Annotated in this window: 55 protein-coding genes and 1 pseudogene (1 of these 56 only partly in view); 29 read left to right on the forward strand and 27 right to left on the reverse strand. The window is 64.2% G+C overall.

From position 1 onward, the window contains the following. Positions 1 to 201: 201 nt before the first annotated feature. Entirely contained in the window at positions 202 to 642 is a 441-nt protein-coding gene (locus UNPF46_RS29870) for a DUF1489 family protein (RefSeq protein WP_100174643.1), read from the forward strand. Here the strand turns inward: UNPF46_RS29870 and panC are convergent. Then, the gene (gene panC, locus UNPF46_RS29875) at positions 639 to 1,490 is read right to left on the reverse strand and encodes a pantoate--beta-alanine ligase (RefSeq protein WP_100174644.1); all 852 of its coding nucleotides are present in this window, start codon (positions 1,488 to 1,490) and stop codon (positions 639 to 641) included. The two genes, UNPF46_RS29870 and panC, sit on opposite strands and share 4 nt — an antisense overlap. A gap of 284 nt (positions 1,491 to 1,774) precedes the next feature. Here panC and UNPF46_RS29880 point away from each other — a divergent pair, with 284 nt between their 5' ends. From UNPF46_RS29880 to UNPF46_RS29895, 4 genes are all read left to right on the forward strand, one after another. Next, entirely contained in the window at positions 1,775 to 2,698 is a 924-nt protein-coding gene (locus UNPF46_RS29880) for a division plane positioning ATPase MipZ (RefSeq protein ID WP_100174645.1), read from the forward strand. A gap of 341 nt (positions 2,699 to 3,039) precedes the next feature. After that, complete coding sequence (locus UNPF46_RS29885) at positions 3,040 to 3,900, forward strand: alpha/beta fold hydrolase (RefSeq protein ID WP_100174646.1); 861 nt, start codon at positions 3,040 to 3,042, stop codon at positions 3,898 to 3,900. A 145-nt stretch (positions 3,901 to 4,045) separates the two neighbouring features. Next, complete coding sequence (locus UNPF46_RS29890) at positions 4,046 to 4,795, forward strand: vWA domain-containing protein (RefSeq protein WP_142252393.1); 750 nt, start codon at positions 4,046 to 4,048, stop codon at positions 4,793 to 4,795. Positions 4,796 to 4,867: 72 nt separating this feature from the next. After that, the gene (locus UNPF46_RS29895; RefSeq protein WP_100174648.1) at positions 4,868 to 5,593 is read left to right on the forward strand and encodes a DnaJ domain-containing protein; all 726 of its coding nucleotides are present in this window, start codon (positions 4,868 to 4,870) and stop codon (positions 5,591 to 5,593) included. Positions 5,594 to 5,821: 228 nt separating this feature from the next. On the opposite strand, the gene UNPF46_RS29900 is transcribed toward UNPF46_RS29895, so the two are convergent. Next, entirely contained in the window at positions 5,822 to 7,672 is a 1,851-nt protein-coding gene (locus UNPF46_RS29900) for a D-alanyl-D-alanine carboxypeptidase (RefSeq protein WP_142252394.1), read from the reverse strand. Positions 7,673 to 8,069: 397 nt separating this feature from the next. On the opposite strand from UNPF46_RS29900, the gene UNPF46_RS29905 reads away from it, so the two are divergent. Next, on the forward strand, positions 8,070 to 8,408 hold the full coding sequence (locus UNPF46_RS29905; protein ID WP_097658894.1) for a phasin family protein: 339 nt from the start codon (positions 8,070 to 8,072) through the stop codon (positions 8,406 to 8,408). A 76-nt stretch (positions 8,409 to 8,484) separates the two neighbouring features. Here the strand turns inward: UNPF46_RS29905 and UNPF46_RS29910 are convergent, their stop codons facing one another. Further along, positions 8,485 to 9,831 (reverse strand): pilus assembly protein, encoded by a 1,347-nt coding sequence (locus UNPF46_RS29910; RefSeq protein ID WP_142252395.1) that lies wholly within the window; start codon positions 9,829 to 9,831, stop codon positions 8,485 to 8,487. A 484-nt stretch (positions 9,832 to 10,315) separates the two neighbouring features. Here UNPF46_RS29910 and clpS point away from each other — a divergent pair, with 484 nt between their 5' ends. Both clpS and clpA read left to right on the forward strand, forming a co-directional pair. Continuing rightward, complete coding sequence (gene clpS / locus UNPF46_RS29915; protein ID WP_026202494.1) at positions 10,316 to 10,648, forward strand: ATP-dependent Clp protease adapter ClpS; 333 nt, start codon at positions 10,316 to 10,318, stop codon at positions 10,646 to 10,648. 284 nt (positions 10,649 to 10,932) lie between these two features. Then, positions 10,933 to 13,332, forward strand: coding sequence for an ATP-dependent Clp protease ATP-binding subunit ClpA (gene clpA, locus UNPF46_RS29920; RefSeq protein ID WP_142252396.1), 2,400 nt, complete (start codon positions 10,933 to 10,935; stop codon positions 13,330 to 13,332). Between the two features lie 73 nt (positions 13,333 to 13,405). Here clpA and UNPF46_RS29925 read toward each other — a convergent pair whose 3' ends face one another. Further along, positions 13,406 to 13,858 carry a PEGA domain-containing protein gene (locus tag UNPF46_RS29925; RefSeq protein WP_097658898.1) on the reverse strand — a complete coding sequence of 151 codons (453 nt, stop codon included), beginning with the start codon at positions 13,856 to 13,858 and terminating at the stop codon, positions 13,406 to 13,408. Positions 13,859 to 14,112: 254 nt separating this feature from the next. Further along, a complete protein-coding gene (locus UNPF46_RS29930; protein ID WP_142252397.1) occupies positions 14,113 to 14,691 on the reverse strand; it encodes a hypothetical protein in 579 nt (192 codons plus the stop codon). A gap of 306 nt (positions 14,692 to 14,997) precedes the next feature. Between UNPF46_RS29930 and UNPF46_RS29935 the strand changes: the two genes are divergently transcribed. Next, positions 14,998 to 15,429 carry a hypothetical protein gene (locus UNPF46_RS29935; protein ID WP_142252398.1) on the forward strand — a complete coding sequence of 144 codons (432 nt, stop codon included), beginning with the start codon at positions 14,998 to 15,000 and terminating at the stop codon, positions 15,427 to 15,429. 512 nt (positions 15,430 to 15,941) lie between these two features. On the opposite strand, the gene UNPF46_RS29940 is transcribed toward UNPF46_RS29935, so the two are convergent. From UNPF46_RS29940 to UNPF46_RS29960, 6 genes are all read right to left on the reverse strand, one after another. Beyond that, positions 15,942 to 17,363, reverse strand: a complete 1,422-nt coding sequence (locus tag UNPF46_RS29940) for an MFS transporter (protein ID WP_142252399.1) — start codon at positions 17,361 to 17,363, stop codon at positions 15,942 to 15,944. 70 nt (positions 17,364 to 17,433) lie between these two features. Further along, the gene (locus UNPF46_RS29945) at positions 17,434 to 17,772 is read right to left on the reverse strand and encodes a c-type cytochrome (RefSeq protein ID WP_142252400.1); all 339 of its coding nucleotides are present in this window, start codon (positions 17,770 to 17,772) and stop codon (positions 17,434 to 17,436) included. 12 nt (positions 17,773 to 17,784) lie between these two features. Next, positions 17,785 to 17,949 (reverse strand): hypothetical protein, encoded by a 165-nt coding sequence (locus UNPF46_RS37960; protein ID WP_181770176.1) that lies wholly within the window; start codon positions 17,947 to 17,949, stop codon positions 17,785 to 17,787. A 65-nt stretch (positions 17,950 to 18,014) separates the two neighbouring features. Next, positions 18,015 to 19,040, reverse strand: a complete 1,026-nt coding sequence (locus UNPF46_RS29950; RefSeq protein ID WP_142252401.1) for an aldo/keto reductase — start codon at positions 19,038 to 19,040, stop codon at positions 18,015 to 18,017. 116 nt (positions 19,041 to 19,156) lie between these two features. Continuing rightward, a complete protein-coding gene (locus tag UNPF46_RS29955; protein WP_142252402.1) occupies positions 19,157 to 19,393 on the reverse strand; it encodes a hypothetical protein in 237 nt (78 codons plus the stop codon). Positions 19,394 to 19,485: 92 nt separating this feature from the next. Further along, positions 19,486 to 20,442, reverse strand: coding sequence for an AraC-like ligand-binding domain-containing protein (locus UNPF46_RS29960; RefSeq protein ID WP_142252403.1), 957 nt, complete (start codon positions 20,440 to 20,442; stop codon positions 19,486 to 19,488). Positions 20,443 to 20,639: 197 nt separating this feature from the next. Between UNPF46_RS29960 and UNPF46_RS29965 the strand changes: the two genes are divergently transcribed. Both UNPF46_RS29965 and UNPF46_RS29970 read left to right on the forward strand, forming a co-directional pair. Next, on the forward strand, positions 20,640 to 21,656 hold the full coding sequence (locus UNPF46_RS29965; protein ID WP_100174657.1) for a carbon-nitrogen hydrolase family protein: 1,017 nt from the start codon (positions 20,640 to 20,642) through the stop codon (positions 21,654 to 21,656). 28 nt (positions 21,657 to 21,684) lie between these two features. After that, a complete protein-coding gene (locus UNPF46_RS29970; protein ID WP_142252404.1) occupies positions 21,685 to 22,725 on the forward strand; it encodes a phenylacetaldoxime dehydratase family protein in 1,041 nt (346 codons plus the stop codon). On the opposite strand, the gene UNPF46_RS29975 is transcribed toward UNPF46_RS29970, so the two are convergent. Both UNPF46_RS29975 and UNPF46_RS29980 read right to left on the reverse strand, forming a co-directional pair. Then, positions 22,715 to 23,620, reverse strand: a complete 906-nt coding sequence (locus UNPF46_RS29975) for a DoxX-related protein (RefSeq protein WP_142252405.1) — start codon at positions 23,618 to 23,620, stop codon at positions 22,715 to 22,717. The genes UNPF46_RS29970 and UNPF46_RS29975 overlap by 11 nt on opposite strands. 257 nt (positions 23,621 to 23,877) lie before the next feature. Further along, entirely contained in the window at positions 23,878 to 24,516 is a 639-nt protein-coding gene (locus UNPF46_RS29980) for an HAD family hydrolase (RefSeq protein WP_142252406.1), read from the reverse strand. A 302-nt stretch (positions 24,517 to 24,818) separates the two neighbouring features. Here UNPF46_RS29980 and UNPF46_RS29985 point away from each other — a divergent pair, with 302 nt between their 5' ends. Genes UNPF46_RS29985 through UNPF46_RS38655 form a run of 5 tightly spaced genes read left to right on the forward strand, consistent with a single transcriptional unit; the run spans position 24,819 to position 29,091 of the window. Continuing rightward, on the forward strand, positions 24,819 to 25,013 hold the full coding sequence (locus UNPF46_RS29985) for a hypothetical protein (RefSeq protein ID WP_097658906.1): 195 nt from the start codon (positions 24,819 to 24,821) through the stop codon (positions 25,011 to 25,013). A gap of 55 nt (positions 25,014 to 25,068) precedes the next feature. After that, positions 25,069 to 25,245, forward strand: a complete 177-nt coding sequence (locus UNPF46_RS37965; protein WP_161497175.1) for a hypothetical protein — start codon at positions 25,069 to 25,071, stop codon at positions 25,243 to 25,245. Continuing rightward, positions 25,242 to 27,533 (forward strand): glycosyltransferase family 4 protein, encoded by a 2,292-nt coding sequence (locus UNPF46_RS29990; RefSeq protein ID WP_142252407.1) that lies wholly within the window; start codon positions 25,242 to 25,244, stop codon positions 27,531 to 27,533. Before UNPF46_RS37965 ends, UNPF46_RS29990 begins: the two co-directional genes overlap by 4 nt. 28 nt (positions 27,534 to 27,561) lie before the next feature. Beyond that, entirely contained in the window at positions 27,562 to 28,860 is a 1,299-nt protein-coding gene (locus UNPF46_RS29995; protein ID WP_142252408.1) for a glycoside hydrolase family 130 protein, read from the forward strand. Positions 28,861 to 28,896: 36 nt separating this feature from the next. After that, positions 28,897 to 29,091 (forward strand): hypothetical protein, encoded by a 195-nt coding sequence (locus UNPF46_RS38655; protein ID WP_100174661.1) that lies wholly within the window; start codon positions 28,897 to 28,899, stop codon positions 29,089 to 29,091. Between the two features lie 62 nt (positions 29,092 to 29,153). Here the strand turns inward: UNPF46_RS38655 and UNPF46_RS30005 are convergent, their stop codons facing one another. Then, positions 29,154 to 30,053, reverse strand: coding sequence for a TRAP transporter substrate-binding protein (locus UNPF46_RS30005; RefSeq protein WP_246668761.1), 900 nt, complete (start codon positions 30,051 to 30,053; stop codon positions 29,154 to 29,156). 328 nt (positions 30,054 to 30,381) lie between these two features. On the opposite strand from UNPF46_RS30005, the gene UNPF46_RS30010 reads away from it, so the two are divergent. From UNPF46_RS30010 to tsaA, 4 genes are all read left to right on the forward strand, one after another. Further along, on the forward strand, positions 30,382 to 31,383 hold the full coding sequence (locus UNPF46_RS30010; protein WP_181770179.1) for a lytic transglycosylase domain-containing protein: 1,002 nt from the start codon (positions 30,382 to 30,384) through the stop codon (positions 31,381 to 31,383). Positions 31,384 to 31,622: 239 nt separating this feature from the next. Further along, entirely contained in the window at positions 31,623 to 32,363 is a 741-nt protein-coding gene (locus UNPF46_RS30015) for an AzlC family ABC transporter permease (RefSeq protein WP_100174664.1), read from the forward strand. Beyond that, complete coding sequence (locus tag UNPF46_RS30020) at positions 32,360 to 32,710, forward strand: AzlD domain-containing protein (RefSeq protein ID WP_142252410.1); 351 nt, start codon at positions 32,360 to 32,362, stop codon at positions 32,708 to 32,710. The genes UNPF46_RS30015 and UNPF46_RS30020 overlap by 4 nt, the downstream gene beginning before the upstream one ends. A gap of 32 nt (positions 32,711 to 32,742) precedes the next feature. Continuing rightward, positions 32,743 to 33,234, forward strand: a complete 492-nt coding sequence (gene tsaA, locus UNPF46_RS30025; protein ID WP_100174665.1) for a tRNA (N6-threonylcarbamoyladenosine(37)-N6)-methyltransferase TrmO — start codon at positions 32,743 to 32,745, stop codon at positions 33,232 to 33,234. Positions 33,235 to 33,243: 9 nt separating this feature from the next. Here tsaA and UNPF46_RS30030 read toward each other — a convergent pair whose 3' ends face one another. From UNPF46_RS30030 to UNPF46_RS30045, 4 genes are all read right to left on the reverse strand, one after another. Further along, positions 33,244 to 33,669 carry an HIT family protein gene (locus UNPF46_RS30030; protein ID WP_100174666.1) on the reverse strand — a complete coding sequence of 142 codons (426 nt, stop codon included), beginning with the start codon at positions 33,667 to 33,669 and terminating at the stop codon, positions 33,244 to 33,246. Between the two features lie 60 nt (positions 33,670 to 33,729). After that, positions 33,730 to 34,968 carry a GNAT family N-acetyltransferase gene (locus UNPF46_RS30035; RefSeq protein ID WP_142252411.1) on the reverse strand — a complete coding sequence of 413 codons (1,239 nt, stop codon included), beginning with the start codon at positions 34,966 to 34,968 and terminating at the stop codon, positions 33,730 to 33,732. A 147-nt stretch (positions 34,969 to 35,115) separates the two neighbouring features. Further along, positions 35,116 to 35,862 carry a glycerophosphodiester phosphodiesterase gene (locus tag UNPF46_RS30040; RefSeq protein WP_142252412.1) on the reverse strand — a complete coding sequence of 249 codons (747 nt, stop codon included), beginning with the start codon at positions 35,860 to 35,862 and terminating at the stop codon, positions 35,116 to 35,118. A gap of 6 nt (positions 35,863 to 35,868) precedes the next feature. Further along, the gene (locus tag UNPF46_RS30045) at positions 35,869 to 36,336 is read right to left on the reverse strand and encodes a RidA family protein (protein WP_014494672.1); all 468 of its coding nucleotides are present in this window, start codon (positions 36,334 to 36,336) and stop codon (positions 35,869 to 35,871) included. Between the two features lie 248 nt (positions 36,337 to 36,584). Between UNPF46_RS30045 and UNPF46_RS30050 the strand changes: the two genes are divergently transcribed. After that, entirely contained in the window at positions 36,585 to 37,430 is an 846-nt protein-coding gene (locus UNPF46_RS30050; protein ID WP_142252413.1) for a cell envelope integrity EipB family protein, read from the forward strand. Between the two features lie 255 nt (positions 37,431 to 37,685). Next, positions 37,686 to 38,087, forward strand: a complete 402-nt coding sequence (locus UNPF46_RS30055; protein ID WP_100174670.1) for a RidA family protein — start codon at positions 37,686 to 37,688, stop codon at positions 38,085 to 38,087. Positions 38,088 to 38,192: 105 nt separating this feature from the next. On the opposite strand, the gene UNPF46_RS30060 is transcribed toward UNPF46_RS30055, so the two are convergent. Genes UNPF46_RS30060 through UNPF46_RS30070 form a run of 3 tightly spaced genes read right to left on the reverse strand, consistent with a single transcriptional unit; the run spans position 38,193 to position 40,179 of the window. Continuing rightward, positions 38,193 to 38,582, reverse strand: a complete 390-nt coding sequence (locus UNPF46_RS30060; protein ID WP_100174671.1) for an ACT domain-containing protein — start codon at positions 38,580 to 38,582, stop codon at positions 38,193 to 38,195. Beyond that, positions 38,582 to 39,871, reverse strand: a complete 1,290-nt coding sequence (locus UNPF46_RS30065) for a DNA polymerase IV (protein WP_142252414.1) — start codon at positions 39,869 to 39,871, stop codon at positions 38,582 to 38,584. Before UNPF46_RS30065 ends, UNPF46_RS30060 begins: the two co-directional genes overlap by 1 nt. Further along, positions 39,868 to 40,179, reverse strand: a complete 312-nt coding sequence (locus tag UNPF46_RS30070) for a DUF3572 domain-containing protein (protein ID WP_100174673.1) — start codon at positions 40,177 to 40,179, stop codon at positions 39,868 to 39,870. Before UNPF46_RS30070 ends, UNPF46_RS30065 begins: the two co-directional genes overlap by 4 nt. Positions 40,180 to 40,421: 242 nt before the next feature. On the opposite strand from UNPF46_RS30070, the gene UNPF46_RS30075 reads away from it, so the two are divergent. Both UNPF46_RS30075 and UNPF46_RS30080 read left to right on the forward strand, forming a co-directional pair. Next, positions 40,422 to 40,787, forward strand: a complete 366-nt coding sequence (locus tag UNPF46_RS30075; protein ID WP_007603272.1) for a response regulator — start codon at positions 40,422 to 40,424, stop codon at positions 40,785 to 40,787. 14 nt (positions 40,788 to 40,801) lie between these two features. Further along, entirely contained in the window at positions 40,802 to 42,175 is a 1,374-nt protein-coding gene (locus tag UNPF46_RS30080) for a PleD family two-component system response regulator (RefSeq protein WP_142252415.1), read from the forward strand. Between the two features lie 384 nt (positions 42,176 to 42,559). Here the strand turns inward: UNPF46_RS30080 and UNPF46_RS30085 are convergent, their stop codons facing one another. Both UNPF46_RS30085 and UNPF46_RS30090 read right to left on the reverse strand, forming a co-directional pair. Beyond that, positions 42,560 to 42,934, reverse strand: a complete 375-nt coding sequence (locus UNPF46_RS30085; protein WP_142252416.1) for a hypothetical protein — start codon at positions 42,932 to 42,934, stop codon at positions 42,560 to 42,562. 572 nt (positions 42,935 to 43,506) lie between these two features. Next, entirely contained in the window at positions 43,507 to 44,091 is a 585-nt protein-coding gene (locus tag UNPF46_RS30090; protein ID WP_100180903.1) for a TetR/AcrR family transcriptional regulator, read from the reverse strand. 129 nt (positions 44,092 to 44,220) lie between these two features. On the opposite strand from UNPF46_RS30090, the gene UNPF46_RS30095 reads away from it, so the two are divergent. After that, positions 44,221 to 45,459, forward strand: coding sequence for an MFS transporter (locus UNPF46_RS30095; RefSeq protein WP_142252417.1), 1,239 nt, complete (start codon positions 44,221 to 44,223; stop codon positions 45,457 to 45,459). 163 nt (positions 45,460 to 45,622) lie between these two features. On the opposite strand, the gene UNPF46_RS30100 is transcribed toward UNPF46_RS30095, so the two are convergent. After that, the gene (locus tag UNPF46_RS30100) at positions 45,623 to 47,557 is read right to left on the reverse strand and encodes an AI-2E family transporter (protein ID WP_142252418.1); all 1,935 of its coding nucleotides are present in this window, start codon (positions 47,555 to 47,557) and stop codon (positions 45,623 to 45,625) included. Positions 47,558 to 47,839: 282 nt separating this feature from the next. Here UNPF46_RS30100 and UNPF46_RS30105 point away from each other — a divergent pair. From UNPF46_RS30105 to UNPF46_RS30120, 4 genes and pseudogenes are all read left to right on the forward strand, one after another. After that, a pseudogene (locus tag UNPF46_RS30105) lies at positions 47,840 to 48,049 on the forward strand (MFS transporter); the annotation flags it as partial. Positions 48,050 to 48,329: 280 nt separating this feature from the next. After that, a complete protein-coding gene (locus UNPF46_RS30110) occupies positions 48,330 to 48,632 on the forward strand; it encodes an antibiotic biosynthesis monooxygenase family protein (RefSeq protein ID WP_142252419.1) in 303 nt (100 codons plus the stop codon). Positions 48,633 to 48,961: 329 nt separating this feature from the next. Then, positions 48,962 to 49,816 carry an SDR family NAD(P)-dependent oxidoreductase gene (locus tag UNPF46_RS30115; protein WP_142252420.1) on the forward strand — a complete coding sequence of 285 codons (855 nt, stop codon included), beginning with the start codon at positions 48,962 to 48,964 and terminating at the stop codon, positions 49,814 to 49,816. Positions 49,817 to 50,069: 253 nt separating this feature from the next. Further along, positions 50,070 to 51,350 (forward strand): amidohydrolase family protein, encoded by a 1,281-nt coding sequence (locus tag UNPF46_RS30120; RefSeq protein ID WP_142252421.1) that lies wholly within the window; start codon positions 50,070 to 50,072, stop codon positions 51,348 to 51,350. On the opposite strand, the gene UNPF46_RS30125 is transcribed toward UNPF46_RS30120, so the two are convergent. The 3 genes from UNPF46_RS30125 to UNPF46_RS30135 form a co-directional block, all read right to left on the reverse strand. Next, positions 51,298 to 52,593, reverse strand: coding sequence for an acyltransferase family protein (locus UNPF46_RS30125; protein ID WP_246668763.1), 1,296 nt, complete (start codon positions 52,591 to 52,593; stop codon positions 51,298 to 51,300). The genes UNPF46_RS30120 and UNPF46_RS30125 overlap by 53 nt on opposite strands. Before the next feature lie 232 nt (positions 52,594 to 52,825). Beyond that, complete coding sequence (arsA, locus tag UNPF46_RS30130) at positions 52,826 to 54,580, reverse strand: arsenical pump-driving ATPase (RefSeq protein WP_142252422.1); 1,755 nt, start codon at positions 54,578 to 54,580, stop codon at positions 52,826 to 52,828. 236 nt (positions 54,581 to 54,816) lie between these two features. Further along, a protein-coding gene (locus tag UNPF46_RS30135; protein WP_142252423.1) for a DUF6789 family protein crosses the window boundary here: on the reverse strand, positions 54,817 to 54,933 show its final stretch. It continues 336 nt past the right edge of the window; only the last 117 of its 453 coding nucleotides appear in the window; the start codon falls outside the window, past its right edge; its stop codon occupies positions 54,817 to 54,819.

Here is a 54,933-nt window from a genome sequence, read left to right on the forward strand (position 1 = left end):
GTGCCGGCGGCTGCCTCGGCCCAGGCGGCGGCGACCGCGGCACCACCGGCCGCGAAGAAGCCGCCGGCGCCGAAGGCCGCGCGCGCGCCCGCCGCACCGGTTCCGCTGGCGCCCCCGCCGGCGTCGGTGGCCGCTCCGGCGGCTGCGGATAACGAGTAGATCGGCATTCCAAATGCGAAGCTGCCCGGCTAATGCTTGGGCATGCCGCTACACCTGATCAAGCTCGCCGTCGGTTGCGACTCCGTCAAGGAATTGAAGGAGTGGGTGGCCGAGCGGATGCAGACCGCCAAGAAGAAAGGTCTGCCGCAACATCACATCCACATCACCCGCATGGTCCCCAAGCGCGACGCCGAGATCCTCGCGGGCGGGTCGCTCTATTGGGTGATCAAGGGCGAGATCGCCGCGCGGGAAAAGATCATCGGCATCGAGCCGTTCCGCGACAAGGACGGCATCGGGCGCTGCCGCATCGTGATGCAGCCGAAGGTGATCTCGGTGTCGCCGCGGCCGATGCGGCCGTTCCAGGGCTGGCGCTATCTCACCGAGGATTCCGTGCCGCCGGATCTCGGCAAGTCCGCCGCCGGCTCGATCGCGGCCATGCCGGAGCCGATGCGGCGCGAATTGCGCGATCTCGGGCTGCTCTAAACTCCGATATTGTCGATCAGGCGGGTGCTGCCGAGCTTGGCTGCGACCAGGATCCGCAACGGGCCGTCCTTGCGCGAGGTGACCGGCGCCAGCGTCTCGGCGTGGCGGACCTCGTAATAGTCGAGGGCAAAGCCCGCCGCCTTGATCATCTCGGCGCCGCCGGCCATCGCAGGGGCGATGGCATCGCCGGCCTTGATCCGCTGCGCGCTCTCCCTCATGGCGCGGTAGAGGGTAGGGGCGGTCTGCCGCTCCTCGGGCGACAGGTAGACGTTGCGCGAGGACATCGCGAGCCCGTCGCGTTCGCGCACGGTGCGCGAGCCGATCACCTTGACGCCGAGGTCGAGGTCGCGCGCCATCTGGGTCACCACCCGCAGCTGCTGAAAGTCCTTTTCGCCGAAGATCGCAACGTCCGGCCGGCATTGGGTGAACAGCTTGCCGACCACGGTGGCGACGCCGCCGAAGAAGTGCGGGCGGAAGCGGTCCTCGAGGCCGGCCAGCGCCGGCCCCTCCGGCACGATGCGGGTGGCAAAGCCGTCGGGATACATGGCCTTCACCTCCGGATGCCAGACGATGTCGACGTCCTCGGCGGCGAGCTTGGCGATGTCGGCCTTCCAGGTGCGCGGATAGGCGCCAAAATCCTCGGTCGGGGCGAACTGGGTCGGGTTGACGAAAATCGAGACCACGACGCGGCTGGCGCGCCGCTTGGCGAGGCGAACGAGAGACACATGTCCGTCATGGAGGGCCCCCATGGTTGGGACCATCGCGATCGTGGCCTTTCGCTTGCGAAGATTGTCGACGGCGCGGCGCAAGGCCGGGACCGTGCGGGCGATCAGGGGGCTTGATGACATCAGGACTCGACAGGGTTTTGGAATCGGCGCGGCGTGATCCGGGCGCCCGGGGCGGCTAACCTTAACAAGCGGCGGGCATGGACGCCATGCATGGGGATGCGGCACAGCATCCCGCGCACGGCCGCGCGACAGCGCGACATTGTGGGCTGGATCACAGACGAAGATTGGTGCCGCGATTCATGATGAAGAACGGCGCAGTACGATTTGCATTTCCCGTCACGCATTTCACTTGACCGCAGACGCGGCCAACTCGAAGATATTCATTAGGGGTGTTGAGGATCGCCATGCTTGTGCAGGCTAGCCAAGGCCAATCCGGCTCGGCGCATGTGGTCGTGCTCGGCAACGAGAAGGGCGGCTCCGGCAAATCGACCACCGCCTTGCACATCGCGGTCGCGCTCCTGAAGGCCGGCCAGCGCGTCGCCACCATCGACCTCGACTGCCGCCAGCAGAGCTTCACCCACTATATCAACAACCGTTCCGCCTGGGCCCGCCGCACCAAGCTCGACCTCGAGCTGCCGGTGCATCGCTGCATCAAGCTCGGCGAGACCATGCAGATTGCAGAGAATGAGAATTCCGAGTTCCAGCAGTTCATGGAAGCGGTCTCGGCGGTCGAGAGCAGCTTCGACTTCATCGTGATCGATACGCCCGGCACCGACAGCTATCTGATGCGCCTCGCGCACTCGATGGCGGACACGCTGGTGACGCCGATCAACGACAGCTTCCTGGATTTCGACGTGCTCGGCACCGTCGATCCCGCCAACTACGCGGTGACGGGCGAGAGCCATTACGCCGAGATGGTGCGCGACGTCCGCCGCAAGCGCCGCCAGCTCGACGGGGCGACCACCGACTGGATCGTGGTGCGCAACCGCCTGTCGATGCTCGGCTCGCGCAACAAGCAGCTGGTCGCCGAAGGGCTGAAGGATCTGTCGCTGCGGCTCGGCTTCCGCTACGTCGACGGCTTCGCCGAACGCGTCGTCTATCGCGAGTTTTTCCCGCGCGGCCTGACCGCGCTGGACGAGATCGACGAGGCCACGCTCGGCATGCGGCCCAATCTCGGCCACCTCACCGCGCGGGAAGAGGTGACGAGCCTGCTCCGCCAGCTCAAGCTGCCGCTCGACGAGCGCGGCCGTCGCCGCGCCGCCAACCGGGCCGAGTGGTTCAACCAGGTCGACAAGCCGCTCGAAGTCCACGACATCTTGGGCGCCTGAAGCGGTATAACGCTACTTCCGATCGATCCGGGCGGCGGGTTCCCAAGGGAACGCCGGCGGCCTTCGGCCGTTTTCATCCTACGTTTACTGCGAAATTGAACCCAATCGAGACCGGTTGCGTCGGATGGTGAGCTGCATCCTGACGTAGCCATCAGAAAACGGGGTGCCCAGAAAACGTGTGCGGCGCACAACGAAAGAGCTGCAAGTTCACAATATTTGGCCTTCCTGTCACGCGCCTGTGACATATATTGGGGAATAGGCGACCAGAGGCCGAAGAGCCTCGGAACAACACGATTTTCAACAGGGATTCAGGCCGCAAGCGCCTGAGGCTGAGGACGAAAATGAAGCGTGGAATTGCCGTTCTGGTTTCGGTCAGTGCCCTCTGCGGCATCGCCTATTTCACGGCGAGCAAGTGGGCGATCAAGCACGAGACCATCACCTTTTACGACGCCTCGCGCGATAATCGTCCTGTGCCGGTTTACATCGCCGTGCGCCGCGACAAGGAAATGCAGGCCAATGCCGGCATGATCACGCTGCCGGTCGCGGTGATCAATCACGGCAACACGGTCAAGAACACCGAGTACGGCTTCCTCGCCAACATCTTCGCTGCGCGCGGCTACATGGTCGTGAGCCCGCAGCACGATCTGCCGACCGACCCTCCGATGGTCACCAAGCCAGGCGAGCTCTATGTCGGCCGACTGCCGCAGATCCTGCGCGGTGTCGCCAACATTCATCTTGCCATGCAGGAGATGAAGAAGGTTCAGCCCAACGCCGACTACGCCAGGGTGACGATGGTCGGCCATTCCATGGGCGGCGACATCACCATGTATTTCGCCAAGCAGTATCCGGATGAGGTCAAGAAGGTCGTCACGCTCGACAATCTGCGCGTGCCCTTCGTCACCGCCGGCAAGTTCAAGATCCTGTCGTTCCGCTCGCAGGATCCGCAGTTCAAGACCGATGCCGGCGTGATCCCGACCGACGAGGAATGCGAGAAGGCGGGCATCCAGGTCGTGAAGACCGAATTTCAGCATAACGACATGCGCGATACCGGCCCGGATGTCGCCAAGAGCTCGATCCAGAGCATGCTCGACAAATTCCTGAGCGCGACCGACAGCGAGATCGCGCCGGTCGACACGCAATCGTCGCCGCCCAACATCCTCGAGCCTGGCCCCGTCGCGCTGATGGCGCCTGCCAAGAGCTGAGATCGAGAGCCGAGATCGAGCTGACGTTCTCGACACCGACTACGCTGATTGCCAAAGCCCCCGCCGGCTCCGTCCGCGGGGGCTTTGCACGTTGACCGGGCTGCCTGCGCTGACCACATTAGCTGCTCAGGTCAAGGGTCGAGGGATGTCAGGCGAACCCATCAAGCCGTCTCGCGGCGATGCCGTCTCGGCGCAAGCGGGGGGCACGGTGCCGCAAGCCGAAACGTCGACGGCGCAGGACATCGCCGCTTTCGTCGCCAGGGCGCGGGCGCTGTCACCCCATGCGCCGGGCGCGAAGGGGCGGCTGATCTTCGCATTGGATGCGACGATGAGCCGGCAACCGACCTGGGACATGGCCTGCGCGCTTCAGGCCGACATGTTTCGCGAGACCGCGGCGCTCGGCAGCCTCGACATCAGGCTGGTCTATTATCGCGGCCTGAACGAGTGCCGCGCCACGGGGTGGATCTCCGACAGCACCAGGCTGGCGGCGCTGATGAGCAAGATCGATTGCCGCGGCGGCGATACCCAGATCGGCAAGGTGTTGAGCGAGGCGCGTCGCGAGGCGGTGGCGTCCGGCGTGCGGGCCGTTGTCTTCGTCGGCGACGCCATGGAGGAGAGGGTCGACGAGCTCTGCGCCAAGGCCGGCGAGCTCGGCATGCTCAAGGTGCCCGTGTTCGTGTTTCAGGAAGGTCATGACGCCGTCGCCGAGCAGGCCTTTCGCGAGATCGCGCGCCTGACCGGCGGTGCCTGGTGCCGGTTCGATCCGGGAGCGGCGGCGCAGTTGCGTGAGCTGCTGCGGGCGGCCGCGGCCTATGCTGCCGGCGGTCGCGAGGCATTGCTGAAATTGGCGAAGACCGCGAGCGGCGCGGCCAAGCTGATCGGTCAGATGAAGTAGCGCCCCGGCCGCCGCGGCTCGCGGCGGCGCGCATGCCATGCATTTTGCCGCGAGGGCGACTATATTCCGGTCATGACCCTGATCGCCGGCGCTGTCGCAATTATCACGCTTTATCTGCTGCTCCAGATGTTCCGCGCCGCCAATCCGGCGGTGCTGGCGCGCACCATCAGATTCGGCGGCGGCGTGCTGGCGCTGGCGATCGCAGCCTTCACGGGCTTGCGCGGTGAGCTGGTGGTGGCGATCCCGCTCGGATTCTTCGGCGCCGGGCTGCTGGGCTGGACCCCGCTGGCAAATGCCGGCTTCGGCAATATCGGCGGGCTGTTCGGCGGCGGTGCTGCGCCCGCGTCGGGGCAGACCTCGCGGGTGCGCTCGCAATTCCTGGATATGCGGCTCGACCACGATTCCGGCCAGCTCGGCGGGCAGATCGTCGCCGGGCCTCACGCCGGGCGCGATCTCGGCGAGTTCGATCTTCCGAGCCTGCTGGCCATGGTCCCGACGTTCGACGCCGAGAGTGTGGCCTTACTTGAAAGCTATCTGGACCGCCGGTTTCCCGCTTGGCGTCAGAACGCGCAGGGCGATGCGGCAGGGGGGCAGCGCCGCGCGGCGGCGAGCAGCAAAATGACGGCGGAGGAGGCCTATCAGATCCTTGGCCTGCAGCCGGGGGCGGGGCGTGACGACATCAGCCGGGCGCACAAGTCCCTGATGAAGAAACTCCATCCCGACCAGGGGGGCTCGAACTATCTCGCTGCCCGGGTAAACGAGGCCAAGGATACTCTGCTTCGCACGCATAACGGCTAACTCCGGCACCACGCTACAAACGCCCGTACCCGCGTGAGCTCCGTTTGCTCTGTCTGTCGTCGCCCCGATGCCCGCCGTTGTCGGCGTGGTCGATCTCTTGAGTAAAAATTTAACCGTAAATTGTTGACGAGAGGTTGTCGCGGAACAGACTTCGCATCACCGCGTCGGCGAAACGAAAAAAGCCCGCGCCGAAGGCGCGGGCTTTTGATCGGAGCGATGTGACGAGGATCAGTTGCGGACGGTGATGCAGGAGATCTCGGCGCGCTTCAGGGCGCGGCAGACCGCTTCGGCCTGATCGCGCTCGAGCCCGGCGAAGCGGGCGCGGTAGAGCTTGCGATTGTCCTTGGCGAGGACGGGCTCGGTGAACGGATCGGCCTTGCTGAGCAGGCCGCGGGCCGAGCTGCGCGCGGCGTCGATGCGCTGCTGGGCTTCGTTCTCGCTCTCGAGCGCGCCGACCTGGACGATCCAGCCGCTGTGGGTGACGACCGGCTTGGCGGTGGCGCTCATCTGGATCGGCTGCGGCGCCGGATCGGCAGAAGCGAGCTTCGGAGCGACCGGAGCGGGCGCGGCGGCGGTTGCAGCCGGCAGCACGCCGAGGATGCCGTTGCCGGTGCCGAACCCGGCGGGCTGCCGCGGCAGCTCGGTGCGGGCGACGTCCGCCTTCGGCGCGTCCGGCGGGCTCATCATCTCGGGCTTGTTGATCAGATCGGCGCGGGCGACGACGGCGCCGGAGGTTTCCGCGACGTCGGAGCGGGACATAACGGTGTTCGTGACCTGCGGCGCGACCGCGGCCGGGGCGGCCGAGGCGACCTTCACGGCGCCGGCCTTGACCTGAACCGTTTTGACCCTGACCGGCTTCATCGGCTCGGACGAGCCGGGGATGATGGAGAGAGGCTGGCTCGAGATCACGCCATTGGTGAGCGGCGCGGGCTCGATCTTGGATTCCGTCTGCCGAACCTCGGGCTTGCTGGCTTCCGGCTTGATCGGGGCCGGCGGCACCGCGGCCGTGGCGGCAGCCAGCGTCGACAGGCGGGCCGCCAGACGCGATGGGGCGGCCTCGGGAGCGGGGGCCGCGGCCTGGACCGGCGCAGCGGGACGAGCCGGCGGCGTATCCGAGGCGTCGGCAACTTCGGTGGCTGCGTCAGCGCCATTGCGCTCGGTGACCGCGGCAACGGTGTGCGTGGTCGCGCCCTTCTCGAGATTCTCGGCCAGCAGATTGCGCATGATGGCATCGCGCGAGCCGCCGCTGCGGCCGCCGAGCACGACGCCGATCAGGTGACGGTTGCCGCGGCGCATCGAGCTGACGAGGTTGAAGCCGGAGGCGCGGGTGTAGCCGGTCTTGATGCCGTCCACGCCCTCGACGCTGCCGAGCAGGTGATTGTGATTGCGGATCGACTGGCCGCGCCAGTTGAAGGTCGAGGTCGCGAAATAGCGATAGTAGCGCGGGAAGCGCTCCTGGATGGCGCGGCCGAGCGTGGCCTGGTCGCGCGCGGTCGTGACCTGCTCGTCGTTGGGAAGGCCGTTGGCGTTGCGGTAGACGGTCCGGGACATGCCGAGCGCGCGCGCCTTGCGCGTCATCATCTGGGCAAAGTCGTCCTCGTCGCCGGCGATCGCTTCGGCGATCACGACGGCGGCGTCGTTGGCGGAGCGGGTGACGAGACCCTTGATCGCGTCCTCGACACGGATGGTCTGGCCGGCACGCAGGTTCAGCTTGGTCGGATCCTGATCGGCGGCGTGCTGGGACACCGGCATCTCGGTGTCGAGCTTCATCTTGCCGGACTCGAGGCGCTCGAACAGCAGGTAGAGCGTCATGATCTTGGTCAGCGAGGCGGGGTGGCGGATGCCGTCGGGGCTCGTTGCCTGCAGCACCGCGCCGGAATTGCCGTCGACGATGATGGATGCGAATTTCGGGCTGGAACTGTCGGATACATCGCGCTGCACCCGGTGATGCGCGTAGTGCCGGCGATGGCGCCGCGCCTCGGCGGCATCGGTCGTGAAGATGACCGCGGTGGTGACCGTAAGAAGCCCGAAAACGCCAACCCGCGCCAAGCGCGAGGAAGACAAGTTTTTACGAAGCATGGAACCCCGTCCCCGTTTCTCAACTGATCACCGGCTCGTGAGGCGAAATTGTGCCCAATGGACCCGGGATCATTACCTGCTCAGGCTGTCCCTCCGCTGGTGTTCGCCGCGGGGGACGTTCGGCCTGAGCCGCTATTCTGGCTAAGGTGATGTTCTCAAACGGCTTTTGACCGCCTGCGGAAGCTGAACACGTCCAGGGAATCAGGGTAGGGGGCTGCGGTTTCCAAAAGCTTAAGGAACCCTTGCGGGAAACCCCGGGAATCTCCGCGACTTGCGTCCTTTGATAGCTCTTTTTGTGCGACGCACAAGATTCTTGACTTTTTTGTGCGTTGCACTAATTGTGGGCAGGTCAGGGAGCCGGGGCTTCCCGACGCGAGCCAGGGAAAAGGATTCCGAAATGTTCAAGGTTGAAGACTTTCAGAACTACGGGAAAGAGCACTTCGAGCAGTACGTCGCCTCCGCGACCTCGGTGCAGCACGGCCTCCAGGCGATTGCCAGCGCCTATGGCGACTATACGAAGAAGTCGTTCGAAGACACCAAGTCCTTCGTCGAGAAGCTTTCCGGCGTGAAGTCCCTGGACAAGGCCATGGAAGCGCAGACCGATTTCGCCCGTTCCGCCTACGAGACCTTCGTTGCGGAATCGCAGAAGATCGCCGGCCTCTACAGCGACCTCGCCAAGCAGGCGTTCAAGCCGGTCGAGACCATCGTGTCGAAGTTCACCCCGGCCGCCCAGTAACGTTTCTTCGCGACATTCTGGAATCGAAAAGCCCGGCTGAACCAGCCGGGCTTTTTGTTTGCGCGCGGTCGATCCGTCAGCGCGCCACGCGCAGCTTCGACAGCGAGGTGCCGATGTCCTTGAACACCGAGACGGTCTGGCTGGCCGAGGTGACCAGGTAGAACTTGTCGCTGCTGCTGGCGCAATATTGCAATACGCTCGAGGTCGGATCGCTGCCGGTGTTCACCTGCACCGTGTAGATCGTGATGTTCTCGGCCTTGGCGTTGTCGCAGAGCTTCTTCTGTCGCGCGTCGATCTGCGAAGCATTGTTGTACCAGCGGTTCTGTGTGTTCAGTCCGTCGGAGAGCAGAACGATCGCGTCCTTGTAGGTGTAGTTCGGGTCCTTGGCCGGCGCGTTCATGGGATTGCCGGTCGACAACGTCATCCAGCCCCAGGCGAGGCCGATACCCTGGTTGGTGTTGCCGGTCGGCTTCATGGCGTCGATGCGGCTCTTGAGCGAGCTCCAGGCATAGCTCAGCGGCATGATCGGTTGCAGATAGGACGAGCTGCCGGAGTCGCAGTAGGAATATTGCTCGGCGGGGAAGAGTGTTCCCACATTGCCGCTCGTCGGCGTGGTGTTCTTGATGTCGTAGTCCTGGTCGCGATCGACCACGCAACCGGTCCAGGTGCTGTGGTTGGCCGGCGTCCATTTCCAGTTATTGCAGTTCCAGTTGTTGCCCGAAGTGCAGCTCCAACTGCCGTTGGCGGCATCCCAATCGCTGAAGTCGACCCAGTCCTTGTTGTAGTTGCTGGCGCCGACGTTGACGTCCTTGGCGAACGGAACGATCGAGATGTACACGTCGCCGTCGGCCTTCGCGAGCGCGCTGAGTTGGTCGACCAGATTCTTCGCGGCCGTCTGCATCGCGGGCATCTTGCCGTCCTGGGCCATGGAGCCGGTGTTGTCGAGCACCAGGGCGACGCGCATGCGGACATTGCCCCAGGCGCTGGTGGACGTTGTGCCGATGCCGAGCGTCGGGAAGCCGGCGATCTTCATGAAGCTGGTGGTGTAGGTGCCGGTGCCGTTGAGCTGGATCGTCGAGCCCATGCTGGTGCTCGCCGTGTAGGTGGCGGCGACGCTGACCGACGGCAGGGTGGCGGTGCCGGTAAACAGCCCGTTGAAATAGGCTTGCGCCTTCGCGCTGATCTGCGACGGGGTGATGGTGCCGGCCGACAGATCCTTGGAGAGCATCAGGGCGGCGGAGTCGAGGGCCGCCTGCATCGACGTGCGGGCCTGGGCGGCGCGGCTGTAGTCCACCGCGGCGCCGATGAAGCCCAGCACCGGGACCAGCGCGATGGCGAAGATCACGGCTATATTGCCTTGCTCGGCCGCTGCGAAGCGGGCAAGCCGTCGACCGATCAGGCTGACAAGCGGCGAGCGAAACATGACGATCCCCCTGAGATCCGTGGTTTGCCCGATTTCGCGCCATGCCGTTGAATGCTTGGTAAATTGCACCGTAGAAGTCCGGGGTATCCCCGGCGAAACGTCGCAATCGCGTAAAATGACCGAGTTCCTGGTCAACATGTTCTAGACGGGAGCGGCATAAATTTTGTCAAATCGGTCCGGATTGATTAACCTTGCGAAGATCGCCCGGACTGGGAATCGGGACCGCCCTGTGGCCGCATCGGCCGGACTTTTGCGCGCTTGCGGCGAGCCGGGGGCAGGCCCATATTGCTGGCGAACAATCCGGCTCGGGCCGGATTTGTCGGGAGCGGCGATCCAACGAGGCGGCGCGCCTGCGCCAGGCTCCGAAGGGCGGGGCGCGCGGCGACCGCCATTCGCTTCCGTGGGGAATTTGAACGCCTGAGCCATGCCGCAATTGACTTCCAGACTCGACCTGTCCGCGCCAGCCGCTGCCTACGCTCCTCGCATGAGCAATGACGAGAACCGTTCGGGCAATCCCTCGGGGCCGAACACTTCGGTCATCACCAAGGTCAAGCCCAAGACCAAACGGCCGAACCTCTACCGCGTGCTGATCCTGAACGACGACTACACGCCGATGGAGTTCGTCGTCCACGTGCTGGAAAAGTTCTTCAACAAGGACATCGAGGCCGCGACCAAGATCATGCTGCACGTTCATCATCACGGCATCGGGGAGTGCGGCGTGTTCACCTACGAGATCGCCGAGACCAAGGTGACGCAGGTGATGGATTTCGCCCGCAAGCACCAGCATCCGCTGCAATGCGTGATGGAAAAGAAGTAATCGCGCGTTCGCGTTCTTTAGAGTGGTTCTGTTCGCGTGGTGTGTGATGGCAGCACATCCTGCTGCATGATTCCCGAGCACATCGCGTCCAGCGTCAATCCTGCCCAAATGGGCAGGTCTGCCCAAATCGGAACGGGTTTTGCATCGAAAATACCGCGGGAGTGTCGCGGCCGAGTCGCGGAACCGGTCTTTCGCCGCGGTCTTGTATAACTATATGTGACAAAGGTTGTTGTTGCCTGACCGGGCGATCACGACCATGATGGTGGGGGCCATAGAGGACGCGAATGCCGACTTTTTCCCAAAGCCTTGAACAATCCCTGCATCGTGCGCTGGCGATCGCAAACGAGCGTCATCACCAATACGCGACGCTCGAGCATCTCTTGCTCTCCTTGATCGACGACTCCGATGCAGCCGCCGTCATGCGCGCCTGTAGCGTCGATCTCGACAAGCTCCGCACGAGCCTTGTCAATTACCTTGAAACCGAATTCGAGAATTTGGTGACGGATGGCGCCGACGACGCCAAGCCGACAGCCGGCTTCCAGCGCGTGATCCAGCGCGCGGTGATCCATGTGCAGTCGTCCGGTCGCGAAGAGGTGACCGGCGCCAACGTGCTGATCGCGATCTTCGCCGAGCGCGAGAGCCATGCCGCGTATTTCCTGCAGGAGCAGGACATGACGCGCTATGACGCCGTCAACTACATCAGCCACGGCATCGCCAAGCGCCCGGGCGTCTCCGAGGCGCGGCCCGTGCGCGGCGTCGACGAGGAGACCGAGGCCAAGGGCAACGAGGACGCCAAGAAGAAGGGCGAGGCGCTCGAGACCTATTGCGTCAACCTCAACAAGAAGGCGCGCGACGGCAAGATCGATCCGGTGATCGGACGCAATTCCGAGATCAACCGTGCGATCCAGGTGCTGTGCCGCCGGCAGAAGAACAATCCGCTGTTCGTCGGCGAAGCCGGCGTCGGCAAGACCGCGATCGCGGAAGGCCTCGCCAAGCGTATCGTCGACAGCGAAGTGCCGGAGGTGCTGGCTGCGGCGACGGTGTTCTCGCTCGACATGGGCACGCTGCTCGCGGGCACGCGCTATCGCGGCGACTTCGAAGAGCGCCTGAAGCAGGTGCTGAAGGAGCTCGAGGCGCATCCCAACGCCATCCTGTTCATCGACGAGATCCACACTGTGATCGGTGCGGGCGCGACGTCGGGTGGGGCGATGGATGCCTCGAACCTGCTCAAGCCGGCGCTTGCCTCGGGCACGATCCGCTGCATGGGCTCGACGACGTACAAGGAATATCGCCAGCACTTCGAGAAGGACCGCGCGCTGGTGCGGCGCTTCCAGAAGATCGATATCAACGAGCCGACCGTCGAGGACGCCATCGCCATCCTCAAGGGCCTCAAGCCGTATTTCGAGGACTATCACCGGCTGAAGTACACCAATGAGGCGATCGAGGCTGCGGTGCAGCTGTCCTCGCGCTACATCCACGACCGCAAGCTGCCCGACAAGGCGATCGACGTGATCGACGAGTCCGGTGCGGCACAGATGCTGGTCGCGGAGAACAAGCGCAAGAAGACCATCGGCATCAAGGAGATCGAGACCACGATCGCCTCGATGGCGCGGATCCCGCCGAAGAGCGTGTCGAAGGACGATGCCGAGGTGCTCAAGCATCTTGAGCAGACCCTGAAGCGCACCGTGTTCGGCCAGGACAAGGCGATCGAGTCGCTCGCAGCTTCCATCAAGCTCGCACGCGCGGGCCTGCGTGAGCCGGAGAAGCCGATCGGCTGCTACCTGTTCTCCGGTCCGACCGGCGTCGGCAAGACCGAGGTCGCAAAGCAGCTCGCGGCGTCGCTCGGCGTCGAGCTGCTGCGCTTCGACATGTCCGAATACATGGAGCGGCACACCGTGTCGCGCCTGATCGGCGCGCCTCCCGGCTATGTCGGCTTCGACCAGGGCGGCCTGCTCACCGACGGCGTCGACCAGCATCCGCATTGCGTGGTGCTGCTCGACGAGATCGAGAAGGCGCATCCCGACCTCTACAACGTGCTGCTCCAGATCATGGATCACGGCCGGCTCACCGATCACAACGGCAAGCAGGTCAACTTCCGCAACGTGATCCTGATCATGACCACGAATGCGGGTGCTTCGGATCTGGCCAAGCAGGCGTTCGGCTTCACCCGCTCGAAGCGGGAAGGCGACGACCACGAGGCGATCAACCGGCAGTTCGCGCCGGAATTCCGCAACCGCCTCGATGCCATCGTCTCGTTCGGCCATCTCAGCGTCGAGGTGATCGGCACGGTGGTCGAGAAGTTCGTGCTCCAGCTCGAGGCTCAGCTCGGCGACCGCGACGTCACCATCGAGCTGTCCGAGCCCGCCAAGGCCTGGCTGGTTCAGCACGGCTATGACGAGCAGATGGGCGCGCGGCCGATGGCCCGCGTGATCCAGGAGCACATCAAGAAGCCGCTGGCCGACGAGGTGCTGTTCGGCAAGCTCAAGAGCGGTGGCCACGTCCGCGTCGTCCTGGTCAAGGACGAGGCCGACGAGACCAAGGAGAAGATCGGCTTCGAGTTCGTCGAGGGCCCGGTCACGCCGAAGCAGGAGAAGCTGCCCGGCGCCCGCAAGCGCCCGCCGGGCAAGTCCAAGCCGGGCGGCCCGAAGGGGCCGACCTCCAAGGGTCCGCTGGTCAAGGCTTGATCAGGCGCGCAACATGAATCGAAAGGCCGGCTGAAGAGCCGGCCTTTTTGTTTGGGAGGCAGTGCGGGACCGCTTACGTCCCGGTATCGGGCGGTGGTGCCGCCGGCGCCCGTGGCTTTTTCGGCGCCGCCGGCCGCGCGCGGACCGTCGGCTGCATCGTCACGATGACCGGATTGGGCTTGTGATCGGTGGCTGCACCGGTCGCGGCATCGACGCCCATGCCGACGACGCCGCCGAGCAGGAGATTGCCGGCGAAGCCGGCGGCCCCTGATGTCGGGATGTCCCGGCTGAGCGGGACGATCTGCGGCTCGTAGCCTTCCTTCTGGAAGGTGATCGAGATGTCGGCGTTTCGCTTGACGACGACCGAACAGGGCGTCGTGCAGGTGGTCGGAACTTCCATTCCGCTGACGACGGCTTCCACGCCTGAAGGTGTCGATGAGATGCTGATATTTTCAGTCGTGCCGCGCGTGACAGACGCGCAGCCGCCCAGCATGACGCTGAGCGCCGCAATTCCCAGTAAACGCATGAAGTGCCCCTTATTCCCCGCGACAATCAAGCGCAACCGGAGCGCGAGGGCAATAGGTCATTGGTCCGGATAGTTAAGCCACGCAGGGGTTGTGCACGGACATGGTGGGGACCTCGACGTGGGGCTGTGCGATTGGGGATCATAATCTTGACCAAGCGGGTGCCCGCCGTCGGCGGAACTGGCGCGTTCAGCCTGCCCGTTCCGGAAATGTTAAGCCGTGGTGGCAGAACTCAACCGACACACGTTGGACGAATTCAGGGGGCTCCCTGATCAGGAGATTGTTGCTCTGGTGTGGGCGGCAATGCAGGGCCGCCGTACTTCGGCAGCGACAAAAAGAAGAGCGAGGTCCAAGCGTTCTCCAACGCGCTACAAAGACGCTGGGCATCTCGAAGGCTGGCCCGGTCTCGCTCCTCGGTCGTCAAAGCGAGTTCTTTGAAGGCTTGTGGCTTGCTGAAGCGAACTCTTCTCGAGACGCGCGTCAACCGCCCATCAGGTCTAAACCAGTGACTGTGCACATATCGATTGCGTGCAGGCCGGAGTTCGTTGTCGATTTGATCAAGCAATTGGGCGTATTCTTTAAACCAAGCATTGCCGGTCCGACGCTCATAGACCAGTGCTTTGAGCGTTTGAATCTTGTTTCGAATGTCCATATTTGACGTAATGGCATTCGCAAGATTGCTTCCCTCTTCGAGAAGGATCATTCGCGAGATGAGGAAGTCCATCACGTCTTCAACCCGCGACCAGTTGATGCAGATGTGGCCGATGACAAGAGCTAGTTTGTTGAAGTGCGGATCGTCATAAGCCTTCCGCTTTTTGGGAGCCTTGCGCGGCATGAAAAAACCTAAAGAGGAAAAAGGGATTGAATTGCATCACGACGCGTGGGAGCGATTCGAACGCGCTGCTACTGTAGTGGGAAAAAGCCCGCCAGCCCCGGCAACGAGAGCCGGAAAAGGCAAAATCCGGGAAGCCACGGATAGGAACAAAAAAAGATCGATTCGCTGTCTACAGCGAGATCGTGCTGGAGCCAACTGTCAATTACTTTCATGCCATTTTCCCACGCATTAATTGCTGGCTGGCTCCTTGAAGCGCTGGCTCCTCCGCCATACTATGACTGGGTAGAGGAACCTGCGAGGGCCACCATGACTATGACCACGCCCCTTGATAGCGAGATTGCTCAGCTTGAAGCCGAGCTGGAGAGCGATCCCCGTTTTCTCCGACTAAAGCGCCTACGCACCCTCCGCGAAGGCTATCTGGACCTTCCCGCCGTTGCTCCATCCAACGCCGCGCCCTCCGATCAGCAGGAAAGCTATTTCACTCTTGGACCGGGACCCGCCCAACGGTCCGGCCGACGGCGGTCGCCGGAGCGGGAGCTAGCTCTGCAAGAGGCGCGCATGCTTCTGCGGGGTAAGACGGAGCCAACCAGGATCACGGAGATTGATGCACATCTGGAGGCGAGGGGAATCCGCCTCGGAGGCTCCGATCCCCTCAACAATCTCAGCGCGCTTCTTTCCGGGGCAGGCGACTTCATCGCGCACGGTCGCGCGGGATGGACGCTGGATCAGCCGCACTAGGGAGGATGAAACTACCCCGATCCAATCGCGGTCGAGATCAGGGCAGCAATAGGCCGGGTCAAGTGGCTTCAACACTTGCCCGGCCAGACCGCAGACTAAACCGACCTCAGTTGAGGTGGCACTAGATCGCGGCTCACAGCTACAAAGATAGCGGCTCTGGCGCCATTTTCAACTGAGGTCTCCCAGCAATGCGCCACTAGGGAGACCTATCATGCGCGTCCAATACCCGTTGACTGCCCTAAAGGCTTCGTTTGCCAAATATCTCGTTGAGATAAATGGTTGGAGCCAAACCAAAACTGCAATCTTCTTGGAACTTAACCAAGGCAGCGTGTCCCGCGCCGTGAATGGCAAGAGGCACGCGGGAGTGCCGCCGGTAGATCCATCGACGTACAAGCCGCCGTCGGCGCCGACGTCGTCATAGCCTTTGTGAGGCGCCTCGGTCGGGCGCCTCATTTTTCTTCGCTTCCAAGCGAGCGAAGCAGGCGCTGCATTGTCAAGGTTATACTCCCGCTCTAGTCCCCCCGCAGGCGCTGATCGTCCTGCACGCGGACCTGCTCGGCGCCGCGTGCGCCAGCCGGGGACAGCCGCAGCATGCTCAGCACCGCGCCGCAGAGCGCGAAGCCTACGCCTGCGAAGAGCGCCAGCCTGGTGCCCTCGACCGGATAGCGGCCGAGCAACAGCGCCACCAGCGCCGCGCCGGTGGTCTGGCCGAGCAGGCGCGCCGTGCCCAGCATGCCGCTGGCACCGCCGGCGCGCTCGCGCGGGGCGGCTGCGATCATGGTGCGGTTGTTGGGGGTCTGGAACAGGCCGAAGCCGGCGCCTGCCAGCGCCATCCGCCAGATCACGTCCAGCGGCGTTGGCGCTGCAGGCAGCAGCGCGAGCGCGGCAAGGCCGCAGGCGAACAGCGTGAGCCCGATGCCGCCGAGCAGGCCGGCCGGGTAATGCTCGACCAGGCGACCGGCCAGCGGCGCCGCGAACGCCACCGCGATCGGCCATGGCGTGATCAACAGGCCCATATGCACCGCCGAATAGCCGAAGCGGCTCTGCAGGTAGAACGGGATCGCGACGAAGGCCAGCATCTGCCCGCAGAACGAGGCGATCGAAGTCGCGATCGACAGCGCGAACACCGGGATGCGCAACAGGTCGACCGGCAGCAGCGGCGAGGTCATGTGCGTCTCGCGATAGACCAGCAGCGCGCCGGCGACGAGCGCGATGGCGAACTGGATCAGGCAGGTGATCGCCGCCTCGCCATGGCCGACGCTGTCGACCGCCGCGATGCCGACGCCGAAGGTGATCGCGGAAAGTCCCGCGCTCTGCCAGTCGAACGAATGGCTGGCAGGCCTGGTGTGCGGCAGGCTGCGCAAGCCGACCAGCAGCGTCACAGCGCCGAGCGGCACGTTGATGGCGAACAGCCAGGGCCAGCTTCCGACCGCAAGGATGCCTGCGGCGAGCGTCGGGCCGATTGCGGCCGAGAATGCGACGACGAGTGCGTTGAGCCCGATGCCGCGGCCAAGCTGGCTGCGTGGATAGGTGAAGCGCACGAGCGCCGAATTGACGCTCATGATGCCGGCGGCACCAAAGCCCTGGAGGATGCGTGCGACCGTCAGCAGCGGCAGCGTATGCGCCAGCGCGCAGAAGGCGGAGGCGAGCGTGAACAGCACCAGCCCGACCAGATAGACGCGGCGATAGCCGACGATCTCGCCGAGCGAGGCCAGCGGCAGCAGCGAGATCGTGATCGCGAGCTGATAGCCGTTGACGATCCAGATCGAGAAGGCCGGGCTCGCATCGAGGTCGGCCGCGATCGTCGGCAGCGCGACATTGGCGATGGCGCTGTCGACCACCGCCATGATGATGCCGAGCGCAATGGTCAGCACCGCCTGGTTGCGCTGAGGCTGCGGCAGGCCGTCGGCATGCTCGATGGGGGCGGAAGACATCGTAAAGCGTGTTCGGTTGGAAGCTGCTGGTCCGCAACTTGGTCCGACCCGGGATGGTTCCCGTTCAGCCCTATTTAGGCTTCCGCAGCTCCTGAATCGCTCTCAGGTAGCTTACCACGGCCGCGGCGTCGTCGCGGCCGAATCGAAACGTCGGCATGAAGCGGTGAATGCTGCTGTAACCCTCCTGGAGGCGCTCCATGAAATCGGGGTCGTAGAGCTTGTTCTCGCCGAGGGTCCGGAAAGGCGGTGCCAGTTCGTTTCGGCTCGTGCCCGTCTTGCCGACCGCGTGACACCGTGCGCACATCTGCTGCAGCAATGCCTCAGCGCGCCGCTGTTCGAGGTCCAGGGCTTGACTAACGCTGCTCCACAGAACGCCAACGGCCAGCAGCGCCGGCGCAAACCTATTCATCGCGCACTCCCGTCATTCCCAGCGCGAGGTTGCCTTGGCCCAGACGTAGAGTGCGATCAAGGCGATCGTTACCCCCGTGGAGAAGATCAGGATGCGGCGATCCCAATCGATCCTCTCTCGCTCCGCTCTTCTGAAAGAGAGAGCCATGAACACGGCCTTCATGGCAAATCGGCGCATCGGGGGCCTCGCGACGGCCGCAGAATGTCACGGCCGGCACAAGCAGGTTTGATGCAGCTCAAGGTTCAGACCGCCGGTGGGTTCCGGTCCGTGAAGGTCGTACGCTGATGCCAGTAGGGATAGGGCAGCGTCACCTTGCTGGCCGCGTCGAGCTTTGCGATCTGGTCCTTGGTCAGCGACCAGCCAACCGCGCCGAGGTTCTCGCGCAGCTGCGCCTCGTTGCGCGCGCCGATGATCAGCGTCGACACGGTCGGGCGCTGCAGCAGCCAGTTCAGGGCGATCTGCGACACGCTCTTGCCGGTCTCCTTCGCGACCTCGTCGATGGCATCGACGACGCGATAGACGTGCTCGTCCGGCACCGGCGGGCCGAACTCCGCCGTCTTGGGCAGGCGGCTCACCTCGGGCTTGGGCTGCCCCCGGCGGATCTTGCCCGTGAGGCGTCCCCATCCGAGCGGCGACCAGACCACCGCACCGAGGCCCTGGTCGAGGCCGAGCGGCATCAGCTCCCATTCGTAGTCGCGGCCGATCAGTGAATAATAGGTCTGGTTGGCGACGTAGCGCGGGAAGCCGTGCCTGTCGGCAACGCCGAGCGACTTCATCAGGTGCCAGCCGGAGAAATTCGAAACGCCGACATAGCGGATCTTGCCGGCGCGCACGAGCACGTCGAGGGTCGAGAGCACCTCTTCGGGCGGGGTGAAGGCGTCGAAGCCATGAAGCTGGAACAGGTCGATGTAGTCGGTGCCGAGCCGCTTGAGCGAACCGTCGATGGCCGTGAGCAGATGCTGCCGCGACGAGCCGATGTCGTTGGGGCCGTCGCCGAAGCGGAAGGTCGCCTTGGTCGAGATCAGCACCTTGTCGCGGCGGCCCTTGATGGCCTCGCCGAGAACGCGTTCGGATTCACCGAGCGAATAGACATCGGCGGTGTCGAACATCGACACGCCGGCCTCGATACAGATGTCGAGCAGGCGCCGCGCCTCGGTCGCGTCCGTCGTGCCCCAGGCGGCGAGGCGGCCGACGCCGCCGAACGTGCCAGTGCCAAGGCTCAGAGCGGGCACCATGAGGCCTGACCGGCCCAAGCGTCGGTATTCCATCGATATGCTCCCTCGGCTGGCCGCTGAATGATCGTTGCGGCCTTGATACCAAGGTTAGCGCAAGCAAACGCCTTGTCCTATCACGCGCTCACATACCGGCCTTGCTCGGGAATGCCCTAATCGTGCCGCAGCATATCATCGAGCGCGGCATCGACGATGCGCGGGCCGGCGGCCTTCGCCGTGAATTTCGCCTCGTTGCTCGCGACGGACAAGTCAGCGCAGCCGAGATCTCGATTGCGCGCCCGTTGCGGCAGCAGCGTCAGACCCCATCCCACCACGACGAGCACCGCGAGACGGATCGCGATGACGCTCAGCAACAGTTCGGTTCCGCTGGTGGTCGCGTGAGTTCTCATGCGTGCAGCCTGATGCACGCATGACGGCAAGACAATCTGGAATTGGCGAGCCGAGCCTTCGCCGCTGACGAAGGCTCGGGAAGATGGCTGCCTCAGTGCCGCAACTGGCTCTGCCGGAAGTCGCGCGGCGACATGCCGAATTGCTCGCGAAAAACGCGGCCGAAATGCGAGACGTCGTTGAAGCCCCAGGCGAACGCGATCTCGCTGATGTGGCGATGGACGAGCAGGGGCGAGGCGAGATCGCGCCGACAATGGGCGAGGCGTTCGGCGAGAACGAAACGTTGGAAAGACGTGTCCTCGTCGGCGAGAAGGTCGTTCACGTAGCGCGGCGAGATGCCGAGTGCCGCTGCGGTCTCCGATAATGAAAGGTCGGGATCGGCCAGGTGGGCGCGGACGTGCGCCTTGAGCCGGTAGATCAGCGCGGAGCGGTGGGTCGAGGACCGCAGCGAGGTCTTGCCGAGCCGCTCGCTCAGTGCCATCGCGAGCAGATCGACGGCCTGCTCCGACAATGCGGCGGCGTTGTCGGACGCCAGCCGGTCGGCGCTCTGGCAAAGCCGGAAGATGAAATCATAGGCGAGCCGCTCGAGCGGTGCCTCAGAACCGAACGACATTGCGGTCAGCGTCTCGGTGCCGCCGAGCCGGCGCTGCAACATCTCGCGCGGCACCTTGAAGATGGATTGCGTGAAAGGATCGTCGAACTTCAGCTCGTAGGGGCGCGTGGTGTCGTAAAGCGCGAACTCGCCGGGATGGATCACGGTCTCGCGGCCGTCCTGCACCACGCCGCCATCGCCGCGATGGCCGAGCGCGACCAGCACGAAGTCCTGGTCCGAGCGCGCGATGCGGGAGGGCGTGCGGAACACATGCTGTCGGTCCGAGCACACCTCGGAGCAGACCGCCTTGCCGAGCGAAGCTTGCGTCACCGACCCGCGAAAGGCGCTGCCGAGATCCGACTTGCAGTCGAGCCCGACGAAGACGTCGCAGACGATGTCCTGCCAGAGGGCGAGCCGCCGATGGCCGGGGCTGCCGTCCGTCGTGAACTGGATTGTCATTGGGACAGCCTCCCTTTCACATTCCGCAAAGCCGCGTGTTGGCGCAGATCGAGCCTAGCCGGAGGCAAATCCCGTACCGGGCGCCGATCCCTTCCAGTCGAGTTTTCGTTCCGCCGTGGTCGAGCGCCCGGCCGTCCGGCTTGGCCAAATAGACTGCATCGGAGATGGCTTCCGATCAACCGGCAAGGGAGGCGGCAATGGGCATCGAACATCCGAAATACAAGGTGGCGGTGGTGCAGGCGGCGCCAGCCTGGCTCGATCTCGACGCTTCGATCGACAAGTCGGTCGCGCTGATCAGGGAGGCTGCCGAGAAGGGCGCCAAGCTGATCGCCTTCCCGGAGGCCTTCATCCCCGGCTACCCCTGGCATATCTGGATGGATTCCCCAGCCTGGGCGATCGGCCGCGGCTTCGTGCAGCGTTATTTCGACAATTCGCTGTCCTATGACAGTCCGCAGGCCGAACGGCTGCGCGATGCCGTGCGCAAGGCGAAGCTGACGGCGGTGATCGGCCTGTCCGAGCGCGACGGCGGCAGCCTGTATCTGGCGCAATGGCTGATCGGCCCCGAGGGCGAGACCATCGCAAAGCGCCGCAAGCTGCGGCCGACCCATGCCGAGCGCACCGTCTATGGGGAGGGCGACGGCAGCGATCTCGCGGTGCATGCGCGGGCCGACATCGGCCGGCTTGGCGCCCTGTGCTGTTGGGAGCATCTGCAGCCGTTGTCGAAATACGCGATGTATGCCCAGAACGAGCAGGTGCATGTCGCGGCCTGGCCGAGCTTCTCGCTCTACGATCCCTTCGCGCCGGCGCTAGGGGCCGAGGTCAACAACGCCGCCTCGCGCGTCTATGCGGTGGAGGGCTCCTGCTTCGTGCTCGCGCCGTGCGCGACGGTCTCGCAGGCCATGATCGACGAGCTCTGCGACCGGCCGGACAAGCACGCGCTGCTGCATGCCGGCGGCGGCTTTGCCGCCATCTACGGCCCCGACGGCAGTCAGATCGGCGACAAGCTCGCGCCGGACCAGGAGGGGCTGCTGATCGCCGAGATCGACCTCGGCGCCATCGGCGTCGCCAAGAACGCGGCAGATCCGGCCGGCCATTATTCGCGGCCCGACGTGACGCGGCTGTTGCTCAACAAGAAGCGCTACCAGCGCGTCGAGCAGTTCGCGCTGCCGGTGGACACCGTCGAGCCCACGGACATTGCCGCGGCGGCGAGCTGACCACCGGGATCGAGAGGAGGGCATGATCATGGAATCCGCAATTCCTGCGCATCTCGAAACCACGCGTACGCGCCACAAGCGCGTGCCGGACGATTACCAGCCGCCTTATCCGTCCTTCGTGGCGCGCTACAGGCCCGGTGTGAGCCGCGTCGTGATGGCCTATTTCGGCGTGCAGTATCGCGGCGCGGCGCCGGTGGCCGCAACGGAGGCGCTCGCCGAAATCGCGCAGCGGTTCGCTGTGGCAGGCGGGCCGTCGCATTGGGACCGCGCCCGCTACGTCGACCAGGCCGGCCATGAGACCATCGTCTCAGTTGGCTATTGGGACGATATCCCGCGCTTCGATGCCTGGTTCGAACCGGCGCGCGAGGCCTGGACCGGCCGGCAACGCGAGGGCATCGGCACCTTCATCGAAGTGCTGCGTCCCACGGTGGCGCGGCACGAGACGCTGTTCTCCTCGCCCGACCGGACCGAGGGCGTTGCCGCCATCGCGGGCGGCATGAGCGGCGAGGTGCAGGAGCACGCCTATTGGGGCGGCATGCGCGACCGTATCCCGTTGTCGCAAACCGACGCGATGGCCCCCGGCGGTGCGCCCGAGCTGATCCGCGACGGCGCGCGGCTGCGGGTGGCCGCGCACGACAATCTCTGCCTGATCCGATCCGGACAGGACTGGAGCGACACCGAGGCGTCCGAGCGAAAGCTCTATCTCGACGATGTCGAGCCGGTGCTGCGCGAGGGCATGGACTTTCTGCGCGACGACGGCCTTGCGATCGGCTGCTATGCCAACCGCTACATGCAGGTGCTCCAGACCGACGGCCGCGTGAGCGAAAAATCCTACGGCCAGAGCTGGTGGAAGAGCCTCGCCGCGCTGGAGCGCTGGGCGGAGTCGCATCCGACCCATGTCAGGATATTTGGCGCGGCGATGAAGTATCTGTCCACGCTCGGGCCGTCAGCCAAGCTGCGGCTCTATCACGAGGTCACCGTGGCGGCCGCGGACGAGCAGTTCTTCGAATATCTGAACTGTCATCCGCGAACCGGCATGTTGGCCGCGATCGAGGCGCTCAAGGTGTAACTGCTTCGGATGGCCCAAATTGCCTGGATAGAAACAGGCGCGTCAGGAGATATCCCTGGATGAGGCCAACGACGAAGAAATAGACGATCAGCGAGAGCGCAAAGGGTTTGCCGACGGGCGCAGCCTGCGTCCCGAGCGATTGCGCAAGGTCCGCTGCGAGCCCGTCAATGAATCCGCCGATTTGCCTGAAATTGATCAGTCCAACGCCCACGAGGATCTTCGTCAGCCAGTCGGAGACCTGTTCGATATTGGTGTTTGCGACCAGAGCGGATCTGGGCGGGACTGAGGGGTTGACCCTGGGAACGGCGAAGAGGAATCCGACGAGGGCACCAGTCGCGATGCACATCATTGCCCACAAATAGGCCGTGCCTCGGTTTCCCTGCAGGCCGGACGTGATGGCAAGAAACCCGGCGCAGTTTGACATCAACAAGAGGGTAGCTATCAGCAGGATTGCCAGTCCGGCCTGACCAAAGTCCATTGAGGGCCTGCGGGTCGTCCCAAGCGACGTCAGTGATGCCTCGGGATGCATCAGAAGATACACCGAGCAAATTCCGAGAAAGACGTTGTTGGGCACGATGGCGACGCGAAAGCTGGTTTGCAGCAAAGTACTGCCTGCAAAATCGGCATCATGAGCCAGGATCTGATATACTGCAGGGATGTAGGCGATCAGCAAGAACAGCGACGCAGCCGCGGCCCACCTCCGGGTCAAGGGTACCAGCAAGAGCACGCCGATCATGACTTCGAGCATGCCGGTGCTGATGGCGACCATCAGCTTGTAGGCGTCCGGGACCCAGTTCGGGATCATCCGGATCGTTTCAGCGGTCATTGAAAAATGCATCGAGCCGAACACGATCCATTCGATAGACAGAACCAGAATGCCGATGCGATCGAACAACGGCGACCTTCCGGACGCTGCTGTGTGGACTACCTCCTCGGTCGAATCCGTAACGGACATGGCTGACTTCCGGAACAAAAAAATTGGTGCGCGGCAGTGGAGGTTCAGCAAGCAAATGGATGCGTGGAGTTTAGGTCGTACAATTTATACGCGAATTGTGAAGCGAGCAACCTTGCGCATGCCTTCAACGAAGAGCCCGTCGCAACGTGAGGCGTGCGTCATCACGTTGGCCTCGGGAGCGTGAACGCCGGGGCAGCCTAGACCACGCAATGGCCGAGCAGCTCGGGATGGGCGGCGCAGATGTGATGTGCGCCGGCGTCCCTGAGCTCGGCCTCGCTGCCATAGCCATAGAGCACGCCGATCGCGGTCATGCCGTTGGTGCGGGCGCCCACGACGTCGTGGCTGCGGTCGCCGATCATGATCGCGCCGCCAGCATCGACCCTGGTCTCGTCGAGCGCGTAGCGCAGCAGGTCGCGCTTGTCGACGCGGGTGCCGTCGAGCTCGGAGCCGAACACGCGCTCGAAATAGGGTTTCAGGCCGAAATGATCGACGATGCGGGTGGCGTAGACCGCGGGCTTGCTGGTCGCGACGAACATGCGCTGGCCGGTCGCGGCCAGCGTCGTCAGCGTGTCCACGATGCCGGCATAGGCCTCGTTCTCGAACAGGCCGATGTCGCTGAAGCGCTCGCGATAGAGCAGCAGCGCGCGGTCGGCGAGCTCGTCGGTTCCGGTGAGCTTTTTCAGGCTGGCATGCAGCGGCGGGCCGATGCACCAGGTCAGTTCATCCTCGCTCGGCACCGCGACGTCCAGCCGCTCCAGCGCGTACTGGATCGAGCGCGTGATCCCCGGCTTCGGATTGGTGAGCGTGCCGTCGAGATCAAAGAAGATTGTAACCATGCTGGCCGTGCCCGTGTCGATATTGCCGCCGATGACTTGACCTAAACGAGGCCGAAGGCCAAGGCAACGCCGCCTCGTCGATTCCAGGAACCGTTTTAAAGCTCGCTATTGGCGGGGCGTGAGCGTAGTATCCTGCCATCACCGCCCTTCCCATGGCATCCATCGGTGACTGAGGGTCACTCGCGCTCCCGCCGAACGAGGAGGAGCGAGTATGTCTGGATTTCGACTGACCGATTCGAGCTTGCCGCCGGTGGTCGCCCCGCCGTTTCCATTGCGCCTGGTGACCGCTGCGGCCGTTCTGAATGGATAGGACGCCGCTCCAATATCTGGTGAGCGGGCGCGATCAGAGCGGCTACGTCAGCTTGGCGCGCGCCACGACGGCCGCAGCGCTGAAGAAGGCGAGAGAGCTATTGCAGGAAGGCTATATCGACGTGCGGATATGCACGCCGCAAGGCCGGATTCTGCTGTCTGACGAGTTCGACCAGTTCGAGGCGTGAGGAGCGCGAGGCGCCAAATGGCGTCCCCGGATTCGCAGCGAGGAAACATGACTTCATGACGATGCGTGTTGTCGCATTGGTGCTTGGCACTTTCCCGCAAGGTGCTGCCGCGAAGGAGCCGGACTGCCGCGCGATCGAGAGCACGAGCGGCCGGCTCGCCTGTCACGATGCTGCGGTTCCGCCGACAGCGATAGCTCCGACATCAAGCGAAATCATCGAGGTGCCGACATGACGCCACTCCGCCGTATCGCCGTCATCGGCAACTCGCTGCCTCGCCGGTGCGGAATTGCGACCTATACGACCGACCTGAAGAACGCGATAGCGATTTCACGCCAGGATCTCGAGACCTGCATCGTGGCAATGACCGATCGCGGTCAAGCCTATGATTATCCTCCAGCGGTCGCGTTCCAGATCAAGGATGACGATATCGAGGATTACATCCGGGCCGCGGACTTCCTCAATGCCGGCCGGTTCGACACCGTGTGTCTGCAGCACGAGTTCGGGATTTTCGGCGGTGAAGCCGGGGCCCATATCCTCGTGTTGTTGTCTCGCCTTGCCATGCCGGTCGTGACGACGTTCCATACCGTGCTGGCCGATCCGACATCTGCGCAACGGACGGTCCTCGAGCGCATCGTCGAGGCGTCGTCGAAGGTCGTGGTGATGGCCAACAAGGGCCGCGAACTGCTGCGCGAGGTCTACCTTGTGCCCGACGACAAGATCGAGGTCATCGCCCACGGCATTCCCGATGTCGCCTTCGTCGCGCCCGATGCAGCGAAAGCCAAGCTGGGATTCGAGCAGAAATCGGTCATCCTGACATTCGGCCTGTTGTCACCGAACAAGGGCATCGAGATCATGATCGACGCCATGCCGTCGATTCTGAAGCGCTGCGAGAATGCGGTGTACGTCGTGCTCGGCGCAACGCATCCCAACCTGGTCCGAAACCAGGGCGAGGCCTATCGTGAGAGCCTGGTGGCTCGGGTGCGCGAACTCGGAATTGACGATCAGGTGGTCTTCTTCGACCGGTTCGCCGATCTGGCGACGCTGCTCGAATTCATCTCGATGTGCGACGTCTATGTCACGCCCTATCTCAACGAGGCCCAGATGACGTCGGGAACCCTGGCCTACAGCTTCGGACTGGGAAAGCCGGTCGTCTCGACGCCTTACTGGCATGCCCGCGAGCTGCTTGCCGACGGGTATGGCGTCCTGGTGCCTTTCAGCGACGCCACGGCGATTGGCGAGGAGATCGCAGACTTGCTGACCGACGACGCTCGCCGGCAGGCGATGTCCCGGCGCGCCTATGCGGCGAGCCGGACGATGACATGGGAGCGGGTGGCCGAGCGCTACGTGTCCGTCTTCGAGAATGCGCGGCATGGTCATCGGTTGAAGGTTCTCGCGCGCTCCGAGGTGAGCTCGCCGGAGCCTCGTAGCCCCGCGCCGCCCGACATGCAGATCGGTCATTTCCTGTCGATGTGCGATGATGTCGGACTGTTCCAGCACGCGGTACATTCGGTGCCGGATCGCGCGCACGGCTATTGTGTCGACGACAATGCCCGAGCACTGCTGCTGGCCTGCGTCCTCAATGGTCCAGGCGAACAGCCGCTGTCCGAGGTCTTGACGAGCCGGTTTGCAGCATTCGTGCAGCACGCCTGGAACCCCGACACCGGGCAATTTCGCAATTTCATGGGCTTCAATCGAACCTGGCTCGAAGACCGAGGGTCCGAAGACAGTCAGGGGCGGACGTTATGGGCTTTGGGCGAGGCCGCACGCAGAGACGCCAGCCCGGCCCGGCGCCTGTGGGCGGCGGCCTTGTTCGCCCAGGCATTGTCGATCGCGGCGGGCTTTCGTTCGCCCCGCGCGTGGGCGTTCACGTTGCTGGGCTTGGACGCCTATTGCGCGGTGACTCCGGACGATCTCCATGCCAGGGAAGTTCGGCATTCCCTTGCCGACAAGTTGATGGCTTGTCTGGCCTCGGTCGAGACGCCGGACTGGGTGTGGTTCGAGGACGGGCTGGCCTACGACAACGCGCGACTGCCGCAGGCGCTGATGCTCACGGGCATGGCGACGCAGGCGCCTCAATATCTCGATGCCGGGTTGAGGTCTCTGCGCTGGCTCATGGCGCAACAGACGACCGCGGCAGGGCATTTCCGACCGGTCGGCACCGCCGGCTTCGGCGAGCGGCGGCAACATCCCCGTGCCTTCGATCAGCAGCCCGTGGAAGCAACGGCAACGATCGCTGCCTGTCTCACGGCGTGGCGGGCCGAGGGCGATGCCGAATGGAAGGCCATGGCAACGCGGGCCTTTGCCTGGTTCCAGGGCAGCAACGATCTCTCGGTGGCGCTGGTCGATCCGCTCACCGGCAGTTGCAGGGATGGCTTGCACCCCGATCGCGCCAACGAAAACCGCGGGGGCGAGTCGGTTGTTTGCTATCTCCTCGGACTTGCGGAGATGCGCCAGCTTGCGCGCGTCAATCCGAGCCTGACGCGGCCTACGGCGTTGCGCGCCGTGAGCGCCCGAACCTGATCTTCTCACTCAGCGAGGCCGGGATCCCGTGTCACAAGCTTCTTTCCTGAACCGGCAGGGGCTTTATCTGCGCCCCGATCCAGCGCGGGTGATCGTGCGGCCATTCAAGCCGGCAACCGAACCCCGCGACCTGAATCCGACCGACAAGATGCGTGCAAATCACATCGTACACCGGGTTCTTGGGCTCAGTCCGGAAGCCGTCGCGGATCAGCTCGCGGATGTCCTGGACAATTTCCAGGGGCGACATCGTAACCTTCTGGAGCGGTTCGAGGCCCGCGCGGATGAAATGGAGGATGCTTTCGCGACGCACGGCCTCTTCTCGAAGACGCAGCGTCAGCTGATCGGCGCCTATTTTCTCAGCGAGTATTCGTTCGAGGCCTCTGCCTTGTTCAACCCCAGCATCGTCCCGCACCCCGATCAATCGACGGCACCGAAGGGTGGCGCGCGCTTCATCGTCAGTCTCCGGGCCATCGGCGAGGGCCATGTGTCGTCACTGACGTTTCGAACCGGAACGATTGCGGCTGACGGAAGCCTGGCCGTCGATCCGACGGCGCGCCTTGCCTCGGTTCCCCGCATCAGCCATCGCGCATCCGGGCCGGACGGCGATCGTGTGGAATTGATGTTCGCTCCGGAGGAGGACCTCAGCGAGCGGGTCATCTTTCCCGTGACCGATTCCCAATCTAACGGCATCGAGGATGCGCGCTTTGTCAGATTCAGCGACGGCGGTCGAGAAACCTACTATGCGACCTATACGGCCTATAGCGGACGGGCGATCCGGTCCGAGTTGATCGAGACCAGCGATTTCATGTCGTTTCGAATGACGCCTTTGCGAGGCGCAGCCGCAAACAACAAGGGCATGGCGCTGTTCCCCCGCAAGATCGGCGGCAGCTATGCCATGATCGCGCGACAGGACAATGAGAACCTGTATCTGGTCTATTCGGACGACCTCTACACATGGGAGGGCGGCCGGCTCCTCCTGAAACCGCAGTTTCCATGGGAGTTCGTCCAGATCGGCAATTGTGGGGCGCCCATCGAACTGGACGAAGGTTGGCTGCTGCTGACGCACGGTGTCGGGCCGGTCCGGAAATACTCGATCGGAGCGGCGCTGCTCGACAAGCGCGACCCGTCCAGGGTGCTGGCACGTTCGGTCGAGCCGCTGTTGCGGCCTGAACCGTCCGAGCGCGAAGGGTATGTCCCGAACGTCGTCTACACCTGCGGCGCGATGAGGCACAATGACCGGGTCATCCTGCCATATGCCGTGTCGGACACCTTCTCCAGTTTTGCAACGATGAGGATTTCGGCGCTCATCGAGGCGATGTGCCGCTGAGCGCGGCTTTCTCGAACGTTGACGTCAGGAGCACAGATGAACGAGCGACTTGAAACATTGAAGAAGGCCCGCGATCGCATGATCGAGGACAGAGACACCCATGCGAAGGTGCTGGCCGCTCCCTTCGATCGCGACAATGCCGAGCGCGCACGGAACAAATTCGTCGAGCTCCAAACGTTGATTGACGCCCTGGACCGCGCAATCAGGGCAGAACATCCCGTCTCGGCTTAAGGCCGATACGAGCGAAAGGCGGGTCTCGCAGACATTCCATTGCAGGACCGCCGCGCTGCATTTTACTGCTGTCTCGCCCATGCGACGATCGCGGCGGCATCCGCGCCGGCCTGTGCTTCCCAGGCGGCGATCGCAGGCGTTGCCGCCTGTCGGAGCGCGGCGATCAGGGAGGCCGGCGCCGGCTCGACGATGCGCACGCCATTGTCGCGCATGCGCGCGTAATTCTCGGTGGTGCGATGGGCCAATAGCGCGAACTGGCTTTGTTCGGTCTCGGCGGCGGCGGCCAGCACCTCGCGCTGCATCGGCTCGGGCAGTTCGGCAAAGGCGTCGTTGCGGACGAAGGCGATCGAGACCGGCATCGCATAGTTGATGGCGGTGAAGTGCGGCAGGAAATCCCAGAGCTTGCGTCCCGCGCCGCCATCGCCGGAGGTGAGGAATGCGTTCAGCCGATGCTCCTTCAATCCGGCGAGCGCGGCGTCCATCGGCAGGAACTGCGCGTTGGCGCCGGCTGCGCGCATGACCTCGCTGGAATTGGAATCATAGGCCCGCAAATTCAGTTTCGGCAGGTCGTCGGCTCCTTCCAGCGCACGCTCCGACCAAAGCCCCGTGGCGGGCCAGATCGTCAGATAAAGCAGCTTGAGGCCGCGCGCCGCCAGTGCCTTCTCGTAGAGCGGGCGCGCCCGCAAGTTGGTGGCGCGGGCGAGTTCGGCCGATTGCACGAGGAAGGGCAGGGTGGACAATCCGAGCACCGGGTCGATGCCGGAGAGCGCGCCCGCGAAGGCATCGCCCCCGGCGATCCGGCCATCGAGCGCGGCGCGCGGCATCTCGCCCGAATTGATCTTGAGGCTGTTGTCGTACGCGTTCGCCACGGTCACGAAACCGTTTGTGCGCGCCGCCACGCGACCGGCGAAGGTGGTGAGGCCGATCCCGGAGATGTTATTCTCAGGGTATTCCGTGGTCATCCGCCAAGTGACCTGGGAAGTGACCTGGGAAGTGACCTGGGAAGTGACCTGGGAAGTGACCTGGGAAGTGACTTGAGAAGTAACTTGGGACGTGACGCGCGGATTCTCTTCCGCGGCGGCTGGGGCAAGGCCCAGCACGACGAGCGCGACAAAGGCGAAGATGACGCGGATCCGTTTGGCGGGGTGACGCATTGGGAGAGACAGGTCAGGCAGCATATTGGCAACTCGTCGAACCATGGCAGGATGTCACAACTGGGCAGCTCACCTTGTTGCACGCCGCATCGGCGCGCGCCACAGCCGCGCCTGCTCATGGTTGAGGCGGATTGCAATGCCCATGATCGCCGCGTTGCTCGTTTCGGCGACGCAGGCGCCGGCGGCGGATGACCCGCCTGCAAAGCCCGACGCCGCGGCGCCGAGCGTCGAGGAGCCCGCAAAGCCGCCGGAGAAGCCCCAGGAGAGCTCCCAAGAGAAATCCCAAGAAGAATCCCAGGAAAAATCCCAGGAGAAATCCCCCGACGCACGCGAGAGCGACACGCGGGAGTCGATCTGCCTGATCGTCGAGGCCGCCGCACGCGATGCCAATCTGCCGCTGGAATTCTTCGCCCGGGTGATCTGGCAGGAAAGCCGTTTCCAGGCCGACGCCGTCGGTCCCACGACACGCAGCGGCGAGCATGCGCAGGGGATCGCGCAGTTCATGCCGGGCACGGCAAGCGAGCGCGGGCTGCTCGATCCGTTCAACCCGGTGCAGGCGCTGCCGAAATCGGCGGAGTTCTTGAGCGAGCTGCGCAGCCAGTTCGGCAATCTCGGCCTTGCCGCGGCCGCCTACAATGCCGGCCCGCGGCGCGTGCAGGAATGGCTCGCCGGCACCGGCGGCATGCCCGAGCAGACCCGCAACTACGTCTACGCCATCACAGGCACCAGCGTCGATTCCTGGGCCAAGGCAGGAGCGACCGGCAAGGGCCCGCCGAGCTCGCCGCCGACGAGCTGCCGCGATCTCATGGCGCTGCTCAAGCGCGCGCCGAATGCCTTCGTCGCCGAGCTGGAGCAGCATGTCGAGCTTGCGGCCGCAAAGGCCTGGGGCGTGCAGCTCGCCGCCGGCTTCGACCGCAACAGGGCGCTGGCGATGTATTCCCGCGCCGTGACGCGGCTCAGCACCGTGATCGGCGAGCGCGACCCGAGCCTGCTGAGCTCGGTGATGCGCAGCCGCGGCACGCGCGCGTTCTACCAGGTACGCATCGGCGCGGATACGCGCAGCGAGGCGGATGATCTCTGCGGCCGGATCAGGAAAGCGGGCGGGGCCTGCTTCGTGCTGAAGAACCGGGGTGTGTGAGCGGGCGGGCTAAGTATCTCTCCGTTCGTCATTCCGGGGCGCGCCCGCTTGGGCGCGAGCCCGGAATCCATCGTGCCGCGATCTCTGTGGCCTGATGGATTCCGGGTTCGGCTCTTCGAGCCGCCCCGGAATGACGGCGGTGGGGGTGTCACGCATGCCAGCCCCGACGCCGGCTTCCTTGACGCGAGCCGCCGTCTCACCCGTTATGCGCGCACGATTCCTCACCAGCCAAAGCACCCGTGGCACTTCCTCCGCTCGATTCACCGCAATGGAATAGCCGCTGGCTTGCCTTCGGCTGGGGCCTGCGCTCGGTCACGCAGACGATCCTCACACTCGTCCTGTTCGCGACCTATCTCGGCATCGGCGCGCTGGCCCATGACACCCATTTCAGCCTGCTCTGGGCGCTCTGCTCGACGCTGTTCGTCTGGGCAGGTCCAGCGCAGATCATCCTGATCACGACGCTCGGCTCGGGCGCCACCATCATCCAGTCGGCGATTGCGGTCACGGTCAGCGCCATCCGGCTGTTTCCGATGGTGGTCTCGGTGCTGCCCTTGATGCGCACGCCGACGACCAAGCGGCGTGAGCTGTTCTTCGCCGCGCACCTCACGGCCGTGACGCTGTGGGTCGAATGCCATCGCTTCCTGCCGCAGGTGCCGCGCGAGCGGCGCATCGCCTTCGTCAACGGGCTCGGCTTCGGCCTCGTCTCGGTGTGCCTCACCGCCAACACGGTCGGCTATTTCCTCGCCGCCAACCTGACGCAGACGCTTGGTGCCGCGATCCTGATGCTGACACCGCTGTCCTTCCTGTTCTCGACCGCGCGCAACAGCCGCGAGGCCGCCGACGTGGTCGCGCTGGCGCTCGGCGTTCTGCTCTATCCGCTGGCCGCGAAGATGAACTCCGGCCTCGACATCCTCGTCAGCGGGCTCGTGGCCGGCACGATCGCCTATGGCGTGCATTGGTGGCGGGCGGTGCGCGCATGAGCTACGCACAGCTCATCGGCGACTGGCAGGCGCTCGTCGTTCTGTTCATCGCCGGCGTCGTTCCCAACCAGATCTGGCGCATGCTCGGCCTGTGGTTCGGCGGCGGCATCGACGAAGGCTCCGAACTGCTCGTGTGGGTGAGGGCGGTTGCCACTGCCATCCTCGCCGGCGTCATCGCCCAGATCGTGGTGCAACCGCCGGGTGCGCTCGCCAGCGTGCCTGATGCCTTGCGCTACGGCGCGGTGGCCGCCGGCCTCGTCGTGTTCCTGCTGACCCGCCGCTCGATCTTCGCGGGCGTCGTGACCGGTGAAGTCTTCATGCTGGCCGGCAAGTGGTGGTTGGGCTAAAACCGCCGGCGAACAGCTAGGGAATAGGACATATGGTTCGCGAACAGGAGCTCCGCGAGGGCGAGGTCGCCATCGAGCTGCCGCCGACGCAGGATGCTGGCCTCGTCTTCATCGGCCGCATCCGCACGCCCTGGACGTCGCGGCTGGAGACGCCGCGGCAGGGACGTCAGGACGGCCCGATCTGCCGGCTCGAGATCTTCGAGCCGTTCGTGCCGGCCATCAAGGGCGTCGATTTTTACAGCAATCTCGAAGTGCTCTACTGGCTCGACCAGTCGCGCCGCGACATCATCCTGCAGAGCCCGAAGAACAACGAGAAGACCCGCGGCACGTTCTCGCTGCGCTCGCCGGTGCGGCCCAATCCGATCGGCACGTCGATCGTGAAGCTGGTCGGCATCGAGGGCAACACGATTCTGGTGCGCGGGCTCGACTGTCTTGACAACACGCCGCTGATCGACATCAAGCCTGACCGCTGCGAGTTCACGCCATTGGCGGCGCCGCAGAAGGGCGATTTCGAGACGGAGTAGGAATGACGATCAGGCCTTCAACGCCGCGATCAGCTTGGCCGCGTTCTCTTCCAGCACCTTGGCGTCTTCCTTGCGGCTGGCCGGCGGCAGCATGGCCACGCCGTCGTGGCGCGGCATCACGTGCATGTGCAGGTGAAAAACCACCTGTCCGCCGGCGGGCTCGTTGAACTGCTGGATGGTGATGCCGTCGGCGTTGAAGGCCTTCATGGCGGCGGCCGCGATCTTGTGCGCGCCGCGGGCGACGTGGGCGTAGTCGTCCGGCTTGATGTCGAGAATGTTGCGGGCAGGGGCCTTCGGGATCACCAGCGTGTGGCCGGGCACGCGCGGCATGATGTCGAGGAAGGCGAAGACGTGCTCGTCCTCGTAGACCTTGCTGCAGGGCAGCTCGCCGCGCAGGATCTTTGCGAAGATGTTGTTGGTGTCGTAGGCGGTCATGGCGGCGGCTCCCGAGAAACTTGCAATTTTGCGCTTACTGTCACCAGCCGCAGCAAACCGTCAAGGCGCCTCGTCGATGCCTTTGCGGAACGGGCCGAGCTCGGCGAGCTCACGTCCGGCGTCGGCGACATAGGCGCGCTCGCGCTTGAGGTAATCGCCGATGGCGCGGCGCAGCCCGGGATCGGCGATGAAATGCGCGGAATGGGTCGTGCGCGGCAGGTAGCCGCGCGCGATCTTGTGCTCGCCTTGCGCACCGGCCTCGACATGGGTGAGGCCGCGTTTGATGGCGAAGTCGATCGCCTGATAGTAGCAGACCTCGAAATGCAGGAACGGGTGATGCTCGACCGCGCCCCAGTTGCGGCCGAACAGCGTGTCCGAACCGATGAAGTTGATCGCGCCCGCGATCCAGCGATCGTTGCGGCGGGCCATCACCAGCAGCACGTCCTCGCTCATGGTCTCGCCGATCAGCGAGAAGAATTCCCGCGTGAGATAAGGCCGGCCCCATTTGCGCGAGCCGGTCTCCATGTAGAATTCGAAGAAGGCGTCCCAGGCGTCCTCGGTGATGTCCTTGCCCGTGAGCCAGTGGATGGTGATGCCGGCGGCCAGCGCATCGCGCCGCTCGCGCTTGATCGATTTGCGGTGGCGCGAGTTCAGTGTCGCCAGGAAGTCGTCGAAGCTGGCAAAGCCCTCATTGTGCCAGTGGAACTGCTGGTCGGTGCGCTGCAGGAAGCCGTGCTCGGCGAGCAGCTTCCACTCGCTCTCGCGTGCGAAGGTGACGTGGACGGACGAGGCCTTGCTGACGCCGCACAGCGCCACGAGGCCGCTCGCCAGGGCGTCCATGACGCGCTCGCGGTCGACGCCGTCGCGGACCAGCAGGCGCGGGCCCGTCGCCGGGGTGAAGGGAACCGAGACCTGCAGCTTCGGATAATAGCGTCCGCCGGCGCGCTCATAGGCGTCCGCCCAGCCGCGGTCGAAGACGTATTCGCCCTGGCTGTGCGATTTCAGATAGCAGGGCACGATGCCGGCGACGCGGCCGTCGATCTTGGCCACGAGATGCCGCGGTCCCCAGCCGGTGCGGATGGTAGCCGAACCGGATGTCTCGACGGCCGAGAGAAAGGCGTGGGAGACGAAGGGGTTATAGGCAGGTGTTGAGAGGCCGAGGGAATCGCCTGGAGGGGTGGATGAGGTTCCCGCGTCAAGCCCACATTTGCCGCCGGGATTGGCGCAGGCGTCCCAGTCCTCAGGGGATACTTCGCCAATCGAAGGTACGGCCTCGAGCGTGATTTCGGATGATGCCATCGTTGCCCAAGATCGTGCATTGCAGCAGCGACTTCAAGGGGGTGGGATTGGAGGTCTCGTGCCCCGGACACAGCACAGCGCTCCTTCAACGTTGCGCCGGAGAGCCGGGGCCCACGTCACCGCGAGTTCGTGGAGAGATGGTCCTGGCTACGGCACGAAGCCCTCGAAGATCATCTGATCGGCATACCGGCCGACCCGCGCCCGCTGCTCCGGGGTGCGGACGGTCCAGCCGAGCAGGGCGCAGCCGAACAATTTGCGGGCGATCCAGGGCGCGGGGGCGGGCAAGTGGTCGACCTTGAAGGCGACGAAGTGGGGCTGGGTCTGAAAACCGTGGCGCAGGTACAGCATGCTGTCGCGCTGCGCCGGCGTGAGCTTGGCCCAGTAATCGTCCTCATAGGTGCGCTGCGCGACGATGCCGCGCGGGCGGTTGGGCAGGAGCTGGCGCAGCGCCAGCACCTGGTCGGGGTCGAAGGACATGCCGACGGCCGGGCCCTGGTAGGACGCCAGCACATCGGCCATCCGCTTCACCAGCTTGCGGTCGCCATCGAAATGGCTCTTCACCTCGATCACCAGCGGCACGCGGCCGGCGACCAGGGCGCAGAGGTCGGAGAGCGACATCATCCGCTCGTCCGTGTCCTTGAATTTGACGGCCTTCAGCTCCGCGGCGGTCTTCGACACCACCTCGCCGGTGGCCTCGGTGAGGCGGCCCAGCGCATGGTCGTGGTGCACCATGGCCTCGCCGTCGGCGGAGAGCTGGATGTCGACCTCGATCGAGAAATTGCCTGCGATCGCAGCCTGCACCGCGCCCGGCATGTTCTCGACGATGCCGCGGGAGATGTCGTGCAGGCCGCGATGGGCGACCGGCCGGGCTGTCAGCCAATCCGGAGCGCGCATTTGGCGTCAGGCGACCTCGAACACGCCTTCGACCTCGACCGCCGCATCGGCGGGCAGCGAGGCGACGCCGACGGTAGTGCGGGCATGGCGGCCCTTGTCACCGAAGGCCGCGACCATCAGGTCGGAGGCGCCGTTGAGCACCTTCGGCCCATCCAGGAAGTCCGGCGCCGAGTTGATGAAGCCGCCGAGGCGCACCACGCGCACCACCTTGTCGAGATCGCCGAGCGCCGCCTTGACCTGGGCCAGCAGATTGACCGCGCAGCCGCGTGCGGCTGCCGCGCCGTCCTCGATCGAGACGCCGGCGCCAAGCTTGCCCTTGGCGATCAGCTTGCCGGCGGGATCGAAGCAGACCTGGCCGGAGACGAACAGCAGATTACCGGTGCGCACGAACGGGACGTAATTGGCGACGGGCGTGGGGGCCTCGTGCAGCTTGATGCCCTGTTCCGCCAGCTTCTGCTCGACCGTGCCCGCCATGTCCGACCTCGTTGTCCAAAAATCATTCGCCCCGGCGCGTCTACAGACGGCCGGGCGCGCCCTGTTTCGCCCATCGGGCGGCCACATGCAAGCAACCCGCTAGGGGGCGCCTTTTGTCGAGGCGCGTCGGCAGGTTCAACGGCAGGGCCGCAACTTTACGTGAAACGGCCTCAGTTGCGACGCAATGGAACGGTCATTAAAATGTCGAATCTGCGCTTCCCCCAAGGACGCGTCCCCAAGGAATAGACATGGTGCACCTTTTCCGGACTTCGCTCGGTGTCTTGACGCTCGCGGCGGCCAGTTTCGGCCTTGGTGAGGGCGCGCAGGCCGCCAACGGTCCGTTCCTGCCGCATCAGGCGCTCTATGACCTCAGCCTGGTGAAATCGCGCTCCAATTCGGTCAACAGCGCGCGGGGCCGCATCCTCTACAACTTCACCGGCAGCTCCTGCGAGGGCTACACCTCCGAATTCCGCCAGGTCTCCGAGCTCGACAGCGGCGAGGGCAAGGTCACGCTCAGCGACCTCCGCTCCAACTCCTGGGAAGACGCCGCGGGAAAAAGCTACCGCTTCAAGATCGAGACGCGGATGAACGAGGCCGATGCCGGCCGGGTCGATGGTTCGGCCGAGCGCGACGGCGACCACATCAACGTCAAGCTGAAGCTGCCGGCGCCGAAGAGCTTCACGCTCGACGGCAAGATCGTATTCCCGACCGAGCAGATCCAGCGCATCATCGCCGCCGCCAAGGAGGGCAAGTCGCTGCTCGAGCTGTCCGTCTATGACGGCTCCGACGACGGCCAGAAGGTCTACAACACGCTGACCGTGATCGGCCAGCCGATCCCCGCCGACCGCACCGCCTCGCCGGATCCGTCGACATCGGACGAGCACATGAAGTCGCTCAAGCGCTGGCCCGTCACGGTCAGCTATTTCGACCGCGAGGCCCAGCAGAAGGAAGGCGAGCAGACGCCGGTTTACGCGATGTCGTTCGAGCTCTACGAGAACGGCGTCTCGCGCCAGCTCATGCTCGACTACAACGACTTCGTCATTTCCGGCGCGATGGGCAAGTTCGACGTCAAGGACAGCAAGCCCTGTAATTGAGGGCTCCTGCTAGAGCCGCGTACCACGCACTCCACACCGTCACCCTGAGGCGGCCGCTTCTTCAGCGGCCCTCGAAGGGCGACGGCCCGGCTGTAGCAGCGGGGGCGTGCATCCTTCGAGGCTTCCCATGCGCCGCTCCGCGCCGCACGGCGCGCACCTCAGGATGACGGGCATGAGTGTTGCGCGTCGCATCTAGCTCTCGTCACACTCTCCGGCTACGCTCCCTCCCAACCAGAAACCTCAGGGAGCCAGCCCATGCCCAAGATCGATCATCTCCGCCCCAGCGGCCTGCATCTCAATCCGGCCTATTCCCACGTCGTCACCGCCACGGGCGCGCGCACCATCTACATCTCGGGCCAGGTTTCGACCGACGAGGAGGGACGGATCGTCGGCGAGGGCGACATCGCCGCGCAGACCACGCAGGTGATGCAGAATCTCGGGCACGCGCTGAAAGCGGCCGGCGCGAGCTATTCCAACATCGTCAAGATCACGACCTTCGTCGTGAACTACAAGCCGGAGCTGCGCCCGATCATCGGCAAGGCCCGCTCGGCCTTCTTCGAAGGCATGGAGCCGCCGGCCTCCACGCTGGTCGGCGTCTCCGCGCTCGCCGCGCCGGAATGGCTGATCGAGATCGAGGCGATCGCGGTCGCGGATTGAAGATCTTGTAGCCCGGATGGAGCGCAGCGTAATCCGGGAAGCTCGCTGCGGATGCACTGCCCCGGATTGCGCTGCGCTCCATCCGGGCTACGGGTGCTTCGCCTCCTACATCTCTCGCAGCAGCGCCATCGCCTCGTCCACCCGGTCAATAGGCACGAAGAGATGGTCGTGGTGAAAGGCCGACACGGCATTCACGCTGATGCCGGCTTCGGCCAGGCGCGTCGTGATCGCCGCCAGGAAGCCGACGGCATCGAGCGCCGAGTGAACGCTCAACGTGATCAGACGCGAGGCGAACGCGTGGCGTAGTCCTGCCGCTTCGGCCTCCTCGCGACGGATGACCAGCGTCGTTCCTTCCAGCTCGCGGAATGTCATGAGCGGATGGAGGTCTGCTGGAATAGTCTCGCCTGCAGCGATCGTGCAGAACACGAAGATGCCCGGCCGCAGCTCCGGCTTCATGTGCCTCAGTAGCGCGCCTAGATCGCGTTCACCCGTCATCACTCCTGCGCCTTCTCCGGGCCCTCATAGGCGATGCCGCGGATCACCGCGGCGCTGCCGAACTTCTTGCGCAGGCTGTCCACCGCGCGTTCGGCATGGGCGGCGCGGCGGTCGAGCATGTCGGTGTCGTCGGATGCCGAGCCCTCGCGCAGCGCGCTGACGCCGGCGCCCATCAGGCGGAAGGCGGTGCCGTCGATCTCTTTCGCCAGCATCTCGCGGCAGATCGAGAATATCTTGGCGGCGAGCTGCGTCGGTGCTGCGATCGACTGCGAGCGCGTGCGCTGGCGGAAATCGGCGGTCTTCAGCTTCAGCGTGACGGTCGAGCCGGCGAGCTCGCTGCTCTTGAGGCGTGACGACGTCTTCTCGCACAGCCGCCACAGGATCTTCTCCAGCGTCGCGAAGTCGCGGATGTCGGTCTCGAAGGTGGTCTCGCTTGAAATCGTCTTGGCCCCGCGATCCGGCTCGACGCGGCGGTCGTCGATGCCGCGCGCCAGCCGCCACAGCCTGCGGCCGTCGCTCGGAAACTGCCGCATCATCTCGATCTCGTCGGCCTTCTGCAGATCGGCGATGATGCGGAAGCCGCGCTGCACGAGCCGCTCCTGCGTGGCGGGACCGACGCCGAAGATGAAGCCGACCGGCTTGTCCGCCAGCATCAAACGGGCTTCCTCCTGGTCGAGCGCGGCGAAGCCGCGGGGCTTGTCGAGGTCGGAGGCGATCTTGGCCAAAAACTTGTTGCAGGACAGGCCGACCGAGACGGAGATGCCGATGTCGCGCTCGACCTCGCGGGCAAAGCGCGCCAGCACCTTGGCCGGGATCATGCCGTGCACCCGCTCGGTGCCGGAGAGGTCGAGGAAGGCCTCGTCGATCGAGAGCGGCTCGACCAGCGGCGTCAGCGCCTGCATGGCCTGGCGCACCTCGCGGCCGACGCGGACATACTTCGCCATGTCGGGCGGGATCACGGTCGCATGCGGGCAGGCTTCCAGCGCCTTGAACATCGGCATCGCCGAGCGCACGCCATAGGTGCGGGCGATGTAGCAGGCGGCCGACACCACGCCGCGCTTGCCGCCGCCGATGATGACGGGCTTGTCGGCGATGTCTGGATTGTCCCGCTTCTCGACCGTCGCGTAGAAGGCATCGCAGTCGATATGGGCGATGGTCAGCGAGGCGAGCGCCCGGTGGCGGACGAGGCGAGGGGAACCGCAGGCTGCGCAGCGCCGCACGCCCATATCCAGGTCGGCCAGACAATCCCGGCAGAAGCAGCGGGGCCCGGCCGGGTCGGGGAGGGTCACGGCACGTCGCGCTCCCAGGTTCGGTCGCCGAGCGCGTCGCCGAGGACCTGCCGCGCTGCGGCGACGTTGGTCGGGTGCAGTTCGGCGGAGCTGGCAAAGGCCTTCACGGTGGCGTCATCGCCCAGCACGAAATCGAGCACGCTGAGCAGGAAATTGGGGTCCCCGGCGGCATTGCGCAGGGTCTCCGGACCGACCCCCGTCTCGGCCAGGAACAGGCCCAGCCGCTCGGGTTCGCTCGCGACGAAAGACAGCGCCTGAATCGCAACGATTTCAGCGACTTCGCGGGGGTTGTGAACAGGCTTTTTCAAGGGGACGGTTTGCCTTTCCGTTAACTTTCGGTGTCTACTTTGAAGTCATCATGCCCGAGTCTCGGCCTCAAGTCTTCCGACCCCCGACAAGCAACTGGAAACCACATCGCAGAAAGTCGACCCTCGGGTTTAACGAAACTCAAGCGAATCTGAGGCTAGTTTGAATCCAGTTTTCGAAACGCCGGAAAGCGGCGTCTGAGGCGTCACATGTACCGGTCCTTCGGACCAAACAGGAGGGCGGGATGGCTAAGACCGTCCTGATCGTGGAAGACAACGAGCTCAACATGAAGCTCTTCCGCGACCTGTTGGAAGCGCACGGCTATCAGACCACGGGCACCAGCAACGGCTACGAGGCGCTCGACCTCGTGCGCAAGATGCGGCCCGACCTCGTGCTGATGGACATCCAATTGCCGCAGGTCTCCGGCCTCGAGGTGACGCGCTGGATCAAGGACGATCCGGAGCTGCGTTCCATTCCCGTCGTCGCGGTCACCGCGTTCGCGATGAAGGGCGACGAAGAGCGCATCCGCGAGGGCGGCTGCGAGGCCTATTTGTCCAAGCCGATCTCGGTCGGCAAATTCATTGAGACGGTCCGACGTTTTATCGGATAGGAAGTGAGTTCACAGTGTCCGCGCGTATCCTGGTCGTCGACGACGTTCCTGCCAACGTCAAGCTGTTGGAGGCTCGCCTCTCCGCCGAATATTTCGACGTGATGACCGCCTCGAACGGCACCGAGGCGCTGGCGATGGCCAGCCGCGCCGAATGCGACATCATCCTGCTCGACGTGATGATGCCCGACATGGACGGCTTCGAGGTCTGCCGCCGCCTGAAGACCGATCCGGCGACGCACCACATTCCCGTCGTCATGGTCACCGCACTCGACAGCCCCTCCGACCGCAACCGCGGGCTGGAAGCGGGCGCCGACGACTTCCTCACCAAGCCCGTCTCCGACGTCGTGCTGATCGCGCGTGTGCGCTCGCTGACACGTCTGAAGATGATGACCGACGAGCTGCGCATGCGCGCCATCACCTCGCTCGAGATCGGCATGCAGGCGCCCGAGCGCAGCGCCGTCGCCGACACCGGCAAGGGCGGCCGCATCCTCTTGGTCGACGACCGCGAGTCCTCCTATGAGCGGCTGGCGACGATCCTCGCCGCCGAGCACACCATCGACGTCGAGCCCAACCCGACGGAGGCGCTGTTCCACGCTGCGGAGGGCAATTACGACCTCCTGATCGTCTCGCTCGACCTCAACAATTTCGATGGCCTGCGCCTGTGCAGCCAGGCGCGCTCGTTGGAGCGCACGCGGCACGTGCCGATCCTCGCCATCGCCGACCCCGAGAACTCGACGCGGCTGCTGCGTGGGCTCGAGATCGGCGTCAACGACTATCTGCTGCGCCCGATCGACAAGACCGAGCTGCTGGCGCGCGCCCGCACCCAGATCCGCCGCCGCCGCTACACCGATCATCTGCGCGACAACGTGCAGAACTCGATCGAGATGGCGATCACCGACGCGCTCACCGGCCTGCACAATCGCCGCTACATGGAGAGCCATCTGGCGACGCTCGCCGAGCAGGCCGCGGCCCGCGGCAAGCCGCTGGCGCTGATGATCCTGGACATCGACTTCTTCAAGTCGATCAACGACAATTACGGCCACGATGCCGGCGACGACGTGCTGCGCGAGTTCGCGGTGCGGGTGCGCAAGTCGATCCGCGGCATCGATCTCGCCTGCCGCTACGGCGGCGAGGAGTTCGTCATCGTGATGCCCGAGACCGATCTCCACGTCGCCGGCATGGTCGCCGAGCGCCTGCGCCGCTCGATCGCGGGCGAGCCGTTCGCGATCCACAAGGGCACCAAGCGCATCGAGGTCACCATCTCGATCGGCCTCACCACGCTGGAGCAGAAGGGCGAGGCGGTCGCCGACGTCCTCAAGCGCGCCGACACCGCGCTCTACCGCGCCAAGCACGACGGGCGCAATCGCGTGGTGTCGCAGGCGGCGTGAGGGCCGGCCTGCGCAAAATTTGCGAAAACAACCCCATGCACAGTAGCCGGCGCTAGTCGGATCAAGGGCTTATGCCGGGGAGGCAAGGCGGCCCGTGCCGACGGCCCGGGCATTTGACACGTCGGGCAAAACAGGCGCATTTTGGCAGGATCGGGCAGGGCGTGGTTGTGGGCGTGAAGTCCCACCACAAGCTCCGCTGTCATTCCCCGCCACCGGGTCTCGCCTTCGGCGAGCCCGATGACAGGCTCCGGCGGGGAATCCAGTACGCTGCAGCGTCTCCGCTCAAACGTCACTGCTTCGCCAGCTTCGACAGTTCGCCGCCCACGCAAACCCGTTTGTCGATGTCCTCAGGGACTCCGATCCGCGGCGTTCAAGGCAGTGAGTCTATTGATCCGGAAATAACCTTGAGGCTTCCGCCTCACCAATTTTTGCGCCCGTGGCAGATTTTACGATGACTTGATACGTAAATGATCCCGGGTTGCATGGTCCGAATGTATGGATTGCGCCCGCAGGCACAGTTCCGGAGGCGGGAAGTGCAATTTCCTGTCCGCCCAGCTCCCAGCCTTGATCGCCACGCAGGCGGATAAGAACGCGCGATCCGCCCGCCGGAAGATTTTGGAGCCTGATTTCAGGGTTGGGAAACAACGTCTTGCAACCTGTGGTGCCTTTGAACGAGAAGCCAATCGCAAATGGCTCCGAAGCGGCGAGTGGACCGGCGAACAAGGTTGCAAAAGCGGCAAGGGCAATGTGGCGGCTCAACCAACAGTCCTTCTGTACAGGGGAGGGAGGCTCCCCGAGATTAGTGAACGTTCATCGACCGTCCATCGACTTTAGGTTTCCCGTAGCGCAGAAATGTTGCGCGAGATGTCGATGTTTTCATGCAGAGACATATCGGTCCCTGCTCGATGTTCTGTAGCTCGGGGCCGTTGGTCCGCCCCCTTCAGGGATTGCCGTCACTCCTCTCAGGGCAGCAAACCATTTATGACCGAGAACACACAGCGTTGTGGGTGCCCTTGTAGTAAGTTGCGCTCCATCCATCCCTGATCATGTGCTGCCGCTCGTCCATGTGCCAGCCCGGCTTGCCCCACGCATTACGTCCGCGCATCACTCCGTGATTACATGCGCAGGAGGTGCCTGGGGCTGTGTAGCGAGTACATGGTGATAGGGCGAGGTTCTGCGCATTGGCAGGAGCCAAGTCTGACAGCAAAGTCATCACGAAGGCGGCTGCAACCAAGCGCTTCATATCATGCCCCCCATCTCGGCCTCCAATCTTAGGTTGGCGAGCAGATTGTTGTCCACTCCCTCAGGGAGCCCGCCAGCGTTGAGCGCGCCTACGCCTCGCTCTCCGCCTCATCCCCCACATCCACCCCCGCATTGCGCAACAGCACCTTCGCCGCTTCCTTCGCGGCGCGCGCCATGGCGGGATCATCACGCACGAGATCCTGCGCGATGGAGCCGTCGACCAGCAGCACGAGCTGCGTCGCCAGCGCGTCCGCATCGGCAACGCCGAGCTCGTTCAGCCGGTCGCGAAACCAGAGGCGGCGGCTCTCCTTGAAGGCCACCGCGATCTTCTTCACCGCGCGGTCCGTTGGCCCGAGCTCGGCCACCGCGTTCACGAACGGGCAGCCGCGAAAATCCTTGGCGGCAAAGCGCCGCTCCAGCGAATCGAAGGTCGCGAGAATCTGCTCGGCCGGCGGCTTGTCGGAGGGGCGGGCGTGGACGAAGCGGCGCTCGAGATACGCTGCGATCAGCGCGTCCTTGGAAGGGAAGTGGTTGTACAGCGTGCGCTTACTGATGCCGATCTCGGCCGCGATGGTATCGACGCCGACCGCGCGAATGCCTTGCAGATAGAACAGCTTGTCGGCGGTCTGAAGGATCCGCTCTTTCATCGTCTGTGGGGCGGGCGGGGGAGCCATGCAGCGGAATGCATCCTGTTCGCTTGACAGCAACAGCCATTCATAGCCTAAGTACACAGGTCTGTGTAACCAAAATCAGCGGCAAAAGCAGACGACGGCGTTGGCGCCGTGCCCACGAGGGAGAAGAAAATGCCCCTGTTGCAGGTCCTGCGTCCGACATTGCCCATCCTGATCGGCGCCTCGATCATGCTGACGCTGAGCATGGGGCTGCGGCAGTCGCTCGGCATCTTCATGCAGCCGCTGACGCGCGACATCCATATCTCGATCTCGGATTTCACGCTGGCGCTGGCGGTGCAGAACCTCGCCTGGGGCTTTCTGCAGCCGCTCGCCGGCGCCATGACCGTGCGCTACGGCTTCCGTCCCATCATGATCGTGGGCTCGCTGATGTACATCGCAGGGCTCGCGCTGATGGCGACCGCCGGCGGCCTCGTCAGCATCATGATCGGCGGCGGCGTGCTGATCGGGACGTCGATGGCCTGCACTGCTGCCGCGATCGCGATGTCGGTGGCGGCGCGCGCGGTGCCCGCAACGGTGCGCTCCACCGTGCTCGGCATCGTCTCCGGCGCCGGCTCGCTCGGCGCGCTGCTGTCGGCGCCGATCGGACAGCTGCTCAACGAGGGCTTCGGCTGGCGCATCGGCCTTGCCGGCTTCGTCGTGATGTCGGTGCTGATGATTCCCGCGGCGTGGTATGCCGGCCGCGTCGACAAGATCCCGCTGCCGAAGCCGGCCGCCGATGACATCGGCGACGCCTCGGCCGCAACGGCGGCGAGAACCGCGTTCGGCAATGCTTCCTTCGTGGTGATGACCTGCGCCTATCTCGTCTGCGGCATGCAGCTCGTCTTCCTCACCACGCATCTGCCCTCGTATCTGGCGATCTGCGGCCTCGACCCGATGCTCAGCGCGCAGACGCTCGGCATGATCGGCGGCTTCAACGTGCTGGGCTCGCTGTTTTTCGGCTGGGCCGGCCAGCGCTGGAACAAGCTGGCGCTGCTGGGCGGCATCTACATCCTGCGCTCGCTCGCGCTCGCCTGGTATTTCGTGCTGCCGGCGACGCCGTTCTCGACGCTGTTGTTCGGCGCCATCATGGGTTTCCTGTGGATGGGCGTCGGCCCCTTGGTCGCGGGCGCCGTCGCAGAGATGTTCGGCCTGCGCTGGCAGGCGATGATCCAGGGCCTCGCCTTCATGAGCCACCAGATCGGCAGCTTCCTCGGTGCTTACGGAGGCGGGGTCATCTACGACGCGCTCGGCTCCTACACCATGGCCTGGCGCATCGGCGTCGCGCTCGGCCTTGCCGGCGGCATCGTGCAGGTGGCGTTCGCGCTGGTCAGGCCGTCGCAGCCGCCGGCGCCGGTGTTGCGGACGGCGTAGCAGGAAGAGGGCAGCGCAAGCCCGTCGAGCTGCGCTCTGCAGCCAGGGTCTGTCGTTGAAGCGCTGCTAATTGTGCGGGCGCATCAGGAAGACATCTGCAGCTGGATGAACAGCTCTTGGGATAATGGCTCCCTCGTGCAATCGATGGCCGCGAGGGAAAATCTCACGCCGCAGCCGTCGTGGATTTATCCTGCCCGGGGGCTTCGTGTCCCTGTTCCGTTATCCCCGTCGCTTCGATGCACAGCCTGACAGCCTCGCCGATGCTCGTCGCAACGAGGTCAGCTCTAATGCCTTCCCGAAGCAGTTCCAGGGCAGCCGGGTCAATGTCTTTGACCCAGCAACCCAGGATGATGGTTGCCTTCGGCAATTTCCGCCTCAGACGCCGGACGGAGTACCGCATGTGTGCCGCAGAGTGGGCATCGAGATAGACCACGCAGACGATCGCAACGCCCGTTGTATCCAGGCGAAAGACATTCGTTGTGGAAAGCGATGTTGCCCCTTCGACTCGCGCAGCGAGGCCGTGCTCAGTCGAGAGCTGAGCCAGCATGATCGCGGCCGCCTCATCGATCAGGGTGCGTCCGGCCACGCAGAGGACGGGGTGTTCACCCTGCCAATCCGGCGGGAGACTCTCTCTGCGGAGGTAAGGCAAGTGTTCATTGGCGGCATTCTCTGCAACGCCTTCCACTGCCGACGATGCTTCCGCATCGGTGGTTGAACTGCTCTTCGTTGGCGGCCGTTCGTCCTGATCGGCAAGATCGGCGGCAAATTCGCTGACGGCGTCTCGAATCTTCGTGAGACGTTCCTGGTCGAGCGTATTGCGCTCGGCGTCGGCTTGCGCCAGCTGCAAACCCTTCAGGGCCACCTCATCATAATACGAAGCCAGCGAACGCTCTTTCAGGAACTCTTCGGCTTTTTCGGCCGCTTCGGTCGGATCCCCCGCCAGCATCCGCTGATAGAATATTTCCGGAGGAGAAAGCGCCGGCCGGTCTCCGAACATGACGTCAAGAAATTCCAATCGCTCCACATGCCGCCCGAGCACCACGAGGCATATCGTGAGGGGGGTCGCAAGAACGAGCCCAATTGGTCCCCAAAGCGCTGTCCAGAACGTTGCCGACGCGACCACGGCAACGGGCGAAAGCCCCGTGCTGCGCCCGTAAACCATCGGCTCGACGACATGGCCCACGAGCGGTTCAACGACGAGAAACAGAGCGAGAGTCCAAAGCAGCATCGACCAGCCGGGATCGATGGCCACCGCGAGCGCCAGCGGGAATGCGGCGGCGATAACGGCGCCGACATAGGGAACGAAGCGAAGCGCAGCCGCGAGGATGCCCCAAAGAATCGCGCTCGGGATTCCGATGAACCAGAGGCCAGTGCCGATCACGACGCCGAATGCGCCGTTCAGGATGAGCTGGGTCAGAAACAGCTTGCTGAGGCGGCTCGCTGCATCGTCCAGCGCAGCGGTCGTACGCTGCAGATCCGACGAGCCCGCCAGCCGAATGAAGCGGTTACGAAGATCTTCACGTTGAATAAGAATGAATATGACGAAAATGATGATGATGCCGGTGGTCGCGAGCGGATGAATGAGCGGAGAAATCAAGGTTCGCAGACTTTCCAACGCGCCCGGATCGGGCTGGCGTACCTCGACCGGGACCGGTGGCGCGGAGGCATTTGAGCCAGGGACTATGCCAGTCCTGGGCACGGATGGGGTATCCTTCGGTTTATCGAGCTCCTTGCTGAGATCCTTCAGCATGTCGGAAGCACGCTCCAGCGTGCTCCTCCCGGCCTTGGTATCCCGAAAAGCCTGGATCTTTTCGCTGATCGTCGATTGATATCGGGGCAGATCTCCGGCCAGCTGCGTCAGCTGAGTGGCGAGAAGGCTTCCCATCGCGAAGATCAGCATAAACGCAACGACAACCACGCTCACGACTGCCAATCCCCGTGGGACATGGTTCCGTTGCAATAGTCCGACCAGCGGCGCCAGCACGAAGCTGAGAAGAATAGCCAGCGCAACGGGCACGAAGATATCCCGGCCGAAATAGAGCATCGCGATAATGATGACAGTCAGAATCGCGGTCGCTACTGCACCAAGCAGCGCCATCAGTTCTTCGGGAGTGCGAGGTTTGAAGGGCTGTCGCGCTACAGGCCTCATTTTGCTGTCCCTGTCCCCGTCGTCCGCTGAGCGTGCACCGATTTCAGCTGCGGGGGCGCAGGACGACACTGCATCGAACAGCCGCTCAGGGCACTGGTCCACGCGGTCTTCATCAGCGGCGGCCGTACCTCCGGTCGCGCCATCGCACGCCAACCGCTCCACCCTGAAAAGGTTCCCTGTGAGCTATGAAGTGGCACAACGCACACCTCACTCGCGCCGGGCTGGGGAGGGGCGATGATCCAGAGCCTCGCCTTCAAGAGCCACCAGACCGGCAGCTTCCTCGGTGCCTATGGAGGAGGGGTGCTCTACGACGCGCTCGGCGCCTACACCATAGCCTGGCGCATTGGCGTCGCGCTCGGCCTTGCCGGCGGCATCGTGCAAGTCGCGTTCGCGCTCGTCAGGCCGTCGCAACCGCCGGCGCCGGTGCTGCGGACGGCGTAGGCGCGAGGAGGGCCTCAAACGTCCGCTTCAGAGTTTGGAGCGGACGCCGCGTTGCTTCGTCGCAATCGACAGCTTGTGACCCGCAACGGGCATCAATGGCCTTGACCCGGTGCGGCCTACCTTTGGTTTGATAGTGTTCTCTCAGGGGCGCGTCGTTTGCGTCCAGCAACGACCTCGGGCGGTCGATCCGGCGCGAGGCTGAAATGGCGACGGTCCTATTGGAACTCCCCCCTTCGTGATAGGCAAGGCATCAGGCAACAAAAGAGAGGACCGAACCGGCATGATCAGCCTAATAAATGTCTTCACGGTAGATCCAGCCAACCAGGACCGGCTCCTCGATTTGCTTGCGCGCGCGACCGATGAATTCGTCAGCCGGGCACCTGGCTTTGTTTCCTCGACCCTTCATCGGAGCCTCGACGGCACGAAGGTGACCATGTATGCGCAGTGGCGCAGCGCGGAAGACTATGAGGCCATGCGCCAGGATCCTGGACCGCTACCCTTTCTCGAAGAGGCGCTCACGATCGCGAAATTTGAGCCGGGCATGTATGAGGTCGTGCGCACATTCTCGCCCATTGATAGGTAGGCCTCGCCCCCGCGCGCGAATCCGGGCTTCCGCTGTTGGTCTGTTTGAGATCTGTCGACGTCCGGTAACGATGACTGTTTGTAGGAGGAGAGCGGAAGTCGGAGCCCCTCGGCCAAACCGACGCGAATGTCATGGTCGGCGTGGAGCCAACGCTTCCGAAAGCCGACCCCATCCTCGTTATCCATCCGGTTTCCACTGTGCTAATTTGAAACTGGCGATCGATTTTCCCAGGCTTGGCGCAGGGTGCGTGAGACGACGCGAGTTCATTTCGGCACTCTGCGGCGTGGCTTGGCGACAAATTTGTTCATCGAAAGCAAGAGGGCAAGCCCATGAAAGACCTGGCTGGACGGACCGCCTTCGTGACAGGCGCTGCCTCGGGGATCGGCCTTGGCATCGCGACCGCGCTGTCGCAGGCGGGGGTGAAGGTCATGCTCTGCGACATCGAGGAAGAGGCGCTGAAGAAGGCGGTCGCGGACCTGAAGACAAGGACCAACGTCGACGTCGATGGCGTGAAAGCCGATGTCTCGCTCAAAGGCGAGCTTCAAGCGGCAGCGGACGCGGCCGTCGCGCGGTACGGCAAGATCCACATATTGGTCAATAATGCGGGCGTCGGGGGCGGTGGCCCCTATGGTGAGTGGACTGATGCAGGCTGGGACTGGGTCCTCGGCGTCAACCTGAGATCGGTAATCTGGGGCTTCGAGATTTTCGGTCCGCTGATCGAAGCGCACGATGAAGGAGGGCAGGTCGTTTCCACAGCGTCCGTCGCCGGCCTGATTACGGGAACAAGCCCAGCGTACGATGTGAGCAAATACGGAGTGGTGGCGCTGTCAGAAGGGATGCGTAAGGTCCTCGCGCCAAGGAAGATCGGGGTCTCCGTTCTGTGTCCGGGCATCGTCCGCACGCAGATCATGAACTCCCGGCGCAATGTGCCGCAGCGATTTGCCGGGGCGGTCGGCAATCCTCCGCCGACGGAAGGCCCCCGCGCCGAGTTCATCAAGGTATTCCAGGAACGGATCAGCCGCGGCATTGATCCGCTCTATGTGGGCGAGCTGGTCTGCGAGGCCATCGAAAACGACTGGCCTTACATTTTCACCGATACCGAGCACGAACAATTCATCGACGAGCGCTTCGCAGCGATCAAGCAGGGCTTTGATCGGATACGCGGACGAACGCCGCGACGCTAACTCTCGTGTCTGCTCAGAGGCCCTGGTCACCAAGCGACCCAGCGGATGCGGTCGCTTAGTCGATGCTGCTTCGAGAAGGTTCATGCGGTTCTCGAAAATTTCGCCGCTCCTCAGGGCTCGTATCCAGTCATAGGATCGGTGTTCCGAGCACAATGGTTTTGGCCCATCGCTGAACGCCTGCGTTGGCGCCAAAGGCGGAGCTGCTCGCCGAATCCGGCCATAGCCGCAAACAAAAAGCACAGGGGGGACCATCATGTCCGCGTTGTCACGCCGCGATTTCCTGGCACTCTCGACATCCGCTGCCGCCGTCGGCCTCACCGCGCCGGTGCGGGCCGCGATGGGACCGAACGACAAATACGATCTGGTGATCCGCGGCGGCGAGGTGCTCGACCCCAGCCAGTCGCTGCGCGCCAAACGCGACATCGGCATCCGCTGGGGCGTCGTCGAGACGGTGCAGGAGACGATCCCCGCCGAGCGTGCGCTGAAGAGCATCGACGCCTCAGGCAAGCTCGTGATGCCCGGTCTCATCGATCTGCATTCCCACGTCTATCCTTACGGCTCGGCGATCGGCATTCCCGCCGACGAACTGGTGCAATTCCAGGCGACGACGACCGTCGTCTCGGCGGGTGATGCCGGGGTCAACAATCTGGCGGCGCTGCGTCGGTTCATCGTGGCCCAGACGCGGGCGCGGATGTACGCCTTCGTCCACATCGCCAATAACGGCCTGTCGGCGTTCCCGGCCGCTGAGCTGTACAATATCGACGTCGCCCAGACCGAAGCCTGCGCGATGGCGCTCGCCGAGAACGCCGACTTCCTGCTCGGGGTCAAGGTGCGGATGTCGGAGAACGTGATCTACAAGCACGGGCTCGAGCCGCTGAAGCGCGGCATCCAGGCTTGCGAGATGTGCGGCTGGCCGGCCAAGATGATGGTGCATATCGGCGGCGTCGAAACCAAGGAGCTGATGTCGCAGATTCTCGACCTGCTCCGCCCGGGCGACGTGCTGACGCATGCCTATTCAGGCGCGCCCAACATGTCGAACGTCTTCACCAACATCGTCCAGGACGGCAAGCTGCTGCCGGCGGCCCTTGCCGCCAAGCAGCGCGGCGTCATGTTCGACGTCGGTCACGGCGGCGGCAGCTTCGATTTCACCGTGGCGGAAGTGGCGATCCCCGGCGGCTGCACGCCGGACACGATCTCCTCCGACATCCACGTCTTCTCCGGCAATTCGCCCGGCATTCCGTTCCTGCCCAACGTGATGAGCAAGTTCATGATTCTCGGTTTCACGCTGGAGCAGGTGGTCGCGATGGCGACCACGGCGCCGGCGAAGATCATCGACCGGGCGCCGAAGATCGGCACGCTGCAAGTCGGTGCCCCCGGCGACGTCGCCATCATGGAGCTGGTGGAGGGGCCGGTCAGCTTCCTCGACACCCGCAACAACAAGAGGGAAGGGAAGGCCTATCTCAAGCCGATCCAGACCGTGATCAACGGCGTCCCGTTCGGGCGGCCTTATCAGGCGCCGTTCGCGGTGAGGTAGGACGGCAGAGAGCAGCTAGGACGCCGCGACGCTCACCTTGACTGCGACGGGCCGCGGAAGGCGCAGCCCGCGGGCCAGCACTGAGCGGCGCGGTGCCGGTTGCCGCTGCGGCAGCGTTCCGAAATGCGCAAGGACTTCGGTCAGCGCGCGCCTGACCGCTGGCTCGATCTTCGCGCAAATGAACCAGCAGACCAGGATCAGAAGGGCCAGCGCGATCCAGAGAGCCGAGGTCGGGTCCAGGCCGGCCCTCGACCAGCGCACGAATGATCGCCGCGCCAATGACGTTGTGGGTGAGATAGAGCGGGTAGGTGATCAGTCCCAACGTTCGCAAATAGGCCGGTGCTTCAGGAGAGGCGGTGTCCGCAGCTTGCCTGTTTCGCCTCGCGGCGAGGGCGATCAACAGCACCGCGGCCGCCCAGACCATGATCGGCGCAAGCGCGGATTGATCCGCGATGGCGGGGATCGAGGTCAGGAAGAACGAGGCGAAGAAGTAGATCTCCGCTGCGCCCGAGACACAGGTGACGGCCAATGCGATCTTCTCGAGCGCCGTCAGTTCCCTGTTCGCGGAGATGAACAGCCAGATTCCCAGCGCGAAGAAGCAGCCGTGGCTGAGCAGGAAGGCCGCGCACGGCACCCGGAACATCAGGATGACGAGATAGGGCAGGTCGGATGGCGTCGTGCTCGACATCACCAGCAACGCGGCGGCGTTGAAGATGGCGCTGTAGATGGTGAGACCAAAGGCCAGGTGCCGCAGGGTGATCCTCCGCGTCAGCATGGCGCAAAATACGAGGCCATAAAACGCGGTCTCGGCGGCCAGCGTCCAATAGACCTCGTCGAGCCACTGACCCGTGACGCCCTTGGGCACCATCAGCATGGCGTGGACGTAGGGCAGGATGAGCTCGGAGGCCGGGCCGCTGCCGAACAGCAGCAGAACGAGCAAGGTCGCAGTGGCGCAGACCCAGACTGCCGGATAAAGCCTGAGTGCGCGGCCGAGAAGGAACGCGCCGGGCGAAGATTGGCTCGCCGAATTGGCGATGACGAAACCGGAGATGACGAAGAAGATCTCGACGCCGACCCAGCCGAACCAGGTGAAGGGTGCGGCGGAGGGGTAGAGAACATCGGCGGCGACGGTGCGTTCAAAGCCCGGGACGCCGATCGAGGTCCAGGCCCAGGACCAGAACATCTGGTGAAAAATGGCAACGCCGAGGGCGGCGGCGAAGCGCAGCGGATCCAGCAGGGACAAATGGCTCTTCACGGCAGTGGACCGGGTTCATGCAACGATCCCGCTGGAATTAGTGAAGGCGCCCATGGCGCTCTGCGAGGTGGGTCACACTTGGTCCGTCGCTGTCGGGTAACGTTGCCCGAGCTCTGCGGCCGAAGACAGATCATCGCGGTTATGACAACTGAGGTCCCAGGGCCCGACCTGAATTGCAGGCTTCTGGCCGCGAGCGGTCATCATCACCCTCGAGCGGGGTTCATGACAGCGTTCGAAGTTCGTCCACACCGATAGGTGGTTTGCTTCGCCAGCCGACGATGAAGGCACGTTTTGCGAGCCCGTCCTGAACCCGAGCTATCTGCGTCCGCTCCGCAGCGAGCCGAAGCCGCAACAGCGGATCGCGGGTCCCCGAGACGGTGAGGCTTTTATTGATGACCCAGCCATAGGGCTCGACTCCGGCACGCCGCAAGTCATCCTGAAGGGAGGCGGCCTCGGAAACCGGCGTCGTCTCCGGCAGCGTCACCAGAATCACCTTTGTATGGCTTGGATCCTGTAACCTCATCAGAGGGGTAACGATCCGTCCCGGACCGCTCGGTGCGAGTTGGCTCGTCATCTGGCGATGATAGGCGCCGGTGGCGTCCAGCAGGAGCAGCGTGTGGCCTGTCGGCGCCGTATCGAGCACCACGAAGGCGCTCCGGGCCTCCGCAACAACGTGCGAGAAGGCATGGAAAACAGCGACCTCCTCGGTACACGGCGAAGCTAGATCCTCCAGCAGAAGGGCCTTGCCCTGCGCATCGAGGTCACGGCCACGGCTCGCCAATATTTTCTCGACATAGCGCTCCGTCTCGACCCGGGGATCGATCCGGTCGACCGTCAGACCTGGCATGACGCCATCGACGACGAAACTGACGTGAGCTGCGGGATCGGTCGTGCTGAGATGGACGGCATGACCCCGCTTCGCCAACCCTACCGCGATGGCGGCAGCAAGCGTCGTCTTTCCGACGCCGCCCTTGCCCATGACCATGATCAGGCCGCGCTTGCCCTGCGCGATGTCATCAACCAACCGGTCGAGGCCCGGCAGGTCGATCGGCTCGGTGCTTCTCTCGGTGGAGACGATCGATGGTTGGTTGGAGGGCGACAGCAGCGCCCTCAGAGCCGTCACGCCGACGATGTCGAAGCCAAGCAAAGGAATTTCGTCTCGCGGCAGTTTCGTGAGCGATGCCGGCATCGCGGCCAGCGCCTCGTCCTGATCCCGCTCAAGGGCAACTGCAACGACATCAGTCGGGTCCGCGGCGTGGAAGCGCCCGTTCACCACGAGAAACTGATTCGATAGATTGAGCCCATCAAGTTCGCCCGATGTCCTCGCTGCCTCGCGGACGGCGCCGCGATCGGCGCGGGTGACCAAGATGATGGTGGTCTGCTTGGAATCGCCCAAGGCCTGAAGCGCCTTGCGAAAGCGGTCTTCCTGCATCGTCAGACCTGAATGCGGTCCGAGACAGGACGCTCCCCGATCGTTGTCCTTGAGAAAGCCGGTCCATGCCTTTGGCAGGCTGAGGAGACGTAGCGTGTGACCGGTCGGAGCGGTATCGAATATGATGTGATCGAACCCCGTCACATCGCCGTCCAGCAGGCCCACGAACTCGTCAAAGGCGGCTATCTCGGTGGTGCAGGCGCCGGAGAGCTGCTCGCGCACGGTCGATCGTTCGTCCGCGGTAATTTCGGGGCCGAGCTGTTCGAGGACCCGGCTGCGATAGGCTTCGGCAGCGGCCTCGGGATCGATATTCATCGCCGAAAGTCCGGCGACGTTTGGCACCGGCGTCGGGCGATCGGTCAGAGTGGCTTCGAGCATCTCATCGAGGTTGGACGCAGGGTCGGTGCTGACGATCAGAACGCGAAGTCCACGGTCGGCAAGGACAATAGCGGTGGCGCACGCAAGAGAGGTCTTACCGACTCCGCCCTTTCCGGTGAAAAACAGATACGGGGTTGGGGCGGTCAGCGCGAGAAAGTGGTGCATCATAGGGTGTCCTGCGGCCGTAGTGGTGATACGGCGACGTGTCGACCGGTCCGGGCGCCGCGATGAGCATTGTGTTGAAGATGGTCAAACGCTTTGCGACGGGGTCTCGATTGAAACTTGGTAACAACGTCGACCGGGAGCTTGTTGAGCTGAATCAACGGGCGGAGGAAACCGCCGGCAAAGTAACGGCCATGTTTGACCCAAAGCGGAGTGGCCTGATCTCCTATTCCAGCAAGTCAGGAATTGAGTGCGTCGTAAACGATGCCCAGGACTACGCTGTAAGCCAGGAGCATCGCTAGCGAGAAGAATGCCGGCGAAACGCCAAGTCCAACCTGGAATGCGAAAAATCCAAG

Origin of the sequence: Bradyrhizobium sp. UNPF46 (genome assembly GCF_006658625.1) — a bacterium.
Taxonomy (GTDB): domain Bacteria; phylum Pseudomonadota; class Alphaproteobacteria; order Rhizobiales; family Xanthobacteraceae; genus Bradyrhizobium; species Bradyrhizobium nitroreducens.

Bases quoted from the DNA above. Each gene is read 5' to 3' on its own strand.
- UNPF46_RS30005 (WP_246668761.1), bottom strand. From the start codon at position 30,053: ATGACCACGGAATACCCTGAGAATAACATCTCCGGGATCGGCCTCACC.
- UNPF46_RS29895 (WP_100174648.1), top strand. From the start codon at position 4,868: ATGACCCTGATCGCCGGCGCTGTCGCAATTATCACGCTTTATCTGCTG.
- UNPF46_RS29935 (WP_142252398.1), top strand. From the start codon at position 14,998: ATGACTATGACCACGCCCCTTGATAGCGAGATTGCTCAGCTTGAAGCC.
- panC (WP_100174644.1), bottom strand. From the start codon at position 1,490: ATGTCATCAAGCCCCCTGATCGCCCGCACGGTCCCGGCCTTGCGCCGC.
- UNPF46_RS30100 (WP_142252418.1), bottom strand. From the start codon at position 47,557: ATGGCGCTGCTTGGTGCAGTAGCGACCGCGATTCTGACTGTCATCATT.
- clpA (WP_142252396.1), top strand. From the start codon at position 10,933: ATGCCGACTTTTTCCCAAAGCCTTGAACAATCCCTGCATCGTGCGCTG.
- UNPF46_RS29950 (WP_142252401.1), bottom strand. From the start codon at position 19,040: ATGGAATACCGACGCTTGGGCCGGTCAGGCCTCATGGTGCCCGCTCTG.
- UNPF46_RS30020 (WP_142252410.1), top strand. From the start codon at position 32,360: ATGAGCTACGCACAGCTCATCGGCGACTGGCAGGCGCTCGTCGTTCTG.
- UNPF46_RS29930 (WP_142252397.1), bottom strand. From the start codon at position 14,691: ATGCCGCGCAAGGCTCCCAAAAAGCGGAAGGCTTATGACGATCCGCAC.
- UNPF46_RS29910 (WP_142252395.1), bottom strand. From the start codon at position 9,831: ATGTTTCGCTCGCCGCTTGTCAGCCTGATCGGTCGACGGCTTGCCCGC.
- UNPF46_RS30035 (WP_142252411.1), bottom strand. From the start codon at position 34,968: ATGGCATCATCCGAAATCACGCTCGAGGCCGTACCTTCGATTGGCGAA.
- UNPF46_RS30010 (WP_181770179.1), top strand. From the start codon at position 30,382: ATGCCCATGATCGCCGCGTTGCTCGTTTCGGCGACGCAGGCGCCGGCG.
- UNPF46_RS29900 (WP_142252394.1), bottom strand. From the start codon at position 7,672: ATGCTTCGTAAAAACTTGTCTTCCTCGCGCTTGGCGCGGGTTGGCGTT.
- UNPF46_RS30095 (WP_142252417.1), top strand. From the start codon at position 44,221: ATGCCCCTGTTGCAGGTCCTGCGTCCGACATTGCCCATCCTGATCGGC.
- UNPF46_RS30075 (WP_007603272.1), top strand. From the start codon at position 40,422: ATGGCTAAGACCGTCCTGATCGTGGAAGACAACGAGCTCAACATGAAG.
- UNPF46_RS29985 (WP_097658906.1), top strand. From the start codon at position 24,819: ATGGATAGGACGCCGCTCCAATATCTGGTGAGCGGGCGCGATCAGAGC.
- UNPF46_RS37965 (WP_161497175.1), top strand. From the start codon at position 25,069: ATGACGATGCGTGTTGTCGCATTGGTGCTTGGCACTTTCCCGCAAGGT.
- UNPF46_RS30055 (WP_100174670.1), top strand. From the start codon at position 37,686: ATGCCCAAGATCGATCATCTCCGCCCCAGCGGCCTGCATCTCAATCCG.
- UNPF46_RS29880 (WP_100174645.1), top strand. From the start codon at position 1,775: ATGCTTGTGCAGGCTAGCCAAGGCCAATCCGGCTCGGCGCATGTGGTC.
- UNPF46_RS30050 (WP_142252413.1), top strand. From the start codon at position 36,585: ATGGTGCACCTTTTCCGGACTTCGCTCGGTGTCTTGACGCTCGCGGCG.
- UNPF46_RS29870 (WP_100174643.1), top strand. From the start codon at position 202: ATGCCGCTACACCTGATCAAGCTCGCCGTCGGTTGCGACTCCGTCAAG.
- UNPF46_RS29890 (WP_142252393.1), top strand. From the start codon at position 4,046: ATGTCAGGCGAACCCATCAAGCCGTCTCGCGGCGATGCCGTCTCGGCG.
- UNPF46_RS29905 (WP_097658894.1), top strand. From the start codon at position 8,070: ATGTTCAAGGTTGAAGACTTTCAGAACTACGGGAAAGAGCACTTCGAG.
- UNPF46_RS29965 (WP_100174657.1), top strand. From the start codon at position 20,640: ATGGGCATCGAACATCCGAAATACAAGGTGGCGGTGGTGCAGGCGGCG.
- arsA (WP_142252422.1), bottom strand. From the start codon at position 54,580: ATGCACCACTTTCTCGCGCTGACCGCCCCAACCCCGTATCTGTTTTTC.
- UNPF46_RS30110 (WP_142252419.1), top strand. From the start codon at position 48,330: ATGATCAGCCTAATAAATGTCTTCACGGTAGATCCAGCCAACCAGGAC.
- UNPF46_RS30120 (WP_142252421.1), top strand. From the start codon at position 50,070: ATGTCCGCGTTGTCACGCCGCGATTTCCTGGCACTCTCGACATCCGCT.
- UNPF46_RS29925 (WP_097658898.1), bottom strand. From the start codon at position 13,858: ATGCGTTTACTGGGAATTGCGGCGCTCAGCGTCATGCTGGGCGGCTGC.
- UNPF46_RS30030 (WP_100174666.1), bottom strand. From the start codon at position 33,669: ATGACCGCCTACGACACCAACAACATCTTCGCAAAGATCCTGCGCGGC.
- UNPF46_RS29960 (WP_142252403.1), bottom strand. From the start codon at position 20,442: ATGACAATCCAGTTCACGACGGACGGCAGCCCCGGCCATCGGCGGCTC.
- UNPF46_RS30090 (WP_100180903.1), bottom strand. From the start codon at position 44,091: ATGGCTCCCCCGCCCGCCCCACAGACGATGAAAGAGCGGATCCTTCAG.
- UNPF46_RS30060 (WP_100174671.1), bottom strand. From the start codon at position 38,582: ATGACGGGTGAACGCGATCTAGGCGCGCTACTGAGGCACATGAAGCCG.
- UNPF46_RS30115 (WP_142252420.1), top strand. From the start codon at position 48,962: ATGAAAGACCTGGCTGGACGGACCGCCTTCGTGACAGGCGCTGCCTCG.
- UNPF46_RS30045 (WP_014494672.1), bottom strand. From the start codon at position 36,336: ATGGCGGGCACGGTCGAGCAGAAGCTGGCGGAACAGGGCATCAAGCTG.
- tsaA (WP_100174665.1), top strand. From the start codon at position 32,743: ATGGTTCGCGAACAGGAGCTCCGCGAGGGCGAGGTCGCCATCGAGCTG.
- clpS (WP_026202494.1), top strand. From the start codon at position 10,316: ATGAGCAATGACGAGAACCGTTCGGGCAATCCCTCGGGGCCGAACACT.
- UNPF46_RS37960 (WP_181770176.1), bottom strand. From the start codon at position 17,949: ATGCGCCGATTTGCCATGAAGGCCGTGTTCATGGCTCTCTCTTTCAGA.
- UNPF46_RS29885 (WP_100174646.1), top strand. From the start codon at position 3,040: ATGAAGCGTGGAATTGCCGTTCTGGTTTCGGTCAGTGCCCTCTGCGGC.
- UNPF46_RS29945 (WP_142252400.1), bottom strand. From the start codon at position 17,772: ATGAATAGGTTTGCGCCGGCGCTGCTGGCCGTTGGCGTTCTGTGGAGC.
- UNPF46_RS29970 (WP_142252404.1), top strand. From the start codon at position 21,685: ATGGAATCCGCAATTCCTGCGCATCTCGAAACCACGCGTACGCGCCAC.
- UNPF46_RS30040 (WP_142252412.1), bottom strand. From the start codon at position 35,862: ATGCGCGCTCCGGATTGGCTGACAGCCCGGCCGGTCGCCCATCGCGGC.
- UNPF46_RS29990 (WP_142252407.1), top strand. From the start codon at position 25,242: ATGACGCCACTCCGCCGTATCGCCGTCATCGGCAACTCGCTGCCTCGC.
- UNPF46_RS29955 (WP_142252402.1), bottom strand. From the start codon at position 19,393: ATGAGAACTCACGCGACCACCAGCGGAACCGAACTGTTGCTGAGCGTC.
- UNPF46_RS29940 (WP_142252399.1), bottom strand. From the start codon at position 17,363: ATGTCTTCCGCCCCCATCGAGCATGCCGACGGCCTGCCGCAGCCTCAG.
- UNPF46_RS38655 (WP_100174661.1), top strand. From the start codon at position 28,897: ATGAACGAGCGACTTGAAACATTGAAGAAGGCCCGCGATCGCATGATC.
- UNPF46_RS29980 (WP_142252406.1), bottom strand. From the start codon at position 24,516: ATGGTTACAATCTTCTTTGATCTCGACGGCACGCTCACCAATCCGAAG.